The organism is Citrobacter sp. Ce119 (assembly GCF_030334525.1).
Taxonomy (GTDB): Bacteria; Pseudomonadota; Gammaproteobacteria; order Enterobacterales; family Enterobacteriaceae; genus Citrobacter; species Citrobacter europaeus.
Window position 1 is genome coordinate 1 of record NZ_JAOWDR010000057.1, and the last position, 57,671, is coordinate 57,671.

Genomic DNA, 57,671 nt, shown 5'->3' on the forward strand with positions numbered 1-57,671 from the left:
AATCCGCCGGGAGCGGATTTGAACGTTGCGCAGCAACGGCCCGGAGGGTGGCGGGCAGGACGCCCGCCATAAACTGCCAGACATCAAATAAGTGAAAAGGCCATCCGTCAGGATGGCCTTTTCACGTTTATACGTGGGAAAACGCCGGAACTGTATACGGCGTGTGGCTTTAATGAATAACCTGCGATAAAAACGCGCGGGTGCGTTCGGATTTGGGGTGAGCAAAAAACTCATCCGGTGGTGCCTGTTCCACAATCTCGCCAAGATCCATAAAGATCACCCGGTCGGCCACTGTGCGGGCAAAGCCCATCTCATGAGTAACACACAACATGGTCATGCCTGATTGCGCCAGACCTATCATGGTATCCAGCACTTCTTTTACCATTTCAGGATCTAACGCTGATGTGGGCTCATCAAACAACATGATTTTGGGCTTCATACACAGCGAGCGAGCAATAGCTACACGCTGTTGCTGTCCACCAGAGATTTGCCCGGGATATTTATGCGCATGTTCCGCAATGCGAACTCGCTCAAGGTAGTGCATTGCCAGTACCTCAGCCTCTTTTTTCGGCATCTTTTGCACCCAGATTGGCGCCAGCGTGCAATTTTGCAGGACCGTCAAATGAGGAAAGAGATTAAAGTGCTGAAAGACCATGCCAACTTCCTGTCTGACGCGCTCAATATTGCGGATGTCTTCATTGAGTTCTATCCCATCCACCACAATACGTCCTTGCTGATGCTCTTCCAGATGGTTGATACAGCGAATAGTTGTTGATTTACCCGAACCGGAAGGACCGCACAATACGATGCGCTCGCCCTGTTTTACCTTCAGGTTGATGTTTTTCAGGACATGAAACTGTCCGTACCATTTGTTGACGTTTTCCAGCGTGATCATCGCGTCAGTAGATTGCATTAATAATTGACTCATAAATTCCTCAGTGCGGTGTACGCCCGGTGTTAAAACGTTTTTCCAGATGTTGGCTATAACGCGACATGCTGAAACAGAAGATCCAGTAAATCAGTGCGGCGAAAACATATCCTTCCGTCGACATACCCAACCACGCGGGGTCCACAGTGGCCTGCTGCACGCTACTAAAGAGATCAAATAAGCCGATGATGATGACCAGACTGGTATCCTTGAATAAGGCGATAATCGTGTTAACCAGACCCGGGATAACCAGCTTGAGGGCTTGCGGGAGAATGACCAGCCCTTGCGTTTTCCAGTATCCTAATGCCAGTGATTCAGCGGCTTCATACTGACCTTTAGGTAGGGCCTGTAACCCTCCGCGAACCACTTCTGCGACATAGGCTGACTGGAAAAGAATAACGCCGACCAGCGCTCGGATAAGTTTGTCGATACTGGTCCCTTCGGACATAAACAGAGGAAGCATGACCGAAGACATAAACAGAACGGTAATCAACGGCACACCGCGCCAGAACTCAATAAAAATGACGGATAAAATCCGCACGACTGGCATATGAGAACGACGTCCCAGCGCCAGTAAAATGCCCCACGGAAGCGCGCCCGCAATCCCCACGGATGCGATGATAAGCGTCAGTGTTAATCCACCCCACTGCCGGGTTTCTACGCGCTCCAGCCCGAAAAAACCACCGTACATCAACCACCAAACCACCACTGGATAAACGACGGCCCAGACGGCGATATAGCGGCCACGATGCGGGATTGTTTTCAAGAACATGGGAACGATAGACAGCAAACCAATTATCAGGGCCAGATTTACGCGCCAGCGCTGATCGTGGGGATAAAGTCCATACATGAATTGCCCAAAGCGTTCATGAATGAACACCCAGCAGGCTCCGGCTTTGGTGCAGTCTGCTCGGGTTGAACCGACCCAGTTGGCCTGAAAGAATACCCAGTTCAACAATGGCGGAAGAAATGACCAAATCAGCCAGACGCACAGCAGTGTGAGTAGGCTGTTTGACCAACTGGAGAACAGGTTTTTACGCATCCAGAGTAGACTGCGACTTGCCGGGTTACTGCTCTGGCGCGAGGGGTGAGACAGCAGTGCTTTTGTCATCATGGCTCCTTAGCGCTCAATCAGTGCAATACGGCGGTTATAAATATTCATCAATAAAGATATGCTCAGGCTGATGATCAAGTACACCGACATCGTGATGGCGATAGTTTCAATGGCTTGCCCTGTTTGATTAAGTACCGTGCCGGCAAACAGTGAAACCATATCCGGGTAGCCAATGGCGGCCGCAAGTGAGGAGTTTTTGACGATATTCAGATACTGGCTGGTTAATGGAGGAATGATGACGCGCAGCGCCTGCGGGATGATCACCTGACGCAGCGTCACTGGATTTGGCAGACCCAGCGAGCGTGCGGCTTCATGTTGGCCATATGGAACAGCCTGAATTCCCGCCCGAATAATTTCTGCAATAAACGCTGAGGTATACACTGAAAGCGCCAGCGTCAGGGCAGCTAGTTCAGGTATAAGCACCATACCGCCACGGAAGTTAAAACCGCGAAGCGCGGGGATATCCCAGTGAAGCGCAGCACCAAACATCCACTGTGCAATCAACGGTAAAAGCACGATCAGTGCCAGAGCCGTAGGCCAGGTCCGGCGTAGTTGACCGGTTTTGGTCTGGTGCATTCTGTTGTAGCGAAATAACCCGATGGTGACGACGATAGCGATAATGACAGCGGCGCAAAAGGCAAAAAAACCTTCTCCCATTTGCGGCGCAGGAATATAGAGTCCCCGGTTGCTCAGGAACATCAAATCCAGCGCGTTAACGGCCTGACGTGGGCCTGGCAGGTTACGTAATACGGCGAAATACCAGAAGAAGATCTGCAGCAGCGGCGGTATATTGCGGAACGTTTCGATGTAGATCGTTGAGAGCTTTCGCAATAACCAGTTATCTGACAGGCGTGCCAGTCCGAGAAAGAAACCGAGAATTGATGCGAAAACAATGCACAGTGCTGAAACTAATAGTGTATTGAGCAGGCCAACGATAAAGACACGGCCATACGTATCGCCTTGCTCGTAATCAATCAGATGCTGGACAATACCAAATCCGGCGCTGCGATCGAGAAAAGAAAATCCCGAGGTAATACCGCTATTGTTCAGGTTATTTATCGTGTTATGAATGAGATACACCGCAATGCTGATAACCGCAATGACGGCGAGTATTTGAAATAACCAGGCGCGGACCGCAGGGTTAGAAAAGGATAACGATCCTTTTACGGTTGAGCGGCGATGGAACATAAGAAAACCTCAGTAACTATGACTCTGGGCTAAGCGCCGCAGTTGCGGCGCCCGTTACATCACTACGCATTAGCGCACCGGTGGCGCATACTGAATGCCGCCGTTATTCCAGAGGTTGTTCTGTCCACGTTTGATCTTCAGTGGGCTTTCCGATCCAACGTTACGCTCAAAGATCTCCGAGTAGTTACCAACCTGCTTGATAATGTTGTAAGCCCATTTGTTATCAAGCTTCAGATCCTTGCCATAATCCCCTTCTTTACCTAATAGGTGTGCCATATCCGGCGTTGCAGGATTAGCCGCTTTTTCATCAACGTTTTTTGAGTTAACACCCATTTCTTCCGCATTCAACATGGCGAACAGCGTCCAGCGAACAATGGAGAACCACTCATCGTCCCCACGACGCACGACAGGTCCCAGTGGTTCTTTAGAAATAACTTCTGGCAGGACAATCCACTCAGCCGGATTACTCAGCTTGATTCGCAGGGCGTACAGCTGAGACTGGTCGGAAGCCAGCGTGTCGCAGCGTCCAGATTCCAGAGCTTTAGCGGATTCATCCGAGCGGTCAAAAGTGACGGGGGTGTACTTCATGTTGTTGGCTTTAAAGTAGTCAGCCACGTTCAGTTCGGTATCTGTTCCTGCCTGAATACAAACCGTTGCGCCATCCAGCTCTTTAGCGCTCTTCAGACCTGCTTTATTGTGGGTAAGAAAACCAATGCCGTCGTAATACGTCACGCCCGTGAAAGACATACCCATACCGGCATCACGAGAAGAGGTCCATGTGGTATTACGAGAGAGCATGTCGACTTCACCAGATTGTAACGCGGTGAAGCGTTCCTTAGCGGTAAGCGGGGTATATTTTACTTTGCTATCATCGCCAAATACGGCGGAGGCAACGCCGCGACATACGTCGACATCAATACCTGAAAACTTACCGCTTGCATCGGCGTAAGAAAAGCCAGGCAACCCGTCACTGATCCCACACTGCACAAAACCTTTTTTCTTTACGGCATCAAGTGTTGCGCCGGCATGTGCCTGATTTGTAACCGCAAGCAGCACGCCGGCCGCAGCCAGGCTGGCTATTATCATCTTTTTCATAGAGCATCCTGTGTGGAGGAATTATTGTTATGGAAACGTTCTTAAAACGTCTTTTACCTGTCTGTGGCGATGGCCATACTCTTTTAAGCAAAGGTAGTGCCAGGTTTTTTGCGCACGATTATTCGACGCAATATGCAGAGTGTAGACAGGAATAAATAAATGCAGCGCCCTGAAGTGGTGCAAAATTGAAACGTAAGCCACATTTCGGCGCAAAAAATTTAAAATTCAAACCGAACGCGTGATAACGATTTCGTACGTTAATATTGATGGCGTGAGAATAATGAAAAGAAAACACGGTGTTACGAAGAACCGAAAAAATGCTAATTTCAAATCGTGGATATGTGAGGGGAATCTATAATAATTTTATTATACGTTGAGTGCTATATACCAACGTTTTGTCTTATAAGAAGATTTAATTCTTATTGCAAAAAGCGCGGTACCCACCGCGCTTTTATGAAGATTTATTTGGTCAGGGCAACTATCCCAAGCGTCAGCCCGGCAACGGCTGCTGCGCCACCGGCGATGGCACCGGCTGTTTCCCAGTTATCCTGAGTGGTGCCTTTCATACAGGTATTGGTATGAACCAGGCGTCCCTGATCGTCGTATACAGGTACGCAAGGAGAATCGTGTGCACAGCCGGCCAGCAATGCGGTAAGCAATGCAACGGATATTAATCTTTTCATGGTGTTACCTCAAATATAAGCGTTTCGCTAATCGAGCAAAGACAAACGCTAAGCCATCTGCGAACTCGGGGATTATTTTACCACCTCTTAAAAAAAGACTGACATGAGGAATAATCTCAATTCATGTGGATTGTAAAAATAATGTATAAAAAGAAAGGTGGCGGGCGGGTTTTCAGGAGAGGTTAAAAACAAATAAATAGCTATCTTATTAATAAATAAAGAGGGGCATCATCGGTGAAAAAGGCGTCCGAAGACGCCTTTATTTTACAAATTAATCGTTGTGCCGACTAAAACGCCGTCTGACGACAACGAAGAAGACGGGGACGAAGAAGATTGCCAACAGTGTCGCGGTCAGCATGCCTCCCATTACGCCTGTTCCGACCGCATTTTGCGCACCACTCCCGGCACCGTGGCTGATAACCAGAGGCATAACCCCCAGAATAAACGCCAGAGATGTCATCAGGATTGGACGAAGACGCATGCGTGACGCTTCCAGAGTAGCTTCAATCAAGCCCTTGCCTTCTTTATCCATCAGGTCTTTGGCAAATTCGACGATCAGGATGGCGTTCTTAGCCGAGAGGCCAATAGTGGTTAACAGGCCCACCTGAAAGTAGACGTCGTTATTCATCCCACGTAGCGACGCTGCTAACAGCGCGCCAACCACGCCAAGCGGCACAACCAGCATGACCGAGAAGGGGATCGACCAGCTCTCATACAGTGCTGCAAGGCAAAGGAAAACGACAATTAGCGAGATGGCATACAGCGCTGGCGCCTGGTTACCCGACAGTCGTTCCTGATAGGACATACCCGTCCAGTCATGACCAATACCGTTTGGCAGTTTTTCCGCCAGGCTTTCCATCAGCGCCATTGCTTCACCAGTGCTTCGCCCTGGTGCCGCTTCGCCCAGTATTTCCATGGATGGCATACCGTTGTAACGTTCCAGGCGCGGTGAACCATAAATCCAATGTGATGCACTGAACGCGGAAAACGGAACCATTTCGCCATTGGCGCTGCGGATATACAGATTATTGATGTCCGCTGGCAGCATGCGGTATTTTGCATCCCCCTGAACGTAAACTTTCTTCACGCGGCCACGGTCAATAAAGTCGTTAACGTAATAGCCGCCCAGTGATGCGGAGATAGTTTCGTTGATATCCGACAGCGATACCCCCAGTGCCTGTGCTTTCTCCTGATCAACATCCAGCTTAAACTGCGGAGTATCTTCAAGCCCGTTAGGACGAACGCGAACCAACAGATCGGGGTGTTTAGCCACCATCCCCAGCAGCTGGTTACGCGCTTGCGTCAACGCCGTATGCCCCAGACCGCCCTGATCGATCAGTTCAAAATCGAAGCCGGTTGCGGTACCCAGTTCAACAATAGCGGGCATATTGAAGGGGAAGACTAACCCATCGCGGATCTGGCTGAACGCGCGTGTAGCGCGTGCAATGACCGCTTCAACACTATTTTCCTCACCGCTACGTTCATCCCAGGGCTTGAGGCTAACGAATGCCAGACCTGAGTTTTGCCCCTGACCGCTGAAGCTAAAACCGTTAACCGTGAAGACGCTTTCGACGTTAGCTTTCTCCTTGGTCAGGTAGTACTGAGTAACCTGATCCAGTACTTTCTGGGTGCGCTCTTGCGTCGCTCCTGCCGGAAGTTGAATCATTGTCATAAACACACCCTGATCCTCCTCTGGCAGGAAGGAGGTCGGCAGACGCATAAACAGAACCGCCATTCCGATCACGATGATCAGATAGACGACAAGGTAACGCCCGGTTTTACGCACAATACCGCTGACGCTATTGGTATAGTGATTAACGCTGTGATCGAATTTGGCATTAAACCAGCCAAAGAAACCGCTTTTTTTCTCGTGATGCTCAGCCGATACCGGCTTCAACAGCGTTGCACAAAGTGCAGGAGTCAGGATCAGCGCGACCAGTACAGAAAGCGCCATGGCGGAAACGATGGTAATGGAGAACTGCCGATAGATAGCCCCGGTTGAGCCGCCAAAAAAGGCCATGGGGATAAAGACCGCAGACAGCACCATGGCGATACCGACCAGCGCCCCCTGAATTTGTGACATGGACTTTTCCGTCGCCTCTTTAGGCGGCAGATGATCTTCCATCATCACGCGTTCCACGTTCTCCACCACCACTATCGCATCATCGACCAATAGACCGATGGCGAGCACCATGCCGAACATCGTCAGGGTGTTTATCGAGTAGCCAAACGCGGCAAGTACGGCGAATGTGCCCAACAATACGACGGGGACAGCGATGGTTGGAATGAGCGTCGCCCGGATGTTTTGCAGGAACAAATACATGACCAGGAATACCAGTACGATCGCCTCAAACAGCGTTTTTACCACTTCATGAATCGAGATGGTTACAAACGGCGTCGTGTCGTACGGATAGACCACCTTCATTCCCTGAGGGAAGAACGGCTGCAGCTCAACCAGCTTAGCTTTGATGGCGTTAGCGGTATCCAGCGCGTTTGCCCCGGTTGCCAGCTTAATACCGAGGCCGGAAGCAGGCTTACCGTTAATACGCGCCACGACGTTGTAGTTCTCACCACCCAATTCGATCCGTGCAACATCCTTCAGGTGAACAACTGAACCATCGCTGTTCACTCGTAAAGTCACTTTGCCGAACTCTTCAGGGTCTTTCAGTCGCGTTTGCGCAATGATAGAGGCGTTAAGCTGCTGATTTGGTAATGCGGGCGTACCCCCTAATTGACCTGCGGCAATCTGATCGTTCTGTACCTTCAACTGGTTGATCACATCAACCGGCGTGAGCTGGTACTTATTCAACAAGTTTGCATCCAGCCAGATGCGCATGGCGTACTGCGCACCAAACAACTGCACGTCACCTACGCCATTAAGACGGCTGATCGAGTCTTTCACGTTCGAGGCGACGTAGTCGGAGATGTCATCCTGCGTGGTTTGTGGGTTATCAGAAACAAAACCCGCAACCATTAAAAAACTGCTGCTGGATTTCTCGACGCTAATCCCCTGCTGCTGAACTTCTTGCGGCAGGAGTGGCGTGGCGAGCTGTAGTTTGTTTTGTACCTGCACCTGCGCGATATCGGGGTCGGTACCGGACTGGAAGGTCAGCGTGATGGTCACGCTCCCCGCGGAATCGCTGGTGGAGGACATATACATCAGGTTATCGATACCGTTCATGTTCTGTTCGATAACCTGCGTAACGGTGTCCTGTACCGTCTGTGCATCCGCACCTGGGTAGGTGGCGGAAATGGCGACCGCAGGGGGGGCGATAGTTGGGTATTGCGCCACAGGCAGTTGCATGATTGCCAAAGCGCCCGCCATCATCAGAATGATAGCCAGCACCCAGGCAAAGATAGGACGCCTGATAAAAAAGTTAGCCATGTCCGGTTACCTTATTGGGCTTTCGTGGCAGGGGTTTCGGTATCGGCGGTTGCTTTAACCTGAACGCCAGGGCGTGCTTTTTGTAAGCCGCTCACGATAACTTTGTCACCCGGTTGCAGACCTTCGCTGATGAGCCACTTGTCGCCAATGGCTTGTGCGGCGACGACTGCGCGAGACTCAACCTGACTCTTGTCGTTAACGACCATCACGGTGGCATCGCCGCGAGGCGTGCGCGTCACACCCTGTTGCGGAACGAGAATGGCATTCGGCTGGACGCCTTCATCAATGCGCGCGCGCACAAACATGCCCGGCAGCAGCGTGTGCTGCGGGTTAGGGAATACGGCCCTGAGGGTGATGGATCCGGTGCTTTCGTCAACCGTCACGTCAGAAAATTGCAATGAGCCTTTCAGCGGGTACGATTGACCATTTTCCATCACCAGTTCGACGGTACTGCTGGCACTGTCTTTATGCAGGCTTCCTTGCTCAACGGATTGCTTGAGGCGCATAAAGTCATTACTGGACTGTGTTACGTCGACGTAAATAGGATCAAGCTGTTGCACGGTAGCAAGCTCAGTTGCCTGACCATTCGTGACTAATGCGCCTTCGGTGACGTTAGATTTACCGATACGTCCGCTAATGGGCGATGTCACTTTGGTGTAGGCCAGGTTGATACGTGCGCTTTCGACCGCCGCTTTTGCCGCGATTACGGAGGCATCGGCCTGGCGGGCATCAGCAATCGCCTGATCGTACTCTTGCTGGCTGATGTACTTGGTGCCAACCAGCGGGACATAGCGTTTTACCGTTAAATGCGCGATAGCGGCAGCCGCTTCACTCTTTGCCAGTTCGCCTTTGGCGCTGTCATAGTCCGCCTGGTAAGTCGCGGGATCGATCTGATAAAGCGACTGACCGGCTTCAACATCGCTCCCCTCGGTAAAATTCCGTTTAAGAACAATCCCGCTGACCTGAGGACGGACCTCAGCAATACGAAATGCCGTTGTGCGTCCAGGTAGTTCAGTCGTCACGGCTAAAGGCGCCTTTTCGACGACATGAACAGTCACCTGCGGCTCTGCGGGATGAGCTTGTGTTTCTCCCTGATCGTTACAACCGGCGAGTAATGCTGCGGAGATGATGATGAATGAGGGCAGGAGTGAAAACCTGGCATTTTTCGTCATTTCTATTCCTTAAAAAACCGAACGCTCGTTATTAACCGGGTAACGCAGAGGCGATAACGCGCACAAGAAAAAATAATAGTTGGCTATCCTACAAATTATTAGCTTGCGATGTAAGCAATACTTATTTATAAGCGCAATACACGGCACGTAAAAACAAAAAAAGATTAATCTACTGCCGTTTCATTATGGCGTTAATAGCAATACTATGATGCGCATAAACACATATTGAAATAGATATTGAATTGGTGAATATATTGATGGTTGTTATTTGTTTTGTTTATTCGTGTGTAATGTCTGCAATTAACGCGTTTAGACCTCGTTTAAATAAATGCTAAGTGATACATTTGTTCCGTATAGCAAATATTAGATAAGAAAGTTAATCATTCTCTACTCTACCCCAGACAGTCGAAACCATGGCCAGAAAAACGAAAGCTGATGCTCTCAAAACACGACAGCACCTGATAGATACAGCGATTGTGCAGTTTGCCGCGCGCGGCGTTAGCAATACGACGTTAAACGACATTGCGGATGCCGCCAGCGTGACGCGGGGGGCGCTGTATTGGCATTTCGAAAACAAGACGCAACTGTTTAATGAGCTATGGTTACAACAACCTCCATTGCGCGATCTTATTCAGGACCAGCTTATTGGACGTTGGGGGGATAATCCTTTACAGCGACTGCGTGAAAAGTTTGTGGTGGGATTACAATATATTGCGCAGAATCCTCGCCAGCAGGCATTAATGCAGATTTTATATCATAAATGTGAATTCCATAATGATATGATATCAGAGCTGGCTATTCGCGATAAAATAGGTCTCAGTCATCAAAGCATTCGTGACGCTCTGCAGAAGTGCGTGGATGAAAATCTGATTGCCACCAGTCTGGATTTAGATGTCATCATCATTATTTTGCACGGTAGCTTTAGCGGAATAATAAAAAACTGGTTAATGAATCCAGTGAGTTATGATTTGTATGGGCAAGCGCCAGTATTAGTTGATAACGTATTAAAAATGTTAAGCCCGGACGGCTGCGTAATGCAATTAATGCAGAGTGAAAATCAGCCTGGGTAGAGTTGGCCGCCAGGGCCTGACGACTGTCGAAGTACTACCCGTCGTGCTATTCGAGATCGACGCAGTTGACAAGCTTAAGAGGGTTCACTGAATTCATATTCCGACACTTGTCGTGCTCCGTTGTCATCAGCTCTATCCACTGAATGAGCAGCGCATCAAAAAGAAAAACGAAGACCGCAAAAACAACCAGCCACCAATACTTGCGAATCATTACCAAGCCCTGTGTATTCATGCCCAAGCGTGCAGGGAATATACACGAAATCTGTAGGCTGAAAAGCAGACTTACAATGCTTTTACTTTGCTGAAAGATCGCCGTTCTTTGCCGTTAATCGACTCTTTTTAGACAGGTTTTTTGTCTTCCGCTTTTTTACCTTTGCAAGTTCAATCTCTGAAAAATGAGAGCCAATACTCATTCTTCTGAGTCCCATTTTTACGTACTCGGCATTGATTTCAATCCCGACAAACTTGCGGCCTAATTCCACGGCGGTGGCACCGGTGGTGAAACTACCGGCAAACGGATCCAGCACGCTGTCATCTGGGCAGGAGGAAGCCAGAATGATGCGTTCAAGCAGGGCTTTGGGCTTTTGCGTCGGGTGATTTTCATATTCGTCCATCAGATAACGAACGCGTGGAAACTCCCAGACATTGCCCGGCACTTTTTTCTGGTTGTAAGGTTGGGGCGGGTTCTTTCTGTAGTCTATCAGCGCGCGTTGGGCGCCTGTTTTAGCTTCCACCAGAATATCATCACGATTAAACGTGTAGTTTTTCTGATCTTTTACCATCATCAGGATCGGTTCATACATCGACCCAAAGTGCTTTTTAGCCTGTACGCCGGAGCTATCGTATGACCACACGACACGGCTCTTGATGGTAAAGATCTGGCGGCATTTGAGGTCGATGTACGGCATGTTCTCCGTACTGTTCATGATGTACATGGTGCCGTGCGGTTTGAGAATGCGGTGGCATTCGTCAATGCACTCAAAGAGCCACGCCAGAAAAGCCTCTTCATCCCAGGATTCCACCATCCCGTCAAAGTCTTTACCGATGTTATAAGGTGGGTCGGCAAAAATGAGATCGATGCTTTCAGACGGCAGCTTTTTCAGTTCGGTCAGCGCATCACCCAGGATTATCTTTTTAGACTCATCGCCAAAATAGACAGGTTCACATCTTGCGTTCATCGCCAAAGCCTCCCGTATGACGTTAATAAAAAAGGCGCTTCCCCATGCCGAGTAGCGCCTTTTAAAACAAACATTTCGCTGATTAGTATCAGTTCATGCCGTATTTTTTCAGTTTTTTACGCAGCGTACCACGGTTGATGCCCATCATCAGGGCAGCACGGGTCTGGTTACCGCGGGTGTATTGCATCACCATGTCCAACAGGGGCTGTTCTACTTCAGCCAGTACCAGCTCATAGAGATCGTTAACATCCTGACCATTCAATTGAGCAAAATAGTTCTTCAGTGCCTGTTTAACCGAGTCACGCAGGGGCTTTTGAGTTACCTGGTCCTGAGAGTTAACGGTAGAAACGGTCAGTACGTCAGAATTTACGCGTTGTTCGAACATAGTTCTGTCAGCTCTTTATTTCTGTTTACGCAAAATTTTCGAAGTATGCCTCCAACGCCGCCAGCTGTTCGCTGGAATCTTCAATGGCGTTGAATGTGCGCCGAAACTGGTCATCCGGAGCGTGTTCCTGGAGATACCAGGATACGTGTTTACGCGCAATTCGGTACCCTTTTGCCTGACCGTAAAAGTCGTGCAGTTCCCGAATGTGCGCACAAAGCAAGCGCTTCACCTCTGCCAGAGGCAGCGGGGGCAGCAGCTCCCCAGTGTCCAGATAATGCTGGATTTCCCGAAAGATCCAGGGTCTTCCCTGAGCTGCACGTCCTATCATCAGGGCATCCGCCCCCGTATAGTCGAGTACAGCTCTGGCTTTATGCGGGTCAGTAATGTCGCCATTCGCGATAATCGGAATGGAAACTTTCTGCTTAACTGCCCGAATACTGTCGTACTCAGCATCTCCATTGAACAAACAGGCGCGGGTGCGTCCATGAATGGTCAGAGCCTGAATGCCACAGTCTTCAGCCAGTTGGGCAATCTCTACGCAGTTACGGTGTTCCGGAGCCCAGCCGGTGCGAATCTTGAGTGTGACAGGAACGTCCACTGCATTGACGACCTCGGTTAGTATTGATTTCACTAAGTCCGGGTACTGCAAGAGGGCTGAACCTGCGAGCTTACGATTCACTTTTTTAGCCGGACACCCCATATTGATATCAATAATCTGGGCGCCGCTTTCCACGTTAATACGTGCGGCATCGGCCATCTCAACAGGGTCGCTACCGGCAATTTGCACCGTGCGAATTCCTGGCTCATCAACGTGCACCATCCGTAAACGAGACTTGTCACTTTCCCAAACCTGCGGGTTAGAAGACATCATCTCGGATACCGTCAATCCGGCTCCCATCTCATAGCACAGCGTCCTGAATGGTCTGTCAGTGATGCCAGCCATAGGTGCTGCGATCAGGCGATTTCTGAGCTGATATTGTCCGATGCGCATGAGTTAAGAAATGACCATACTGTGACTGCAAGGCGGCGTATATTACGCATTTTTCGCACGAGATGAAAGGCCAAACTTTGACCAATCCACTGAGGTGGATCAATGAATTGCTGGTTAAGTACACAGTTTCAAATTAAAATCTTTAATAATCATTTGGATACGATATTGCGCTAATTTTTCATCCGTTTATAAATTCCAAAAACTTCTCTTTTTTTATTACGGCCAGACTCAACATATCAGGATAAAAAGCTGTTTTTGTGAGCAAATAGTGACTTTGTAATGCGATCTCGCTCCCATTTCCGCAAATCCTTTTGCGAAAAAAAGAGCGATTATTGCGTTACCAACGGTAACGAGAAGGGATTATTTTTTCTGACCGGTGATGCGGCACCACTCTTCTTTCTCGATAACCGGATCGAGCGTAAAGAGATCGGCATAGGCTTCGCAAACGCTTTCCGCCTGGCTGGCAAGAATACCAGAAAGCCCCAGTAAACCGCCCTCAACGGGCAGTACGCTGATTAGCGGCGCCAGCTCACGTAATGGGCCGGCAAGAATGTTAGCGACCACCACGTCGGCTTTCATCGCTTCTGGCTGGTCTTTTGGCAGGTACAACTCCAGACGCTCGGAAACGCCATTGCGCTCGGCGTTATCCCGGCTGGCTTGAATCGCTTGCGGATCGATATCCACGCCGATAGCTTTCGCTGCGCCCAGTTTCAGCGCCGCAATGGCAAGAATGCCGGAGCCGCAGCCAAAGTCGATAACCGTTTTGCCGTTGAGATCGAGACCGTCCAGCCATTGCAGGCACAGAGAGGTGGTGGGGTGAGTACCTGTGCCAAATGCCAGACCCGGATCCAGCATCACGTTGACGGCATTCTCATCCGGGACATCGCGCCAGCTCGGGCAAATCCACAGACGTTCGCCAAAGCGCATCGGGTGGAAGTTATCCATCCATTCGCGTTCCCAGTCTTTGTCTTCGAGCTGTTCGATTTTATGCGCGAAGCCTTCGCCCAACAGCGGATGTTGCTCCAGGATGGCAACCACTTCTTTCATGTCGGTTTCTGCATCGAACAAGCCGATCACATCGGTATCTCCCCACAGGCGAGTCTCGCCCGGCAGAGGTTCAAACACCGGCGTATCATGCGTATCCTGGAAAGTAATGGAAACGGAGCCCGCTTCCATCAGCGCATCGCTCAATTCTTCAGCGTTGGCGCCGGTCGTGTTCAGTTTCAGTTGGATCCATGGCATGGCAAAACTCTTTATTTATCAGTAGTCAATATGGCGGCTTGCGGGACGGCGGAACCGAAACGGTTGCCAATCAGGAAAGCCAGCAAACTTATCAGTAACGAGGGCACAATCGGGTGGAAGCCCAGGTACTGAACGTTAAAGGTAGCGAGGACGGCATAAAGTACGCCGCCGACAATCATCGCGCTCAATGCGCCAGCCGCGTTTGCCCGCTCCCAGTACAGGCCCAGCACCAGCGGCCACAGGAAAACGGCTTCCAGCCCGCCAAACGCCAGCAGGTTAAGCCAGATAATCATCTCTGGCGGTTTCCAGGCGGCCAGCAGCAGTAATGCGCCGAGCAGCAGGGTAATGACTGCCGACATACGCTTCAGCCGGGTTTCGTTTTTCAGCTGTTCCGGACGAAGGTTCAGGTACAAATCCTTAATGATCGTAGCGGAACTTTGCAGCAATTGGGCATTGATCGTCGACATGATCGCGGCCATCGGGGCCGCGAGGAAGATCCCGGCAGCTATCGGCGGCAACACTTTGACCATCAGCGTAGGGATAACCAGATCCGGTACCGTGAGGTCAGGGATCACCGCACGTCCCAACGCCCCCGCCAGATGCATACCAAACATCAGGATTGCCACCACGATGGTGCCGATGATAATGCCGCGGTGCACTGCTTTACTATCTTTATAAGAGATGCAGCGTACCGCCGTGTGCGGCAGGCCAATGACGCCAAAGCACACCAGTACCCAGAATGAGGTCATGAAAGTGGGTGACAGAATGTCATCAGCACCCTGCGGCGAAACCAGTTTAGGATCGATGGTTTGCAGGGTTACTACCGCGTTGCTGAGGCCGCCGGCAGCGTGAACGACGCCGACCAGCAGAACGATAGTACCAATCAGCATCACCATGCCCTGCATGGTGTCGTTCAGTACGCTGGCGCGAAAACCGCCGAATGCCGTATATAAAGCGATACTGACGCCAAAAATCAGCAGACCCGTTTCGTAAGGGATACCCGCAGCGGTTTCCAGCAAACGTGCGCCGCCAATAAACTGTACGGTCATCGCCCCGACAAACGCGACCAGTAAGCTGAGGCTCGCCAGCCACACCAGCAGGCGGCTCTGGTAGCGCGCAAACAGCATATCGTTGAGGGTAACGGCATTATAGCGGCGCGCCAGAATGGCGAACTTCTTACCAAGAATCCCCAAAGAGAGCCATACCGCAGGTAACTGGATCATCGCCAGCAGCACCCATCCCAGCCCGTATTTGTAAGCGGCGCCAGGACCACCAATAAATGAGCTGGCGCTAATATAGGTTGCCGTTAGCGTCATGGCTAACACGACCCCGCCCATGGAGCGGCTGCCGAGGAAATATTCATTCAGGAAAGTACCGGTCACTCTCTTACGCATGGCGTAAACAGAAAGACCGAAGACCACCAGTAGGTAGGCGACCAGCGGCAAAATAACTTCAAGCTGCATCGTCATCCTCCAACGGAATGTCGCGATAGATAAACTTCACCATCGCCCAGCACAGTAAGATGAAAACCAGTGGCGTTAGCAGACAGGCCATTTCAAACCAGTGCGGTAAGCCGGTAATACCGAGTGTGGAATCTGGTAAGTAAGCGGCCACTAACCATGTGGCAAGATATAAAAGGGTCAGCCACAGCGCCCAGCGCGCCTCTTTATGGGCCTGAACAAAACGAGCGTCCATTTTTTGTCCCTTGTGGATAAAGAAAGCGGGGATTGTACCTTATGGCACGTGCGGGAGGGGAGAAAAACAAAAGGCCGGAATTTCCGGCCTTTTCGGTTAACGCACGCTTACTTTTCCTGAAGTCCGAGTTTTTTCTCCAGATAGTGGATATTGGTTCCACCGTGCTGGAAATGCTCGTCATTCATGATGCGGATCTGCAGATCAACGTTGGTTTTGATACCGTCGATGATCAGTTCCTGCAATGCGTTTTTCATACGGGCGATCGCTACGTCGCGGTTTTCGCCATAGCAGATCAGCTTACCGATCATTGAGTCATAGTACGGAGGTACAGTGTAGCCTGCGTAAATATGGGACTCCCAACGCACACCAAAGCCACCCGGCGCGTGGAAACGCGTGATTTTACCCGGGCTTGGCAGGAAGGTGTTCGGGTCTTCGGCGTTGATACGGCATTCTACCGCATGGCCTTTAACCACAACTTCGTCCTGCTTGATGGACAGCGGTTGTCCCGCTGCGATGCGCAGTTGCTCTTTGATCAGGTCAACGCCGGTGATCATTTCGGTTACTGGGTGTTCAACCTGAATACGGGTGTTCATCTCAATGAAGTAGAACTCGCCGTTTTCAAACAGGAACTCAAAAGTACCCGCCCCGCGATAGCCGATATCAACGCATGCTTTGGCGCAACGCTCGCCGATGTAGCGACGCAGTTCCGGTGTAATGCCCGGCGCTGGTGCTTCTTCGACGACTTTCTGGTGACGACGCTGCATGGAGCAGTCACGTTCTGCCAGATAAATCGCGTTACCCTGACCGTCTGCCAGCACCTGAATTTCGATGTGGCGTGGGTTTTCCAGGTACTTCTCCATGTAGACCATGTCGTTGTTGAAAGCCGCTTTCGCTTCCGCTTTGGTCATGGAGATGGATTGCGCCAGCTCGGCATCGCTGCGCACGACGCGCATACCGCGACCGCCGCCGCCGCCGGAGGCTTTGATGATAACCGGGTAGCCGATGCGTTTAGCATGAGCGCGGTTAGCGTCCATGTCATCGCCCAGCGGGCCGTCAGAGCCAGGGACTGTCGGTACGCCAGCTTTCTTCATCGCGGTGATTGCGGACACTTTGTCGCCCATCAGGCGGATAGTGTCGGCTTTCGGGCCGATGAAGATAAAGCCGGAACGCTCTACCTGCTCAGCAAAGTTGGCGTTCTCAGAAAGGAAGCCATAGCCCGGGTGAATTGCCACCGCGCCGGTGATTTCAGCAGCGCTAATGATAGCCGGGATGTTCAGATAGCTTTTTACGGACTGAGCCGGGCCAATACAAACCGTCTCATCCGCCAGCAATACGTGTTTTAAATCGCGATCCGCGCTTGAGTGCACCGCGACAGTCTTGATGCCCAGTTCTTTACAGGCACGAAGAATACGCAGGGCAATCTCACCACGGTTGGCGATAACAATTTTATCCAACATGTTCGCCTCGTTATTCGATGACGACCAGCGGCTCGTCAAATTCTACCGGTTGACCGCTTTCTACCAGAATCGCTTTAACGACACCGGATTTGTCGGCTTCGATCTGGTTCATCATTTTCATGGCTTCAACGATGCACAGGGTATCGCCCGCATTCACTTTCTGGCCGATTTCGATGAACGCTTTCGCATCCGGGCTCGGGGTGCGGTAGAACGTACCAACCATTGGGGAGCGTACGATGTGACCACTGATTTCCGCTGCTGCCGGAGCTTCCATACTTGGAGAGGCAGTTTGTGCGACAGCGTTAGACAGAGCTGGCTGCTGCATCACTGGTGCAGCATAAGCCTGTTGCATCATTGGAAAACTTGCAGCTGGCGCCGCACGGCTGATGCGTACAGATTCTTCGCCTTCAGAAATTTCCAGTTCGGAGATGCCTGATTCTTCAACCAGCTCGATCAGTTTTTTAATCTTACGAATATCCATGAGTGGGTTCCGTACTCTTTGTTTAGTGAGATTGTGACAAGCGTTTTACCGCCGTCTGTATAGCATTTTTATAACAGTGAGTGACAAGATGCCACGCATCTCAGGCGTTGCACTGGGTGCGGTTGCCATTGAGTGAGATTGCCAGACTTGTTAGTCATTGTGCGGCTATCTTCTGCCATTTTCGGGTAAAAGACAAAATATACCTTCAACATGCGAATGTCACCCTTTCCGCGCTCTAAAAACGCTACCGGGGATAGCAAAGTCGCACATTATAACTATTTCGTAGCAATTGGCAGCTAAATACTGGTCTTATCAGGGAAGATAATCAACCGTTAACATGTAAAGAAAATCGGATCGTCCGCATTTTGCAACGTACTGCACATATCGTGAAACTACCGCCACCACTGGCGAAACTTCTTGTATCGGCAGGCTAACAGCACCGCAGCAAGTGCGGCATAAATGATCGGTTGCGGGGAGATAATTTTTACCGACCACAGATAATGTATGGGTGCCAGGATCGCCACAAGATAGACGAAGTTGTGCAGATACTGCCAATTTTTACCCAGCTTTCGCTGCGCCAACTGCGTGGATGTTAATGTGAGGGCGAATAATATGACCCAACTGACAATGCCCAGCATCAAATAAGGTCGTGTGATTAATTCGCGTCCTAACAGCGCCAGATTATTAATACCCAGTTCCAGAAGCGCGTAGCTGGTTAAATGCAGCGTTGCCCAGGCGAAACACCATAGCCCTAACAGACGACGCGTGCGTATCAATAATGGCTGTTTAGCGTAGCGCGCGAGAGGAGAGACCAGCAAGGTCGCCAGTAAGAATTTCAGAGCTGTCCTACCGGTAAAGTGCTGGATATCTTTGACCGGGTCGGCGCTCAGGCCGCCGTTATTTACCGCCCAAAATAGCCAGATAAACGGCAAAAAGCCGGCAAGATGCAGGCAAACTTTCAGCCCGGTAATGTGTTTCGCAGTCAGACGCACCTAAAAATTCTCCTGCAGGTTAAGACCACGGTACAGTGATGCAACCTCATCGGCGTAACCGTTAAACAGCAGCGTGGGTTGGCGTTGAACGTCCAGAATACCGCCAGCGCCAATGAAACGCTCGGTGGCCTGGGACCAACGGGGGTGATCGACATGCGGATTCACGTTGGCATAAAACCCATATTCATTGGGGGCGGCCAGGTTCCAGGTGGTCGGCGGGCGTTCGCGGGTGAGTTTGATACTCACAATCGACTTAATGCCTTTAAATCCGTATTTCCACGGCACAATTAAACGAATGGGCGCGCCATTTTGTGGCGGGAGGGCTTTTCCATAAACCCCCACGGTAAGCAACGTGAGTGGATGCATCGCTTCGTCCAGACGCAGGCCTTCAACATAGGGATACTTCAGCCCGCCGCCAATAAAACGATCCTTTTGTCCTGGCATCTCATCCGGCGCGTAGCGCGTTTCGAACGCGACATACTTTGCGTTGCTGGTGGGTTCAACCTGTGCCAGCAGTTTATATAACGGAAAGCCAATCCACGGCACAACCATTGACCAGGCTTCCACACAACGCATCCGGTAAATCCGTTCTTCCAGCGGGAAACGGGCGGTCAGCGCATCGTGATCGAGGGTGAGTGGTTTTGCCACTTCGCCACTGATTTGCAACGTCCACGGATCGGTTTTCAGGCTACCTGCGTTGGCTGCCGGATCCGCCTTATCGAGGCCGAATTCATAGAAGTTGTTGTAGCCAGAAACTTTATCCGCTGGCGTTAAAGGAAGCGAATTTTGCCAGGCGGCGGGTTTACTGAAATCAAGTGGCTTACCTGCGGGCGCGGGCGGGCGGTCGTTCCCTTTAAACCAGCTAAGAAGGTCAGCCTGCGCAGAGTGGGGCAAGGACAATGCGGCAGCGCTGATCCCTAATGCTTTCAGTACCTGGCGACGCTGCATAAAAAAAGCCGACTCGTCAGTGACGTCGGCTTCTGTAAATGGACGTAGTTTCTTCATAACAGACTCCCGGCTTACGCGTCATAACTGACAGGGGACGCGTAGTTAATATGGCAGGGAGTCTGGAGATATGCCGCGAAATTTCGTTAATTAAGTGTAAATATCTGCGCCAGCGCCAGTTACTTCACCTTCACCAGCGTACGGCCTTGCACCTGGTTATTGATGATGGCATCGGCGAACTTCGGCGCATCCGCCAGCGTAATCTCCGTGGCGGCCTGAGCATAGAAAGATTCCGGCAGATCCTTAACCAGACGCGCCCAGGCCTCTGCCCGGCGTGCTGGCGGGGTCATCACCGAGTCCACTCCTTGCAAACGAACGTTACGCAGAATGAATGGCATCACCGTGGTTGGCAGAGCGAAACCGCCAGCCAGGCCGCAGGCGGCAACGCAGCCGCCGTAGTTCATCTGCGCCAGAACTTTTGCCAGGACTTTGTCGCCAACTGTATCAACCGCGCCAGCCCACAGCTGTTTTTCCAGCGGGCGTGATTCTGCAAACTCATCGCGACCAAGAATACGGCTGGCGCCCAGGCTCTTCAGGTAGTCGTGGGTACTTTCACGGCCCGAAACCGCCGCAACCTGATAACCCAGCTTATGCAGTAACGCAACGGCTGTGCTGCCCACGCCGCCGCTGGCGCCGGTGACGACAATTTCACCGTCTTGCGGGCGAATACCTGCATCCTCAAGCGCCATTACGCACAGCATAGCGGTAAAGCCGGCGGTGCCGATGACCATGGCTTTACGCCCATCCAGTCCTTTTGGCAGGGCAACCAGCCAGTCGCCTTTCACGCGTGCGCGTTCTGCCAGTCCACCCCAATGATTTTCACCCACGCCCCAACCGGTCAGTAACACTTCCTGACCCGCATGAAAACGGGGATCTTCGCTTGCACGCACGGTACCGGCGAAATCGATACCAGGAATCATCGGAAAATTACGAATGATTTTACCCTTGCCAGTGATAGCCAGAGCGTCTTTATAGTTCAGGCTCGACCAGTGGACATCCACCGTCACATCGCCTTCAGGTAGCTGATTTTCGTCGAGGGGTTGAACGGATGCGAGGGTTTTTCCGTCCTGCTGTTCTAAGATCAAAGCCTGCATAACCTGTCCTCAATTCGTATAGTGGATTGGAAAATTATTAATGAAGACTATACTCGCTAATCAAAACATGATGCCGATTCTGCGCAATAAATTGCCAGATATACCTGATTTGGTAGTATGCCCACACTGTTTGTATAAATGGACGGATTTTGCGTTCAGTTTTGCATTTTTGGGTCGCTATATCACTTTCATGCCCGTTTCATAACTGTCGGAGTTAACACAAGGATGCGATTAACGACGAAATTTTCAGCTTTTGTCACGCTGCTTACTGGGTTAACGATCTTCGTGACTCTGATCGGCTGCTCGCTGAGTTTCTATAACGCGATTCAATATAAGTTCACTACCCGTGTTCAGGCGGTGGCGACGGCAATTGATACGCACCTTGTTTCCCGCGATGTTGTGGCGTTAACCCCGCAAATAGATGAACTGATGGTTTCTGCTGATATCGTGCGCGTTGAACTGCTACAGGGCGAAAACGTGGTGTATGACCACTCCCGTACCAGCAGTTATCGCCCGGCGGGGACGAACAATCTGTATCGTGACATCACCGTTCCGCTGGTCAAACATCCTGGCATGTCGCTGCGTCTGGTTTATCAGGATCCGATGGGCAACTATTTCCATTCGCTGATGACCACCGCGCCACTCACGCTGGCGATTGCTTTCATTATACTGATGCTCTTTTTGTCGGTGCGCTGGCTTCAGCGTCAACTTTCAGGTCAGGAACTGCTGGAGATTCGTTCCACGCGCATTCTGAATGGCGAACGTGGACCGAACGTGCGGGGAACAGTCTATGAATGGCCAGCGCGTACCAGTAGCGCACTCGATATGTTACTGACCGAAATTCAAAATGCCCGCGAACAACGCAGCCGCCTCGATACGCTGATTCGCTCCTATGTGGCGCAGGATACAAAAACCGGACTGAGCAACCGCCTGTTCTTTGATAACCAACTGGCAACGCTGCTGGAAGATCAGGAAAAAGTGGGATCGCATGGCGTCGTGATGATGGTGCGTCTGCCGGACTTTACTCTGCTGCGCGATAGCTGGGGAATCACCCTCGCGGAAGAACAAATTTCGACATTAATTAATTTGTTGTCGACTTTCATGACGCGCTATCCGGGCGCGTTGCTGGCACGCTACCACCGTAGCGATTTTGCCATCCTGCTGCCACACCGCACGCTGAAGGAGGCGGAAAGCATCGCCGGGCAATTATTAAAAGCGGTAGATGCGCTTCCGGCTAATAAAATGATCGATCGTGCCGATATGGTTCATATCGGTATTTGCGTTTGCCGCAGCGGACAGTCGACGGAACAAGTAATGGATCACGCCGAAGCGGCTACGCGGAATTCGGTATTGCAGGGCGGAAACAGTTGGTCGGTCTATGATGACTCACTGCCGGAAAAAGGGCGGGGCAACGTGCGCTGGCGAACGCTGATCGAACAGATGCTCAGCCGGGGCGGACCAAGAATTTATCAAAAGCCTGCGGTAACACGCGAAGGTCGGGTACACCATCGGGAGCTGATGTGCCGGATTTTTGATGGCAGCGAAGAGGTCATCTCGGCGGAATATATGCCGATGGTGCTGCAGTTTGGCCTGGCTGAAGAGTATGACCGCCTGCAAATCAGCCGTCTGATCCTACTGTTGGGCTACTGGCCGCAGGAAAACCTGGCGATGCAGACAACGGTTGAATCGCTAATTCGCCCACGTTTTCAGCGCTGGCTACGTGATACGCTGATGCAGTGCGAAAAATCATTACGCAAACGCATAATTATTGAACTTGCGGAGGCAGATGTCTGTCAACATATCAGCCGGTTACAGCCTGTCATCAGATTGATGAATGCGCTGGGTGTGCGAATTGCCGTTACGCAGGCGGGTTTAACGCTGGTGAGCACCAGTTGGATCAAAGAGCTTAACGTTGAGTTATTGAAGCTCCATCCAAGCCTGGTGAGGAATATTGAAAAGCGGACTGAAAACCAGCTCCTGGTTCAAAGCCTGGTGGAAGCCTGTTCTGGAACACCAACGCAGGTTTACGCCACGGGCGTTCGTTCGCGTAGCGAGTGGCATACGCTGACGGAACGCGGAGTTGCGGGTGGGCAAGGGGATTTTTTTGCCGCATCACAGCCACTTGACACTAACGTGAAAAAATATTCGCAAAGATACTCGGTTTAACCTGCCGTTTAATTTGTTTTCACGTAGAATAACGCGCGCTGTGCCTTCTGGGGGTGTGCTTGTCTGCTCGCCAGGTTGTAACAGCAAACATGCAGGTGAATGACCTTTGACAGGTTGCAAACAAAAGCGAGGAATGCTGCTGATTTATTCAGCCCTGATGGACTCAGGCCGGTTTTGTAACAAAGGAAACGAACTGCACTAATTTTCACCGTAGCAGATGATTTTTGCGCCTTGTCGCTGCTGCGTGTGGTTGGTAAAGTAAGCGGATTTTGTTTTCCGCCCCAGCTTTCAGGATTATCCCTTAGTATGTTGAAAAAATTTCGTGGCATGTTTTCCAATGACCTGTCCATTGACCTGGGTACCGCGAATACCCTTATTTATGTAAAAGGACAAGGCATCGTATTGAATGAGCCTTCTGTTGTGGCCATTCGTCAGGATCGTGCCGGTTCGCCGAAAAGCGTGGCTGCAGTAGGTCATGATGCGAAGCAGATGCTGGGTCGTACACCGGGCAATATCGCTGCAATTCGCCCAATGAAAGACGGCGTTATCGCTGACTTCTTCGTGACTGAAAAAATGCTCCAGCACTTTATCAAACAAGTGCACAGCAATAGCTTCATGCGCCCAAGCCCGCGCGTACTGGTGTGTGTACCGGTTGGAGCAACTCAGGTTGAGCGCCGTGCGATCCGTGAATCCGCTCAGGGCGCAGGCGCCCGTGAAGTCTTCCTGATTGAAGAGCCGATGGCGGCTGCGATCGGTGCGGGTTTGCCAGTTTCTGAAGCAACCGGTTCTATGGTTGTGGATATCGGTGGTGGTACTACTGAAGTTGCCGTTATCTCTCTGAACGGCGTGGTTTACTCTTCTTCTGTACGTATTGGCGGCGACCGCTTCGACGAAGCGATCATTAATTATGTTCGTCGTAACTACGGTTCTCTGATCGGTGAAGCTACCGCAGAACGTATCAAACACGAGATCGGTTCCGCTTATCCGGGTGACGAAGTGCGCGAAATTGAAGTTCGCGGTCGTAACCTGGCTGAAGGTGTTCCGCGCGGCTTTACCCTGAACTCCAACGAGATTCTGGAAGCTCTGCAGGAACCGCTGACCGGTATTGTGAGCGCAGTCATGGTTGCACTGGAACAGTGCCCGCCAGAGCTGGCGTCTGACATCTCCGAACGCGGCATGGTACTGACCGGTGGCGGCGCGCTGCTGCGTAATCTTGACCGTCTGTTAATGGAAGAAACCGGTATTCCAGTTGTTGTTGCTGAAGATCCGCTGACCTGCGTGGCGCGTGGTGGCGGCAAGGCACTGGAAATGATCGATATGCACGGCGGCGACCTGTTCAGCGAAGAGTAATCGGATGCAGGTAGGGTAGCCAGCGGGTTACCCTTCCGCTCTGATACGAGAATACGCATAGACTATGAAGCCAATTTTTAGCCGTGGCCCGTCGCTACAGATTCGCCTTATTCTGGCGGTGCTGGTGGCGCTCGGCGTTATTATTGCCGACAGCCGCCTGGGGACGTTCAGTCAAATCCGAACGTACATGGATACCGCCGTCAGTCCTTTCTACTTTATCTCAAATGGTCCCCGTGAATTACTCGACGGCGTTTCGCAAACGCTGGCTTCGCGTGACCAACTCGAACTTGAAAACCGGGCGTTGCGTCAGGAACTGCTGCTGAAAAATAGCGAACTGCTGATGCTGGGGCAATATAAACAGGAGAACGCGCGTTTGCGTGAGCTGCTGGGATCGCCGCTGCGCCAGGACGAACAAAAGATGGTGACGCAGGTCATCTCAACGGTTAATGACCCTTACAGCGATCAGGTGGTTATCGACAAAGGGAGCGTTAACGGCGTCTACGAAGGTCAGCCGGTTATTAGCGACAAAGGCGTAGTCGGTCAGGTCGTTGCGGTGGCTAAACTGACCAGCCGTGTGCTGCTGATTTGCGATGCAACACATGCGTTGCCTATTCAGGTACTGCGTAACGATATTCGCGTGATCGCTGCCGGTAACGGTTGCACCGACGATCTTCAGCTCGAACACCTGCCGGCCAATACCGACATTCGCGTTGGCGATGTGCTGGTTACCTCGGGCCTGGGTGGCCGTTTCCCTGAGGGTTATCCGGTTGCTGTTGTTTCTTCCGTTAAGCTGGATACTCAGCGCGCTTATACTGTGATTCAGGCACGCCCGACCGCGGGTCTGCAACGTCTGCGCTATCTGCTGCTGTTGTGGGGCGCCGATCGTAATGGCGCAAATCCGATGACGCCAGAAGAAGTGCACCGCGTTGCCAATGAACGTCTGATGCAAATGATGCCGCAAGTTCTGCCTGCACCAGATACCATGGGGCCGCCTGCGCCAGTGCCAGCTCCCGCAACAGGCGTGACTCCAGCGCCTGCGGATACCACCTCGCCACAATCTGCTCCGCGTAAGCCGGGAGGACAGTAAGTGGCAAGCTATCGTAGCCAGGGACGTTGGGTGATTTGGCTCTCGTTCCTTATTGCACTGTTGCTGCAGGTCATGCCCTGGCCGGACGACATTCTGGTTTTCCGGCCAAACTGGGTGCTGCTCATCTTGTTGTACTGGATCCTGGCGCTGCCGCATCGCGTAAATGTGGGTACAGGGTTTGTGGTGGGTGCCATACTGGATCTCATCAGCGGCTCTACGCTTGGCGTGCGCGCATTGTCTATGAGTATCATTGCTTATCTGGTCGCGCTGAAATTCCAGCTATTCCGCAACCTCGCGCTCTGGCAGCAGGCGTTGGTGGTCATGTTGTTATCACTGGTCGTGGATATTATTGTTTTCTGGGCCGAGTTTTTAGTGATCAATGTCTCTTTCAGACCCGAAGTGTTCTGGAGTAGTGTAGTGAATGGTGTGCTTTGGCCATGGCTATTCTTACTGATGCGTAAAGTCCGTCAGCAGTTTGCGGTCCAATAAGGTTGATATGAATACTCTGTATCTTGCTTCAGGTTCTCCACGTCGTCAGGAGCTGCTCGCTCAGCTTGGTGTTACTTTTGAACGACTGGTGCCTGGGATTGAAGAGCAGCGGCACCCGCAGGAAAGCGCGCAGCAGTACGTTTCGCGTCTGGCGCGCGAAAAAGCGCAGGCTGGTGTGGCGCTGGCCCAGCGCGATTTGCCGGTATTGGGGGCGGATACCATTGTTATCCTTAATGGCGAAGTGCTGGAAAAACCCCGCGACGCCGCTCATGCCGCAGCCATGCTGCGCAAACTGTCGGGCAAAACGCATCAGGTCATGACCGCTGTGGCATTGGCCGACCGCCAGCACAGTCTGGACTGTCTGGTGGTGACGGAAGTGACGTTCAGAGCACTAACCGATGAGGACATCGCGGGCTATGTTGCCAGCGGTGAACCAATGGATAAAGCAGGTGCATACGGTATTCAAGGGTTGGGTGGCTGTTTTGTCAGGAAGATAAATGGCAGCTATCACGCCGTAGTCGGCTTACCGCTGGTAGAAACGTATGAGTTGCTGACCAATTTTAACGCACTGCGTGAGAAAAGGGATAAACATGACGGCTGAATTGTTGGTAAACGTAACGCCATCGGAAACTCGGGTGGCTTACATTGATGGCGGTATTCTGCAGGAAATTCATATTGAACGTGAGGCGCGACGCGGAATCGTAGGCAATATCTACAAAGGTCGTGTAAGTCGTGTACTTCCGGGTATGCAGGCGGCTTTTGTAGATATTGGGCTGGATAAAGCCGCATTTCTTCACGCTTCAGACATCATGCCGCACACTGAATGTGTGGCGGGTGAAGAACAAAAACAGTTCACCGTGCGCGACATATCTGAACTGGTGCGCCAGGGCCAGGATCTCATGGTGCAGGTGGTAAAAGATCCGTTGGGTACTAAGGGCGCACGTCTGACGACGGACATCACGCTTCCTTCCCGTTATCTCGTCTTTATGCCGGGTGCTTCGCATGTTGGCGTGTCCCAACGTATCGAAAGCGAAACCGAACGCGAGCGCCTTAAAAAAGTGGTAGCGGATTACTGCGATGAGCAGGGCGGATTCATTATTCGTACCGCGGCGGAAGGCGTCTGTGAAGAGGATCTGGCCTCGGATGCTGCCTACCTGAAGCGCGTCTGGACGAAAGTCATGGAGCGTAAAAAGCGCCCGCAAACGCGCTATCAGATGTATGGCGAACTGGCGCTGGCGCAGCGCGTGTTGCGTGATTTTGCCGATGCGCAGCTTGACCGGATCCGCGTCGACTCCCGCTTGACCTATGAAGCGTTACTGGAATTTACGGCGGAATATATCCCCGAAATGACCAGCAAGCTGGAACATTACAGCGGACGCCAGCCCATATTTGATCTCTTTGACGTTGAGAATGAAATCCAGCGCGCGCTGGAACGCAAAGTAGAGCTGAAGTCCGGCGGTTATCTGATCATCGATCAAACCGAAGCGATGACCACCGTCGATATCAACACCGGCGCGTTTGTTGGGCATCGTAATCTCGACGACACTATCTTTAATACTAATATTGAAGCAACGCAGGCTATCGCTCGTCAGCTGCGTCTGCGAAACCTCGGCGGCATTATCATTATCGATTTTATCGACATGAATAATGAAGATCACCGTCGCCGGGTGCTGCACTCTCTGGAACAGGCTCTGAGCAAGGATCGCGTTAAAACCAGTATCAACGGTTTTTCACAGCTGGGTCTGGTAGAGATGACGCGCAAACGCACGCGTGAAAGCGTGGAGCATGTGCTGTGCAACGAGTGTCCGACCTGCCACGGGCGTGGTACGGTGAAAACGGTGGAAACCGTATGCTATGAAATCATGCGCGAAATCGTGCGGGTACACCATGCATATGATTCCGATCGTTTCCTGGTCTATGCTTCACCGGCAGTAGCTGAGACCCTGAAAGGTGAAGAGTCACATGCGCTGGCGGAAGTCGAAATCTTTGTCGGCAAACAGGTCAAAGTACAAATTGAACCGCTGTATAACCAGGAGCAGTTCGACGTCGTTATGATGTAATCTGGCCTGGTAGACGCCAAATGGCGATACTTTGCAGGCCGGAGAAGGCGTTCACGCCGCCATCCGGCAAGACGGTTTTGTGAGTCACATTTTTTGGTAGACAAGGAGAGGCGCGTGAGGCGATTGCCGGGGATATTACTGCTCACTGGAGCCGCATTCGTTGTCATCGCAGCGCTGCTGGTCAGTGGACTGCGCCTTGCGCTACCTCATCTTGATAGCTGGCGCCCGGCGATCCTTAGCAAGATTGAATCCGCCACTGGCCTGCCCGTTTCCGCCAGCCAACTTTCCGCTAACTGGCAAAGTTTCGGTCCTATGCTTGAAGCGCGCGATATCCATGCGCAGCTGAAAGACGGTGGGGAATTTTCGGTCAAGCGCGTCACGTTAGCGCTGGATGTCTGGCAAAGCTTGCTGCACATGCGCTGGCAGTTTCGCGATCTCACCTTCTGGCAGTTACAACTGCGCACCAATACCCCCATCCAGCGCAGCGAAAGCGGTGATGGAATTGAAGCCGATCACCTCAGCGATCTCTTCCTGCGCCAGTTTGATCATTTCGATCTGCGCGACAGTCAGATTAGCTTTTTAACCCTCTCAGGCCAGCGTGCTGAACTGGCGATCCCACAGCTTACATGGCTGAACGGTAAAAACCGGCATCGCGCTGAGGGGCAGGTCAGTCTTTCCAGTCTGACCGGGCAGCACGGCGTTATGCAGGTGCGTATGGATCTGCGTGACGACAACGGACTATTGAATAACGGTCGGGTCTGGCTACAGGCCGACGACATCGACGTCAAGCCGTGGCTGAATAAATGGATGCAGGATAACGTTGCGCTGCAGACCGCGCGTTTTAGCCTGGAAGCATGGATGACGATCAGCAAAGGCGTGGTTTCCGGCGGCGATGTCTGGCTGAAAAAAGGCGGGGCAAGCTGGCTGGGTGAAAATCTTACGCACACGCTCTCCGTCGATAATCTGACGGCGCACATCAGCCATGAAGGGCCGGGCTGGCAATTCTCTATTCCCGATACCCGTATCACCATGGATGATAAACCCTGGCCGAGCGGGGCGTTAACGCTGGCCTGGATACCAGAACAGGAAGTCGGTGGTGAGAATAACAAACGCAGCGACGAGCTTCGCATTCGTGCCAGCAATCTGGATCTGGCCGGGTTAGAAGGGCTGCGTCCGATGGCATCCAGGCTATCTCCTGCGCTGGGGGATATCTGGCGAGCTACGCAGCCGAGCGGCAAGATAGATGTGCTGGCGCTGGATATCCCGTTACAGGCGACAGAAAAAACCCGCTTCCAGTCCTCGTGGACCGATCTGGCCTGGAAACAGTGGAAGCTGCTGCCAGGGGCAGAACACTTCTCCGGTACGCTTGCGGGAAGCGTTGAAGATGGGGCGCTAACCGCTTCCATGCAGCAAGCCAAAATGCCGTATGAAACCGTCTTTCGCGCACCGCTGGAAATAGAGAACGGCGTGGCGACGCTAAGCTGGCTGAAAAATGATAAAGGCTTTCAGTTAGATGGACGCAACATCGATGTTAAAGCGAAAGCGGTACGCGCGCGCGGCGGTTTTCGCTATCTGCAGCCCGCCGGTGATGAGCCATGGTTGGGCATTCTGGCAGGCATCAGCACCGACGATGGCTCTCAGGCCTGGCGTTATTTCCCGGAAAACCTGATGGGCAAAGAGCTGGTTGACTATCTCAGTGGCGCTATTCAGGGCGGCGAAGCGGATAACGCCACGCTGGTGTATGGCGGCAACCCGCATCTGTTCCCCTATCTCCATAATGAAGGGCAGTTTCAGGTCCTGGTGCCGCTTCGCAATGCGAAGTTTGCTTTCCAGCCCGACTGGCCCGCGCTGACTGACCTCAATATTGAACTGAACTTCATTAACGACGGTCTGTGGATGAAGACGGATAGCGTTAATCTGGGTGGTGTGAAGGCCAGTAATCTGACGGCCAACATCCCCGACTATGCAAAAGAAAAACTGCTGATTGATGCCGATATCAACGGGCCGGGCAAGGCGGTCGGACCTTATTTTGATGAGACGCCATTAAAGGATTCTCTCGGCGCCACGCTCGAGCAGTTGCAAATTGACGGCGATGTGAATGCTCGCTTACATCTTGATATTCCGCTGGACGGCTCGCTGGTTACCGCTAAAGGCGATGTCAACCTGCGTAATAACAGCTTGTTTATTAAACCGCTCGACAGCACGCTGAAGAATTTGAACGGCAAATTCAGCTTTATCAACGGCGATCTGCAAAGTGAGCCGATGACGGCGAACTGGTTTAATCAGCCGCTGAACGTCGACTTTTCTACGACCGAAGGAGCGAAAGCCTACCAGGTCGCCGTGAATCTACAAGGTGACTGGCAGCCAACCCACATGGGGATTTTACCGGCGCAGGTCAACGATGCGTTGAGCGGAAGCATGGCGTGGAATGGCAAAGTGGGAATCGATCTTCCGTATCATGCCGGGCCGACCTACGACATTGAGCTAAAGGGCGACCTTAAGAATGTAAGTAGTCACTTACCAGCTCCGCTGAATAAAGCTACCGGTGAGGCGTTGCCGGTGAACGTTAAGGCCAGGGGCAATCTGCGCAGCTTTGATCTGACCGGCAACGCTGGCAGTAAGAATCACTTTAACAGCCGCTGGCTACTGAATCAGAAACTGACGCTTGACCGCGCAATCTGGACGTCGGAAAGCCGCACCGTGCCCGCGTTACCCGATCAGCAAGGCATTGAGCTTAACCTTCCCCCTATGGATGGCGCGCAGTGGCTGGCGTTGTTCCAGAAAGGCGCTGCAGATAATGTTGGTACCAACGCCAACTTCCCTCAACGGATCACGGTGCGGACGCCATCGTTATCCCTGGGTGGTCAGCAGTGGAATAATTTGAGTATCGTCTCTGAGCCTGCGAGCAACGGTTCCATCGTGCAGGCGCAGGGTCGTGAAATTAACGCCACGCTGGCGATGCGCAATAATGCGCCGTGGCTGGCCAATATTAAGTATCTTTATTACAACCCAAGCGCGGCAAAACCGTCACCGAATAGCACGCCTGCCTCGCCGTTCTCCGCCATCGACAACGTCAGCTTCCGTGGCTGGCCGGACCTTCAGCTACGCTGTGCAGAATGCTGGATGTGGGGACAGAAATACGGGCGCATTGACGCCGATGTAGCGATTAAAGGCGACACGCTCACCTTGAATAACGGTCTGTTGGATACCGGTTTTGCCAGACTGACCACCGACGGCGTATGGGTGAATACGCCGGGCAAGGAGCGGACGTCGCTGAAAGGTAAACTGAGCGGCAGTAAAATTGACTCCGCGGCCGGCTTCTTTGGCGTATCAACGCCGATTCGCAATTCTTCGTTCAACGTGGAGTACGATCTGCACTGGCGTAACCCGCCGTGGGATCCAGATGAAGCATCGCTGAATGGCATTTTGCGTGCCCGGTTGGGCAAAGGTGAGATAACCGAACTCAGCACCGGGCATGCGGGGCAGCTATTACGCCTGCTTAGCTTTGATGCGTTGCTGCGTAAACTGCGTTTTGATTTCAGCGACACCTTCAGTGAAGGCTTCTATTTCGACTCGATTCGCAGCACGGCGTGGATCAAAGATGGCGTGATGCATACCGATGACACGCTGGTGGACGGTCTGGAAGCCGACATTGCGATGAAAGGCTCAGTGAACCTGGTGCGCCGGGAACTGGATATGGAAGCCATCGTCGCACCAGAAATCTCAGCTACCGTAGGGGTTGCCGCCGCGTTTGCCGTCAACCCGATTGTGGGTGCGGCGGTGTTTGCCGCCAGTAAGGTTCTGGGACCGCTGTGGAGCAAAGTCTCGATTCTGCGTTATCGCATCACCGGTCCGGTCGATAAGCCGCAGATTAACGAAGTTCTGCGTCAGCCGCGCAAAGAAAGCCAGCAATGATTTGACGGGGGCGAGTAATTGCCCCAATCTCAGTACAGTGATCTTCTACCGCAGTCCGTAGGCCGGAAAAGGCGTTCACGCCGCCATCCGGCATTGAAGTGCCTGATGGCGACGCTGGCGCGTCTTATCAGGCCTACAACAGAAACTAATGAGTACCAAAACGATGAGTCTGAACCTGGTAAGTGAACAATTGCTAGCGGCGAATGGCCTGAAACATCAGGATCTGTTTGCCATTCTGGGCCAACTGGCCGAACGCCGTCTTGATTACGGCGATCTCTATTTTCAGTCGAGCTATCACGAATCCTGGGTTTTAGAAGACCGCATCATTAAAGACGGTTCTTACAATATCGATCAGGGCGTTGGCGTGCGCGCCATCAGCGGCGAAAAAACAGGGTTTGCTTATGCAGACCAGATTAGCCTGCTGGCGCTGGAGCAAAGCGCCCATGCCGCGCGAACTATCGTTCGTGATAACGGTGACGGCAAAGTAAAAACGCTGGGGGCGGTAGAGCATCAGGCTCTTTACACCTCGGTTGATCCGTTACAGAGCATGAGCCGTGAAGAGAAACTGGATATTCTGCGCCGCGTAGACAGCGTGGCCCGCGCCGCCGACAAACGCGTCCAGGAAGTGACCGCCAGCCTGACCGGTGTTTATGAACTGATCCTGGTGGCAGCGACTGACGGTACGCTGGCCGCTGACGTCCGCCCGCTGGTACGCCTGTCCGTAAGCGTACAGGTCGAAGAGGATGGTAAGCGTGAGCGCGGCGCCAGCGGCGGCGGTGGTCGTTTTGGCTATGACTATTTCCTTGGTGACCTTGATGGTGAGGTTCGTGCCGACGCGTGGGCAAAAGAGGCCGTACGCATGGCGTTAGTCAATCTGTCTGCAGTTGCAGCCCCTGCGGGTACGTTGCCGGTGGTACTCGGCGCTGGCTGGCCTGGCGTTTTGCTGCATGAAGCGGTCGGTCATGGTCTGGAAGGTGACTTTAACCGTCGTGGCACCTCGGTATTCAGCGGTCATATGGGTGAGCTGGTAGCGTCAGAACTGTGTACCGTTGTGGATGATGGCACAATGGCGGATCGTCGTGGTTCCGTAGCTATCGATGACGAAGGTACGCCGGGTCAGTACAACGTGCTGATCGAAAACGGCATTCTGAAAGGCTACATGCAAGACAAACTGAATGCGCGTCTGATGGGCGTGGCGCCAACGGGTAATGGTCGCCGTGAATCTTACGCGCACCTGCCGATGCCGCGCATGACCAACACCTATATGCTGCCGGGGAAATCCACGCCGCAGGAAATCATCGAATCCGTTGAATACGGTATTTATGCGCCTAACTTCGGCGGCGGCCAGGTGGATATCACCTCCGGGAAATTCGTATTCTCGACGTCCGAAGCGTATCTGATTGAAAACGGTAAAGTGACCAAACCGGTGAAAGGCGCAACGCTGATTGGCTCCGGTATCGAAGCGATGCAGCAAATTTCGATGGTGGGTAACGACCTGAAACTGGATAACGGGGTTGGCGTTTGCGGTAAAGAAGGGCAGAGCCTGCCGGTGGGCGTGGGCCAGCCGACGCTGAAGGTGGATAACCTGACTGTAGGTGGCACCGCCTGAACTGAAAGGGTATAAAAATGGCGCTACTCTTGGGTAGCGCCATTTTTTTAGCGTATATTGCCCAGCGGAATTTCAGGGTCTGGTTCGTGAGTGATGCGGTTACGCAAATCACGACGAATAATTTCGATCGACCAGAACCAGATAAGATGTCCTGCGATTTCAGATACGTGCTCGTACCACGGCAGTTCAAAGAGCGGAGGCGTCAGCCCCATCAGCGGGAACGAGATCATATGGACAAAAAGCTGAGCTAACGCGCCAGCCAGCAAACCCTGCCAAAGCTTAATTTTAGGGAAGACTTCTGCAACGATGCAATAACCTACGGCAAAGACGATAGAGAAAATAATATGCGTCACGCCAACCCAGTTAAATATATGCCCGGCAAATGTATATACAGAGGCGTTAGGATCGATAACGCCCAACCAGTCGCGTAAAAATATATAGGGAGGATTTAAGAAGTTGCGTGAGCAATCAATCTGGCTGGCCGCTCTTATTAGTTGTTCCGGTCCGCATGCGCCGGTGAATAAATCAGTAGGGCTGCGTGGAGGAAGGGGAACCTCTGCTCCCCATTTGACGAAAGAGGAGACGATCCCTGCAATCAAGCCAATAAACGCGGCGAGCCCGTAGCGCCTGCGCGAAGGTTGTGTTTGTTCAAATAGATTCATTTCTGATCCTTGCTTTAAGACATCCTGAAAAATATATTATTATTCATGCTGCTAACAATAAAATAACTGCCTGAATGTCAGGCCACTTACACGGTAAATGGTGAGTGGCGGTGGTGTCAATTATCTATTTTTGATAGGGTGCTGGAGTGAATTCTGAATTGTCAGAGGACAATCCAGGAAATATTCATGAGAAATATTCTTCTCGGGATGTTTTAATTATTCCTTTCGTCATCCTCGGACGCCCTGAAAAACGCCGACCACATCGACAAAATAATCCGACAGGTAGTTAATCACCACCTGGACCTTGAGCGGCAGTTTGTCTTTTTCGGTATACAGCGCATAGACCGGACGCGGATCCGACTGATAGCGGGGAAGCAGGATCTCCACTTCGCCACGATTGATCTCATTGATCACCCACATCAACGGCACATAGGCGATGCCCGCGCCTGCGGCCAGCCAGCGAACCAGCGTCATCGGATCGTTAGTCACGAATCGCCCCTCTGGGATCAGCCGGGTAGAGATCCCCTCCGGAGCAATAAGCTCGAACTCATTATCCGGGCGCACGCTGTACTCCAGCCACGAGTGGTTGCTGAGATCGGCGGGCTTCTCCGGGACGCCAAACTGCGCGAGATAGCTTTTAGCGGCGCAGACCACCATCGGCATAGCACCCAGGCGACGTGAAAACAGGCTGGAGTCCTGCAACGCGCCGACGCGAATAACCACGTCCAGACCATCGGCGATTAAATCCGGTGCCGGGATGCCGGTTACCAGATTTACGGTCAATCCTGGATACTCTTTCAGCATCTTTGAGGTCAACCCAGCGAGGACATTTTGTGCCATGGTTGAAGAACAGCCAATGCGCAGGGTGCCGATGGGGGTGTTGTTAAAGGCATAAAGCTGCTCGTGAACATCCTGTGCTTCGTGCAGCATTCGGCGGCAGCCCTGATAATAAATTTTTCCAGCTTCGGTTAGCCCAATGCTGCGTGTGCTGCGGTTTAGCAGCTTGACCTGTAGCTCATCTTCCAGTTTAGAGACCGTCTGGCTTATCGATGATACGCTCATTTGTAGCTGTCTTGCGGCGGCGGTGAAGGAGCCCAGTTCGACAACTTTGGCAAACACCGACATACGTTTTAATCGTTCCATTGTTCACTCTGGCTTAAAAGTGATTTAGATCACATAATATAGATAACAGCATAACAGTTACGTTAATATATTATTATTCAAATAACAGCTATGTCGCTCTCGCCTGGCTCATCCTTGCCCTTCTCTGCGGTGACATACGCTAGAAAATCTATCATCTGCACTCTCTTAAGCTACCAAGGTCAACATGAGTCTGTTTCCCGTTATCGTGGTGTTTGGTCTGTCCTTCCCACCGATTTTTTTCGAATTACTTTTGTCACTGGCGATTTTCTGGCTGGTGCGCCGGGTACTGGTTCCGACTGGCATCTATGATTTTGTCTGGCATCCGGCTCTGTTTAACACCGCGCTGTATTGCTGTCTGTTCTATTTAATAACGCGCCTGTTCGTTTGAGGTTGAAGTGAAAACACTAACAAAAAAACTCTCCCGTACGGCCACGACTCTCGTACTGGTCATTCTGGCCTTCATTGCCATTTTCCGCGCATGGGTGTTCTACACCGAGTCGCCGTGGACGCGTGACGCCCGATTCAGCGCCGATGTCGTTGCCATTGCGCCGGACGTGGCGGGTCTTATTACCAACGTTAACATCCATGATAACCAACTGGTGAAAAAGGATCAGATCCTGTTCACTATCGATCAGCCTCGTTATAAAAAAGCCCTTGAGCAGGCTGAAGCTGATGTCTCTTATTACCAGGTTCTGGCGCAGGAAAAACGCCAGGAGGCCAGTCGTCGTAACCGGCTGGGCGTACAGGCCATGTCTCGTGAAGAGATTGACCAGTCAAACAACGTCCTGCAAACCGTATTACACCAGCTTGCGAAGGCGCAGGCGACCCGCGATCTGGCAAAATTAGATCTGGAACGTACCGTGATTCGCGCGCCAGCAGATGGCTGGGTGACTAACCTGAACGTCTATAGCGGCGAATTTATTACGCGTGGCTCCACGGCGGTGGCGTTGGTCAAACAGCATTCTTTCTATGTGCTGGCCTATATGGAAGAAACCAAACTGGAAGGCGTTCGCCCTGGATATCGCGCCGAGATCACCCCGCTTGGCAGTAATAATGTACTGAAGGGCACTGTTGATAGCGTTGCGGCTGGCGTAACGAATGCCAGCAGTACGCGGGATGCAAAGGGTATGGCAACCATTGATTCCAATCTTGAATGGGTGCGTCTGGCACAGCGTGTGCCGGTGCGAATTCGTCTTGATGAGCAGCAGGGAACCCTGTGGCCTGCCGGGACTACGGCTACCGTCGTTATTACCGGCAAGCGGGATCGCGATGCAAGCCAGGAATCCTTCTTCCGTAAAATGGCGCACCGCCTGCGCGAGTTTGGTTAATCGCGATGGGTATTTTCTCCATTGCCAACCAGCATATCCGCTTTGCGGTAAAACTGGCGTGCGCGATTGTACTGGCGCTGTTCGTTGGTTTTCACTTCCAACTTGAGACCCCGCGCTGGGCGGTGCTGACCGCAGCCATTGTGGCGGCGGGCCCGGCTTTTGCCGCCGGCGGAGAACCTTATTCAGGCGCTATCCGCTATCGCGGCATGCTGCGTATTGTCGGGACATTTATTGGCTGTATTGCCGCACTGATCATTATCATCAGCATGATCCGCGCCCCGTTATTGATGATCCTGGTGTGTTGTATCTGGGCCGGGTTTTGTACCTGGATCTCATCGCTAGTGAAGATCGAAAACTCCTACGCATGGGGGCTTTCGGGCTATACGGCGTTGATCATCGTCATTACCATCCAGGCTGAACCGCTGCTGACGCCACAGTTTGCGCTCGAACGCTGTAGTGAAATTGTGATGGGGATTGTCTGCGCCATTGTGGCCGATCTGCTCTTTTCGCCCCGTTCGGTGAAACAAGAGATTGATGTTGAACTGGATAGTCTGCTGGTGGCGCAGTATCAGCTTATGCAGTTGTGCATAAAGCATGGCGACAGTGAGGAAGTTGACAAAGCGTGGGGCGATTTAGTCCGGCGTACGGCGGCGCTGGAAGGTATGCGCAGTAATCTGAACATGGAGTCTTCACGCTGGGTGCGCGCTAACCGCAGACTGAAAGCATTGAACACGCTGTCGCTCACGCTTATCACGCAGTCCTGCGAAACCTATCTTATTCAGAACACCCGACCGGAACTGATCACTGACACCTTCCGCGAGTTGTTCGATACACCGGTTGAAACGGTGCAGGATGTCCATAAACAGCTGAAGCGGATGCGTCGTGTGATTGCCTGGACCGGCGAGCGCGAAACGCCGGTTACGATATATAGTTGGGCAGGCGCTGCGACGCGCTACCTGCTGCTCAAACGCGGTGTGGTGAGTAATACCAAGATTAGCGCTACGGAAGAAGAGATCCTGCAAGGCGAGCCGGTGGTGAAAGTGGAGTCTGCCGAGCGCCATCATGCAATGGTCAACTTCTGGCGCACCACGCTTTCTTGTGTGCTGGGAACCTTATTCTGGCTGTGGACCGGCTGGACCTCTGGCAGCGGCGCAATGGTGATGATTGCGGTTGTCACCTCGCTGGCAATGCGTTTGCCCAACCCACGCATGGTGGCGATAGACTTTATTTACGGTACGTTGGCGGCGTTACCGCTTGGGGCGCTCTATTTCCTGGTGATCATCCCCAATACGCAGCAAAGTATGCTGTTACTGTGCCTGAGCCTGGCGGTGCTGGGATTCTTTCTGGGGATTGAGGTACAGAAACGACGACTGGGTTCGATGGGAGCGCTGGCCAGCACCATTAATATCATTGTGCTGGATAACCCGATGACCTTCCACTTTAGCCAGTTCCTTGACAGTGCGTTGGGGCAGATTGTTGGCTGTGTGCTGGCGTTTATTGTCATTATGTTGGTGCGCGATAACTCTCGTGACAGAACGGGGCGTGTGTTGCTCAACCAGTTTGTCTCGGCGGCGGTTTCAGCAATGACCACCAACGTGGTACGTCGTAAAGAAAACCACCTCCCGGCGCTTTATCAGCAGCTGTTTTTACTGATGAACAAATTTCCTGGCGATCTGCCGAAGTTTCGCCTGGCGCTGACAATGATCATCGCACATCAGCGCCTGCGCGATGCGCCGGTACCGGTGAACGAGGATTTATCCGCATTCCACCGCCAGCTTCGCCGTACTGCCGATCGCGTGATTTCCGCAGGAAACGACGACAAGCGCCGACGCTATTTTAGCCAGTTGCTGGAGGAGCTTGATATCTACCAGGAAAAATTAATCATCTGGCAAGCTCCACCGCAGGTGACCGAACCGGTAAAACGGCTCAGTGGGATGCTGCATAAATACCAGCATGCGCTGGTCAGTAATTAAGAGTTGAAAACCGACGCTAAAAGCGTCGGTTTTTTTATGGCTATACTTAGCTGAAAATACGAGAGACCCCTGTATATGGGCGGTCTGTAGAGTGGCTGGCGTCGGGATGGTGGCTATAGATGAACATCTATACATTTGATTTTGACGAGATAGAAGACCAGGGTGATTTCTATCGCGAGTTTACGCGCACGTTCGGTCTCGCCCGGGAAAAGGTGGTTGATTTAGATTCTCTGTGGGAGGTGGTTATCGGGGAAGTTTTACCGCTGCCGCTGGAGATTGAATTTGTCCATTTACCGGACAAGCTGCGCAGGCGATACGGCGCGCTGATTTTACTGTTCGATGAAGCGGAAGAAGAGCTGGAAGGACAGCTGCGCTTTAACGTTCGCCACTCAACGTAAGGCATAAAAAAGCCCCCGGCAGGCGGGGGCAAGTCGTCGGACTTAGACGACGAGGGTTTATTTGTAGAGTTCTGCAGTTGCGTGCCAGTGAGCGCCTTCACGGAGTTCGGTGACGCGATAGCTGCTGGCGCCCGCTTTTTCAGCTTTAGCGGCGATGGCCTGACGCATATCCATTGGTGAGCTACCGATCTGAGATACGGAGATGCTGCCCATGGATTGCAGGTTCTGTGCTTCTTGTGAGTTCACCTGAGTAACCGCGGCGCTTGCGCCGAAAGAGAGAACAGAAAGAAGGCTTAAGGTTGCAATAGTAGTTTTGATTTTCATGATATTTACCTCGTCGAATTCTTTTATAGGGGTCTGCGTTTCGTGACCCTCATCACAAAATCAAGTATACACTAATCACGCGATAAATTAATACCACGCTAATTGTTTCCCGGCGTATTAAGTGTTAAGAAAAATATTTTTTATAACAAAATGGAATTAAAAAGAGAGTTATAAACGCCGATTGTTGAGTAAATGCAATAAAATCATGTAGATATAAAATTTTGCAAAATGTGCGCTTTTGAACATGCACATTCACTGCGTGAATGACTTTTGACGGTTAAACGCACCATTTGTTAAATGAATGACAGTGGAAAGTAGAGGGAGGAGGGAGAAATCAGAGGTTTTTCCCCGCCGCGAAGCGACGGGGAGGAGACATTACAGCTCTTGTTCGAACAGTTCCAGAATGGCTTCGTACAAATCTTTTACCGTAAAGCCCTTAGCTGGGGTGGTGAAGATGGTATCGTCACCGGCAATCGTACCCAGAATACCTTCCGCTTTACCCAATGAATCCAGCAGACGTGCGATCAACTGAGCAGCGCCAGGGCTGGTATGAATAACCACGACCGCATCGTTATAGTCGATATCCAGTACCAGATTTTTCAGCGGGCTGGAGGTAGTAGGTACTCCTAACTCTGCCGGCAGGCAGTACACCATTTCCATTTTCGCATTGCGGGTACGCACGGCGCCAAACTTGGTCAGCATGCGAGAAACCTTGGACTGATTGATATTATCAAAGCCCTGATCCTGCAACGCGAGGACGATTTCGCCCTGAGAGCTGAACTTTTCTTCTTTAAGCAGCGCTTTAAACGCCTTTACTAATTCTTCTTGTTTTGCCGAGCTTCGCATAAGTCACCCGTAATATGGCGGTAGAAACAACATTATTGTGCATACAGATGAATTTTTATGCAAACAGTCTGCCTTGTTCAAGGCTGAAATAATGTTATGAAAGAGCGGAATTTTATCAAATTTCGTTATCAAGAAACATGCCTGTGTCACGGCTCGCAAATAAGCTTAAAAGTAAATTAAATGTTATCAAATTGATGTTGTTTTGAGAGGTGGGTAGGGTATATTGTCAGCACCTGTTGGAAAGTTGCTCTACTGTGCGGGTGGTTTTGAATTACGTAACTTAGGTTTTATTTTACGTAAGTTAAATGCATAAAAGCCAAATTTGCGTGACTACGCATTCTTGACGCGTGGTTGTTGTATTCGTTGGATTTGTGAATTAAGGTCGCCGCCGCGGAGCAATAGACACTTTGCTTATCAATATAATAAGGAGTTTAGGATGAAAGTTGCAGTCCTCGGCGCTGCTGGTGGTATCGGTCAGGCGCTAGCATTACTGTTAAAAACCCAACTGCCTTCAGGTTCAGAACTCTCCCTGTACGACATCGCTCCAGTAACGCCTGGTGTGGCCGTTGATTTGAGCCATATCCCTACTGCTGTGAAAATCAAAGGCTTCAGCGGTGAAGACGCTACCCCTGCACTGGAAGGTGCTGATGTGGTACTGATCTCTGCGGGTGTCGCACGTAAACCGGGTATGGATCGTTCCGACCTGTTCAACGTCAACGCGGGTATCGTGAAGAACCTGGTGCAGCAGGTTGCTAAAACCTGTCCGAAAGCGTGTATCGGTATCATCACCAACCCGGTGAACACGACCGTCGCTATCGCTGCAGAAGTGCTGAAAAAAGCAGGCGTATACGATAAGAACAAACTGTTTGGCGTGACCACGCTGGACATCATCCGCTCCAACACCTTTGTTGCGGAACTGAAAGGCAAGCAGCCTGGCGACGTTGAAGTCCCGGTTATTGGCGGCCACTCTGGCGTGACCATTCTGCCGCTGCTGTCACAAATTCCTGGCGTAAGCTTCACCGAGCAAGAAGCCGCTGACCTGACCAAACGTATCCAGAATGCGGGTACTGAAGTTGTGGAAGCTAAAGCTGGTGGCGGATCTGCAACCCTGTCTATGGGTCAGGCTGCAGCTCGTTTCGGCCTGTCACTGGTTCGCGCACTGAGCGGCGAAAAAGGCGTGGTTGAATGTGCTTACGTTGAAGGCGACGGTCAGTATGCTCGCTTCTTCTCTCAGCCGCTGCTGCTGGGCAAAAACGGCGTAGAAGAACGTCAGTCTATCGGCAAGCTGAGCGCGTTTGAACAAGCTGCGCTGGAAGGTATGCTGGATACGCTGAAGAAAGATATCACTCTGGGCGAAGAGTTCGTTAAGTAACGAACGGCCAGAAAATAAAAAACCGGAGCCTGGCTCCGGTTTTTTTATGCACCACACTTTTATAGCCGGATAAAGTACGTTATCCGGCGCTAACGTCAGTTTGTCGCAGGGTATTCCTGAATCGTTACCTGCAGCGTCAGCTGTTTGTCATCACGCATCACGACGACGGAGATAACCGAACCAGGGCGAATCTCTGCCACCTGGTCCATCGTTTCCAGCGCAGATACCGCCGGTTTGTTATTGACCGAGATTATCAGGTCGTTAACCTGAATGCCTGCCTGTGCCGCCGGACCGTCCGGCGCTACTTCGTTAACCACTATCCCCTGAATTTGATCCATTCCGCCACCCTGAGCGTGCAGTGGGGCAATTTCACGACCGCTGATGCCGATGTAGCCGCGAATCACGCGCCCGTCACGAATCAGCTTATCCATGATTTTAGTCGCCAACTGAAACGGAATGGCAAAGCCGATCCCTTCCGGGGTTTCGCCATCGTTGCTCTTATCAAATGACAGCGTGTTAATACCCATCAACTCGCCCAGCGAGTTAACCAACGCGCCGCCAGAGTTACCGTGGTTGATGGAGGCATCGGTTTGCAGGAAGTTTTGCCGCCCAGTCGGGTTCAGGCCAATACGGCCGGTGGCGCTGATAATCCCCTGAGTGATGGTTTGCCCAAGGTTGTACGGGTTACCAATGGCGAGAACCACATCGCCGATGTGCGGCACGCGTTTATTATTAATTGGGATTGTCGGCAGGCCGCCAGTGGCGTTGATTTTCAGCACCGCAAGGTCGGTTAACGTATCAGAACCCACGAGCAGCGCTTCAAATACACGTCCATCCTGCAGTGCGACGATGATTTGGTCGGCATCATTAATGACGTGCTTATTGGTAATGATATAGCCGCGCTGATCCATGATAACGCCTGAGCCGAGCGTGCGGATCTCAAGCTGGTTGTGCGCGGTACTGTTCATACTGCGGTTATAAACGTTCACGACGGCAGGCGCTGCACGGCGAACCGCCGGGTTATAGCTGGCGGGTGTTTCATCTGCACTGTCGAACTGCGGTGCGGTAAGTGTATTTATTTTGCGCAGAGAGGGCATCGCGGCCAGCAGAATAGCGCCGACGATTAAACCAATCGCGACCGAACGTAAAAGCTTCACAAACATGATGGCGGCGTCATTAATAAAGGGAACGGCAGCAGCATATCACGAGTTTACCGGACATCACACGGGGGGCTGATGTCCGGTTGCAGGCGTTAACGCAGGAGCAGGTAGATAGTTTCGTTTCCGCGAACCACCTGCAGAGCAATGATCGACGGTTTCGCTTCCAGCACTTTGCGCATTTCGGCGATCGAGTTTACGCGATCGCGGTTAACGCCAATAATAACGTCATCTTTATGCAGACCGGCCTGCGCGGCTGGACTGCTTTTTTCAACGTTATCAATTTTGATGCCTTTGGTGCCGTCTTTTAGCTGACCATCGCTGAGCGTAGCCCCTTGTAACGCAGGTGCAATCATCTCCGCACTGGCGGACGATGATGTACTGGTATCCAGGGTGACTTCAACCTCCAGCGGTTTACCGTTACGCAGCAGACCCAGTTTGACTTTGGTCCCTGGTTCGGTTGTCGCAATGCGTGAACGCAGTTCGGCGAAGCTGTTGAGCGGCTTGCCGTTGAGACTGGTAATGACGTCGCCGGACTTTACTCCTGCTTTTGCGGAACCGGAGTTAGGCAGAACCTCGCTGACAAACGCGCCGCGCTGCACGTCCAGTTTGAACGCTTTGGCGATGTCGGAGGTCATTTCGGTACCTTTAATGCCCAACAGGCCACGTTTAATTTCACCAAACTGCATCAGCTGCTGCGCCAGCGTGCGCGCCATGTTGCTCGGGATTGCAAAGCCAATGCCGATACTGCCGCCGCCCGGGGCCAGAATCGCGGTGTTAATTCCAATCAGCTCACCGTTGAGGTTAAGCAGCGCGCCGCCGGAGTTGCCCCGGTTGATGGAGGCGTCGGTCTGAATAAAGTTCTCCAGACCTTCCAGGTTCAACCCGCTGCGACCCAACGCCGATACGATGCCGGAGGTGGCTGTTTGCCCCAAACCAAACGGGTTCCCCACGGCCACCGCGAAATCACCCACGCGGAGTTTATCGGAGTCGGCAATGGCAATTTGTGTCAGGTTGCTGGGATGTTGAATTTGCAGCAGAGCGATATCGCTCTGATCGTCGCTGCCGATAAGCTTAGCGTCGAACTCACGGCCATCATTAAGCTGAACGCTGATTTTTTGCGCCTGGTTAATGACGTGGTTATTGGTCAGGACGTAGCCTTTGGCAGCATCAATAATGACCCCTGAACCCAGCCCTTCAAAAGGTTGAGAAGGTTGATCGGGAAGTTCATCACCAAAAAACTTTTTGAACTCTTCCGGGACTTTCTGTCCCTGAGTGGCGGTGCCTTCGACCCTTACGCTCACCACGGCAGGTAACACTTTCTCCAGCATCGGGGCGAGGCTGGGAAGCGCAGCCTGACCGGGAACCTGGCCGGGAATTGACGCTGCGGCCGGGAATGGCGCCGAGAGAGTTAACCCGACACTTAACGCTAATGCACTCAACAGCTGGGTTTGTTTTTTCATGGATCCTGCTCTCGTACCTTGAGTAAACGGAAGATGATTCAAAACAGTTTGATGTTATTGAATTTTCGGTTTGGTCACAATGAGGCTAACGACTAAATAATAGCTGGGACGGGAAGAGAAGCGGAGGGCGCAATTGCTGCGCCCAATAAATTTCTTAACGATGTGCGGTTAGTCGCGCTTTGCGCCGCTACGCAGCAGGCCTGATGCCCCTTCAGAATAGTCACGCGGCATCTGAACCGGCGCCTGATCGTTGCCTGCTTCGGACTCTGCCAGACGATTACGGAACGGGTTGTTTTCTGGCGACATACCCGGCAGCAGGTTGCTGGAGCTTTTCGCCATATGCTGGTAGATCTGACGATAATCGTCCGCCATGTTATCCAGCAATTCAGCGCTGCGGGCAAAGTGGCTCACCAGCTCTTCGCGGTACTCTTCCAGCTCAGCTTTATTTTTTTCCAGTTCGTACTGCAATGCCTGCTGTTGGCGTAATTTACGATTACCAAAACGCATGGCTACAGCACCAATAATGATACCGACGACTAACCCAATTAGCGCATATTCCCAGGTCATGAACATCTCCCGTTGTCTTGTGTTTCCGTAGGGTGTTGGCTTTAGGCTCCATGCCCGCGCCTGATTATGCCACTATAACCGCTAATCCCGTAGAAGTGGAATCCCGTGTTTATATCACGTAATGTAGAACGGCCTTTTTTTCGTCAACCGTGAGCGACGGCACATCGATTCTCAAGGAATAACAATAACATCATGCAAAGCCTTTCCCCGACATCGCGTTACCAGCAAGCCCTCAAAGACGGCAGTCATCAACCCGACAACGTACAACTAGAAGCCGTGAATCGACTGGAAACAATTTTCCAGGCGCTTACGACGCCGACACGTCCTGCACCGCAGGAGAGCGGACTGATGGCGCGTTTTGGTAAATTGCTGGGCAAGCGTGAGTCACCGACCAACGCGCCGGTGCGTGGTTTGTATATGTGGGGCGGGGTTGGGCGCGGAAAAACCTGGCTGATGGATCTGTTCTACCATAGCCTGCCGGGCGAACGTAAACAGCGTTTGCACTTCCACCGTTTTATGCTGCGCGTCCATGAAGAGCTTACTGCCTTACAGGGGCAGAGCGATCCGTTGGAAATCATTGCCGACCGTTTTAAGGCCGAAACCGACGTGCTGTGCTTTGACGAATTTTTTGTTTCCGATATCACCGATGCCATGCTGCTCGGCGGCTTGATGAAAGCGCTATTTGCCCGTGGTATTACGCTGGTGGCGACCTCCAATATTCCGCCAGATGAGCTGTATCGTAACGGTTTGCAACGCACGCGCTTTCTTCCTGCCATTGATGCCATCAAACAGCATTGCGACATCATGAATGTTGATGCTGGCGTCGATTATCGTCTGCGCACCTTAACGCAGGCGCATTTGTGGCTGTCGCCACTGAATGAGGAAACCCGCCAGCAGATGGATAAACTCTGGCTGGCATTAGCGGGAACCAAAGGTGAACATGCGCCGACGCTGGAGATCAATCATCGTCCGATGCAGACGCTGGCCGTCGAAAACCAAACGCTGGCGGTGTCGTTTACTACACTCTGTGTCGATGCGCGTAGCCAACATGACTACATTGCGCTGTCGCGTCTGTTTCACACGGTGCTGTTGTTTGATGTGCCGGTCATGACCTCGCTGATGGAAAGCGAAGCGCGGCGTTTTATCGCGCTGGTGGATGAGTTCTATGAACGCCATGTCAAGCTGGTGATCAGTGCGGCATCACCACTCTATGAAATTTATCAGGGCGAGCGTCTGAAGTTTGAATTTCAGCGCTGTTTGTCGCGTTTGCAGGAGATGCAAAGCGAAGAGTATCTGAAGCGGGAACATTTAGCCGGTTAAACCTGCCGCAAATCACATAAAGGGGTCGATCTTTGACCCTGACTTCTCTATAATCTTGCGACCCCACGTTACGAGAGAGTTTTTTTCCCAAAACTTTCTATGCGCCGGCATAGGCTATTCGAAGGGGTAGGTTTGCTGGACAATGTCGTGTGAACCTCAACTGACAAAACGTTTGGGTGTTCACCAACGTGTAACTTATTTATTTGGGTAAGCTTTTAATGAAAACTTTTACAGCTAAACCAGAAACCGTAAAACGCGACTGGTATGTTGTTGACGCGACCGGTAAAACTCTGGGCCGTCTGGCTTCCGAACTGGCTCTGCGCCTGCGCGGTAAGCACAAAGCGGAATACACTCCGCACGTAGATACCGGTGATTACATCATCGTTCTGAACGCTGACAAAGTTGCTGTAACCGGCAACAAGCGTACTGACAAAGTGTACTATCACCACACCGGTCACATCGGTGGTATCAAACAAGCGACCTTTGAAGAGATGATTGCTCGCCGTCCTGAGCGTGTGCTTGAAATCGCGGTTAAAGGCATGCTGCCAAAAGGCCCGCTGGGTCGTGCTATGTTCCGTAAACTGAAAGTTTACGCTGGCAACGAGCACAACCACGCGGCACAGCAACCGCAAGTTCTTGACATCTAATCGGGATTATAGGCAATGGCTGAAAATCAATACTACGGCACTGGTCGCCGCAAAAGTTCCGCAGCTCGCGTTTTCATCAAACCGGGCAGTGGTAAAATCGTAATCAACCAACGTTCTCTGGAACAGTACTTCGGTCGTGAAACTGCCCGCATGGTAGTTCGTCAGCCGCTGGAACTGGTCGACATGGTTGAGAAACTGGATCTGTACATCACTGTTAAAGGTGGTGGTATTTCTGGTCAGGCTGGTGCGATCCGTCACGGTATCACCCGCGCTCTGATGGAGTACGACGAATCCCTGCGTGGCGAACTGCGTAAAGCTGGCTTCGTTACTCGTGATGCTCGTCAGGTTGAACGTAAGAAAGTCGGTCTGCGTAAAGCACGTCGTCGTCCTCAGTTCTCCAAACGTTAATTGTACTCTGCTTCGGCAGACAACAATTTGCGAAAAAACCCGCTTCGGCGGGTTTTTTTATCGTTTTTCTGCTAGTAGATCCACGGTAATCCGCTGATTGCCACCTCTTTTTCCCCATTTCAAGAATCGACTCACCACAAAGGTCACAAAATCTGGTAAACTATCATCCAATTTTCTGCCCAAATGTCCGGTATCGTTCATTTTTTGTTTGTATTTTGAACAGTAATGGCTTTTCCGAATCTGGGTGACATCACTTCTGGCTGGCCACTGAGTGGCTGGTAGCAGTAAAAATTCTGAATATACCTGGAGGTTTTCATGGCTGTCGCTGCCAACAAACGTTCGGTAATGACGCTGTTTTCTGGTCCTACTGACATCTATAGCCATCAGGTCCGCATTGTGCTGGCTGAGAAAGGTGTTAGTTTCGAGATTGAGCATGTGGAGAAGGACAATCCACCTCAGGATCTGATCGACCTCAACCCGAATCAGAGCGTACCGACACTGGTGGATCGTGAGCTGACCCTGTGGGAATCTCGCATCATTATGGAATACCTGGATGAGCGCTTCCCGCATCCGCCGCTGATGCCGGTTTACCCGGTTGCGCGTGGTGAAAGCCGCCTGTACATGCAGCGTATTGAAAAAGACTGGTACACGCTGATGAACGTCATCGTGAACGGTTCTGCTTCTGAAGCCGAAGTCGCGCGTAAGCGTCTGCGCGAAGAACTGCTGGCAATTGCGCCAGTATTTGGCCAGAAACCTTACTTCCTGAGCGATGAGTTCAGCCTGGTAGACTGCTACCTGGCGCCGCTGCTGTGGCGTTTACCGCAGTTGGGTATTGAATTCAACGGTGCAGGTTCGAAAGAACTGAAAGGGTACATGACTCGCGTCTTTGAGCGTGACTCTTTCCTGGCTTCTCTGACTGAGCCTGAACGTGAAATGCGTCTGGGCCGGGGTTAACCTGTATGGATTTGCCACAGCTAACACCACGCCGTCCGTATCTGCTGCGCGCATTCTATGAGTGGTTGTTAGACAACCAGCTCACGCCGCATCTGGTGGTGGATGTGACGCTTCAGGACGTGCAGGTTCCGATGGAATATGCGCGTGACGGGCAAATTGTTCTGAACATTGCACCGCGTGCGGTGGGTAACCTGGAGCTGGCTAACGATGAAGTGCGTTTTAACGCGCGCTTCGGTGGTGTGCCGCGTCAGGTTTCTGTACCGCTGGCGGCAGTTCTGGCAATTTATGCTCGTGAAAATGGCGCCGGTACTATGTTCGAACCGGAAGCCGCCTACGACGAAGATGTCGCCAGCTTAAATGATGACGACAACGACGCGCCTGGTTTTGAGAGTGAACCGGTTATGTCGGTCATTGATGGCGATAAGCCTGATAATGGCGACGACAACGATCCGGATGACACGCCGCCGCCGCCTCGCGGTGGGCGCCCAGCGCTACGCGTAGTGAAATAAAAAACAGGCCCTTTGGGGCCTGTTCTGTTTTCTGGCTTCGGGGTCAGTAAAACAGTGCGATGGTGGCTATCATATTCACCACAAATCCCACCGCCATCGGGATAGCCGTACGTTTTACCACCTCAAAGGGCGATACGCCGGCAATACCCGATGTCACTACAATTACCGCAGTAATGGGGGACACCGCCCGGGCCAGCGTAGTAGCAAAATGCATCGGCATAATCATCACTACCGCAGGAATATGTAGTCCGGCGGCTATATCCGGAATCAGGCTGGCAAAAGACATAAACGGCGCGTTGCCTGACCCCATAACGATCGCACAAGCGGCAATAACCACGGCCATGATGATCATCACGCCGATGCCGCCGAGACCGGAATGCTCTGCGCCCTTTATTACGGCGTCGACAGTCCCGATAGTCGTCAACCCTTTCGCAAAGATCTCACCGGCGACCACCAGCGTGACAACGTTGGCAAACTGCGTCCCCATGCCGTCAAAAAAAGCCTGCACATCATCCATCGTTTCGCGCAGATTATGTTTATGCAGGAATTCTACAAACATGGTCAGCGTCATGCTCATCAGCATCACCACCACCAGATTCAGCTCTGCTTTCATTAGCCCCATATGTGCAAGGGCAAGCGATCCCAGCATCAGAAGCAACGGCATAACGGGGAGAATGGCGTAATAGAGTGGAGGTACGTTTTCCAGCGTCTTTTGTTCAGCGAATCCGTTGCTTTCCGGGAATGCTTTTTTATCAAACTGCCGCTGAACGAAAAAATGCGCAATAGCGACGGCAACGATCACGCACGATGCGACGGGTAACTGATACTGAAAGAAGTAGGTAGCGATTTTCATGCCTGCGACCTGCGCGGCAAAAATTGAGTTGGTTTCCAGGATGCCCCACTCAATTGACATCGAGGTGGCAATGACCGCCACCGCGGATAAACGACTTACGCCAAGACTGACCAGCGTCGGGAACAGCGTCACCATCAGCAGCATGCCTAAACCGGAAGCGCTGGTAATGAACTGAGCCATGATCTGACCAATCACATAGGTGGCAGCAAGAACAATATAAGGTGAGCGGATTAGCTTTAATGGGCGGCTTAACAGGCTAACCATCGCTCTGCTGGCTCCCATCTTGTCCATATAACGGGCATAACCGCCGACCGCCATGATTGATAACCCCAGTCCGGCCGCCCGGGTGGAAAGCATCCGCAGAATTTCGTTGTAAATATCGACCAGCAGATAGCCGCTGCTCTTGTCGTCAGCAACCAGCGCGCCGTAGCCCAGCCAGACGCCGCAGATCATCAGGAAGATCCCGGCGGCGGCCAGCACGACCTGCGGCTTGTAGTTTTTGAGGATCAGGTAACCCATCGTTAATAAAACGATGACAGAGATAATGATGCCGAACATTGTTTCACTCCATGCCAGAGAAGAAGATAAATCCGGTAATAATGCTGTTGTCAAAACGGATGTTATATTTTTTCGGGTGATTTTTATGGAGTGAATATCTTATTTTTAATTCGATGTTTAAATTATTTATCGTTATAAAATAGAGGGTTATGATAATTTATCACGTTCATATTCATAAATTTCATAAAGCGAATATGATGCTGTTTAATTAAATAAAAGTGTAATGCTTAAACATAATAAAATATCCTGAAGATAGATATTACCAATAAGTCGCCCAGCCCGATTGACCATCATTTCACCCTGCTTTCGATCCTGTGTTAGGATAAACCTGCTGTTGTTTGTCACCACGACTTAGCTGAATGGACCCTATGAACGCATTTGATTCGCAAGCTGAAGACTCTCCATCCACCATTGGCCGTAGCTTACGCAATCGCCCGCTGGCGCGTAAAAAACTGTCTGAGATGGTTGAAGAAGAACTGGAGCAGATGATTCGTCGTCGGGAATTTGGCGAGGGCGAACAGTTGCCGTCTGAGCGGGAGCTGATGGCCTTCTTTAACGTGGGCCGTCCTTCTGTACGAGAAGCGCTGGCAGCGTTAAAACGCAAAGGTCTGGTACAAATCAACAACGGCGAGCGCGCCCGCGTTTCGCGTCCTTCGGCTGATACTATTATCAGCGAGCTGTCCGGTATGGCGAAAGATTTCCTCGCGCATCCCGGCGGCATTGCCCACTTCGAACAGTTGCGACTGTTCTTTGAATCAAGCCTGGTCCGATATGCCGCCGAACATGCGACGGACGAGCAAATCGACAGACTGGCGAAAGCGCTGGAGATCAACAGCCAGTCGCTCGATGACAATGCGTTGTTCATTCGCTCGGATGTTGATTTTCACCGTGTGCTGGCGGAGATCCCGGGCAACCCCATCTTTATGGCCATCCATGTTGCGCTGTTAGACTGGCTGATTGCAGCTCGTCCGGCCGTCGCCGATCAAGAGTTGTATGAGCACAATAACGTGAGTTATCAGCAGCATATAGCTATTGTCGACGCAATTCGCCAGCGCGATCCTGAAGAAGCGGACCGCGCACTGCAAGAACACCTCAACAGCGTTTCCGCGACCTGGCACGCCTTCAGCAAAAGTAAAAAATTGCGTAAGTGATCGCGATCCTGACGATCGTTTAAACACAAAATCATTCAAGTTGCATCAAGGCGGCAAGAGAGCGAGCCCCCTGGAGCATAGGTAACTATGTGACAGGGGTGAGCGAACGCAGCTACGCAGAGGCGGCTTGAAGAATGAAGTGTTTAGTGAAGTAGATCGCACTATAAGCGTTCTGTATTGTATTGCTGCTTATTTGATCTGGTATAACAGGTATAAAGGTATGCAGTCAGATAACACTAATCATCGTCAGAGGTCGTTATGGCAAGAGATTTAAAAGGCGTAATGCCAGCATTGTTAACCCCATTCGATAATCAACAGCGACTGGACATCGAGAGTCTGCGCCGCCTGGTTCGTTTCAACATTGGTCAAGGTGTAGATGGGCTCTATGTCGGTGGCTCAACGGGTGAGGCCTTTGTCCAAAACCGCGTTGAAAGAGAGCAGGTACTGGAAATTGTTGCCGAAGAAGCGAAAGGCAAGGTGACGCTTATCGCCCACGTTGGCACGGTAAGCACCGAAGAGAGCCAACAGCTGGCGAGCGCCGCGCATCGCTACGGCTTTGATGCGGTTTCGGCCGTCACGCCGTTTTACTATCCGTTCAGCTTTGAAGAGCATTGCGATCACTATCGCGCGATTATTGATTCTGCTGATGGTTTACCGATGGTGGTCTATAACATTCCGGCGCTGAGCGGTGTGAAATTGACGCTGGATCAGATCAACACGCTGGTGACGTTGCCGGGCGTTGGTGCGCTGAAGCAAACTTCAGGCGATCTCTATCAGATGGAACAGATCCGCCGCGCTCACCCCGATCTGGTGCTTTATAACGGCTATGACGAGATCTTCGCTTCTGGTCTGCTTGCGGGTGCAGATGGCGGTATCGGTAGCACTTACAACATCATGGGATGGCGTTATCAGGGAATTGTGAAAGCGCTCAAAGAAGGCGACATCCGGACGGCGCAAAAGCTGCAAACCGAGTGCAATAAAGTTATCGATCTGCTTATTAAGGTTGGCGTGTTCCGCGGCCTGAAAACGGTACTGCACTATATGGATGTGGTTTCTGTCCCACTGTGCCGTAAACCATTTGCCCCGGTAGATGAACGATATCTGCCGGAACTGAAAGCGCTGGCAAACCAACTGCTGGCGGAAAAGGCGTAATCGCGGGTCGCCGGGGGCGCTTCGCTTGCCCGGCCTGGATTTTTCGACTTTAGGCCGGATAGGGCAAAGCCGCCGTCCGGCACAACAACAAAAATCGTCGGGAGAGTAAAATGAGTACTTCTACCCAGAGCATCCCGTGGTATCGCCATCTCAATCGGGCGCAATGGCGGGCATTTTCCGCCGCCTGGCTGGGATATTTACTTGATGGTTTTGATTTTGTATTAATCGCCCTTGTGCTAACTGAAGTACAAGGTGAATTCGGACTGACGACGGTGCAGGCTGCCAGCCTGATCTCGGCCGCCTTTATCTCCCGTTGGTTTGGCGGATTAATGCTGGGGGCCATGGGCGATCGTTACGGACGCCGCCTGGCGATGGTCACCAGCATCATTCTGTTCTCCGTGGGGACGCTGGCCTGCGGCTTCGCGCCGGGCTACACCACCATGTTTATCGCCCGCCTGGTTATCGGTATGGGAATGGCGGGTGAGTACGGCTCCAGCGCAACCTATGTTATTGAAAGCTGGCCAAAACACCTGCGAAACAAAGCCAGCGGCTTCCTGATTTCCGGCTTCTCTGTTGGCGCAGTTATCGCCGCCCAGGTTTACAGCCTGGTGGTCCCGATCTGGGGGTGGCGCGCGCTGTTCTTCATCGGCATTTTGCCCATTATCTTCGCCCTCTGGCTGCGTAAAAATATACCGGAAGCGGAAGACTGGAAAGAGAAACACGAAGGCAAAGCGCCGGTACGCACGATGGTGGACATTCTCTACCGGGGTGAGCATCGGGTAATTAATATTCTGATGACGCTCGCCGCCGCAACCGCGCTGTGGTTCTGCTTTGCTGGCAACCTGCAAAATGCGGCTATCGTGGCGGTTCTTGGACTGATCTGCGCGTTTATCTTCATTAGCTTTATGGTGCAAAGCAGCGGGAAACGCTGGCCGACGGGCGTCATGCTGATGGTGGTCGTGCTATTCGCCTTCTTGTACTCGTGGCCGATTCAGGCGCTGCTGCCTACATATCTGAAAACCGAACTCATGTATGACCCCTCAACGGTTGCCAGAGTGCTCTTCTTTAGCGGCTTTGGCGCGGCGGTCGGTTGTTGCGTCGGTGGTTTTCTCGGTGACTGGCTGGGCACGCGTAAAGCTTATGTCTGCAGTCTACTGGCTTCGCAACTGCTGATTATTCCAGTGTTCGCGATTGGCGGCTCAAACGTCTGGGTACTGGGTTTATTGTTGTTTTTCCAGCAAATGCTTGGTCAAGGGATCTCCGGGATCTTACCAAAACTGATCGGTGGCTATTTCGATACCGACCAGCGTGCGGCGGGCCTGGGCTTCACCTACAACGTGGGCGCACTGGGCGGGGCACTGGCGCCGATCATCGGCGCGCTGATTGCCCAACGTCTGGATCTCGGTACCGCGCTGGGCTCGCTCTCTTTCGGTCTGACATTTGTGGTGATCCTGTTGATTGGTCTAGATATGCCGTCCCGCGTACAGCGCTGGCTGCGCCCTGAAGCGTTGCGTACGCATGATGCCATTGATGGTCGACCGTTTAGCGGGGCCGTGCCGTTCGGCGGTGACAAAAGCACCATGGTGAAATCCAAAAGTTAATTGGGTTGCCCGGCGCTAAACCGGGCAATGACGTAAGGGAAGAACGATGTCGTTATTTGAGCAACAGGATAAAAAGATTATCACCGCGATGCAGAAGGTTGTGTCATGACCACGCTGGCGATTGATATCGGCGGCACCAAACTGGCTGCCGCGCTGATAGACAGTAATCTGCAAATCCGCGAGCGGCGTGAATTGCCAACGCCTGCCAGCAAAACGCCGGATGCACTGCGCGCCGCGTTATATGCTCTGATTGCGCCGTTACAGGGGCAGGCAACGCGGGTGGCGATCGCTTCGACGGGGATTATCCGCGAGGGTTCTCTACTGGCGCTGAATCCGTACAATCTCGGCGGGCTGCTGCATTTTCCGTTGGTACAAACGCTAAAAGATCTCACCGCGTTGCCGACGCTGGCAGTCAATGATGCCCAGGCAGCGGCATGGGCTGAGTATCATGCGCTTGGCGGCGAGTACCGCGATATGGTGTTTATTACCGTTTCCACCGGCGTGGGCGGTGGGGTGGTCAGCGAAGGAAAACTGCTGACCGGCAGCGGCGGTCTGGCCGGGCATCTGGGACATACGCTGGCTGATCCGCATGGGCCTGTTTGCGGCTGCGGGCGTGTGGGCTGCGTTGAGGCGATCGCTTCCGGACGTGGAATAGCGGCGGCAGCCGAAGGCGCGCTTGCTGGATGCGACGCCAAAACCATTTTTAGCCGCGCCGGGCAGGGGGATGAGCAAGCAAGCCGGTTGATCCATCGTTCAGCGCGGACCCTGGCAAGGCTTGTCGCCGATGTGAAGGCCACGACCGATTGCCAGATCGTGGTGATTGGCGGCAGCGTTGGGCTGGCTGAAGGGTATCTGGCGCTGGTGGAACATTATCTGGCACAAGAGCCTTTGGCCTATCACGTGGAATTACTGGCGGCGCATTACCGTCATGACGCTGGATTACTGGGGGCCGCGCTGTTGGCCCTGGGAGATTGATTATGATGTCAGATGAGTTGCGTTCACTGCCTTCTGCAGGATTACATCCGGTCTTGCAGCAGGCATTAACGCTTGCCGTTGCGGCGAATCCGCAGGAGAAAACGCCTGGGCGCTACGAGTTGCAGGGCGATAATATTTTTATGAATGTCATGCAATTTGCAACGCAGAACCCAGAGCACAAGAAAGCGGAGCTGCATCAGCAGTACATTGACATTCAGGTGCTGCTATCCGGCGAAGAACGTATTCTGTTTGGGATGGCCGATTCTGCTCGTCAGTGCGAAGAGATGCACGTTGAGGATGATTATCAGCTGTGCAGCCAGATTGCCGATGAGCAGGCTATGGTACTGAAGCCGGGAAGATTTGTGATTTTTATGCCGGGCGAGCCGCATAAACCGGGTTGCGTGGCGCAGGCCCCGATGGATATCAAAAAGGTGGTGATCAAGGTGCGCGCCAGCTTATTACAAGCCTGACGATGAGAGACCGTGTCGGATGGCAAGGCTTGCGCCATCCGACATGGAATATAACGACCTAGCGTTTAAACGTCACCGCTTCTGGCTGGGTCAGATGCAGCGTAGTCCGAGCTGGCACAGTCTCGGCAATGACTCGCCCGTGACGAATGGAATAACGGGCAGGCGTCTGGCGACGAACTGCATCAAATCCATTCTCTGCCGGTAAAATCACCAGATTCGCGGAATTCCCCACGTTCAGACCGTAGTCCTGCAGGTGCAGGGTTTTCGCGCTGTGGGTGGTGACCAGGTTCAGCCCATCGTTAATCTGCCCGTACCCCATCAACTGGCACACGTGTAACCCCATATGCAGCACCTGCAGCATATTCGCGGTACCCAGCGGATACCACGGGTCGAAGACGTCATCATGACCGAAGCAGACGTTGATCTCCGCCTCCAGCATCTCTTTGACGCGCGTTACGCCGCGGCGTTTAGGATATGTGTCAAAGCGCCCTTGCAGGTGAATATTCACCAGTGGATTGGCGACAAAGTTAATGCCGGACATTTTCAACAGGCGGAAAAGACGGGAAGCATACGCGCCGTTATAGGAGTGCATTGCCGTGGTATGGCTGGCGGTCACGCGTTCGCCCATATTGTAGCGATGCGCCAGCGCCGCGACGGTTTCAACAAAGCGTGATTGCTCATCGTCAATTTCGTCGCAGTGCACGTCGATAAGCCTGTCGTATTTTTGCGCGAGGGCGAAAATTTTGTGCAGCGACTCCACGCCATATTCACGCGTGAATTCGAAGTGGGGGATCGCGCCAATGACATCGGCACCCAGACGCACGGCTTCCTCTAATAACGCCTCACCGTTGGGGTAAGAAAGAATACCCTCTTGCGGGAACGCCACAATCTGCAGTTCTACCCACGGAGCGACTTCTTGCTTCACCTCCAGCATGGCTTTTAGCGCCGTCAACGTAGGGTCGGAAACGTCAACGTGAGTACGGACATACTGAATGCCGTTGGCCATTTGCCACTTCAGGGTCTGCATGGCGCGCGCTTTGACGTCTTCGTGAGTGAGCATTGCCTTACGTTCGGCCCAGCGCTCAATGCCTTCAAACAATGTACCAGACTGGTTCCAGCTCGGCTCCCCCGCGGTTTGCGTGGTGTCGAGATGGATATGTGGCTCAACAAACGGGGGAATTGCCAGACCACCTTCGGCATCAAGAATTTCACCCTGTGGCAACGTAGCTGCGTCCTGAGGCTCAATCCGGCTGAAGCGCCCGTCTTCAATCGTGAGCTGCCACAATCCTTCGCGTCCCTGTAAACGCGCCTGACGAATGGTGATGTTATTATTCTGCATGGCTGACCTCTGGTGATTTAACAAGGCTGCGATTGAAAAGGGGATTCAGCAGGATATAGCTGAATACGCCGCCGAGTACGGCGTTGACGGGCACGATGCCGGGGATATAGTGGCCGGCGGCAATGCCCAGTGCAACGGACAGGATAGCTATCCAGTTTACGGAAATAAATTGCGCTTTGCTGAAGTCGGCATACCGGCGATGGTTCAGCAGATAGTCGGCGATAATCACCCCGCCAATTGGGGGAATTGCTGCCGACAGAAATGTCAGCCAGCCGACAAAGTTATTGTAAAGCCACAGCGCGCACAGTGTGCCGATAATTCCGTTAGCCACTGACAGCGTACGGCTGGAAAGGCCGGTAATATTGGCAAATCCAAGGCCTGAGGCGTATAGCGCATTGTCGTTGGTGGTCCAGATATTCAGGCCAAGCACCACAATTGCGGGCAGCAGCAGTCCCTGGGCAATCATCACGTCAGAGATATCTGCCTGTCCAACAGCGGCGGCACCCGCTGCGCCGAAAATAAACATCAGCGAATTGCCAAGGAAAAACGCCACCATGGCAATCAGCACCGCGCCTTTGGCGTTGCGGCCAAAGCGAACAAAGTCGGCAGTTAACGTCCCAGCGCTGACAAACGAGCCGACCACCAGTGCCAGCGCGGTGGAGAAATTAAG

Annotated in this window: 53 protein-coding genes (1 of these 53 running past the window's edge); 24 read left to right on the top strand and 29 right to left on the bottom strand. The window is 52.2% G+C overall.

Annotated features, from left to right (window positions below; all coding sequences use genetic code 11):
• Positions 1-169: 169 nt before the first annotated feature.
• From OGV80_RS15660 to OGV80_RS15690, 7 genes are all read right to left on the bottom strand, one after another.
• The gene (locus OGV80_RS15660) at positions 170-928 is read right to left on the bottom strand and encodes an amino acid ABC transporter ATP-binding protein (protein ID WP_047408260.1); all 759 of its coding nucleotides are present in this window, start codon (positions 926-928) and stop codon (positions 170-172) included.
• Between the two features lie 7 nt (positions 929-935).
• Entirely contained in the window at positions 936-2,039 is a 1,104-nt protein-coding gene (locus tag OGV80_RS15665; protein WP_047408263.1) for an amino acid ABC transporter permease, read from the bottom strand.
• Positions 2,040-2,048: 9 nt separating this feature from the next.
• Positions 2,049-3,230, bottom strand: a complete 1,182-nt coding sequence (locus OGV80_RS15670) for an amino acid ABC transporter permease (RefSeq protein WP_080626027.1) — start codon at positions 3,228-3,230, stop codon at positions 2,049-2,051.
• 69 nt (positions 3,231-3,299) lie between these two features.
• The gene (locus OGV80_RS15675) at positions 3,300-4,325 is read right to left on the bottom strand and encodes an amino acid ABC transporter substrate-binding protein (protein ID WP_047408269.1); all 1,026 of its coding nucleotides are present in this window, start codon (positions 4,323-4,325) and stop codon (positions 3,300-3,302) included.
• Between the two features lie 461 nt (positions 4,326-4,786).
• A complete protein-coding gene (locus OGV80_RS15680; protein WP_043017839.1) occupies positions 4,787-5,008 on the bottom strand; it encodes a lipoprotein in 222 nt (73 codons plus the stop codon).
• Positions 5,009-5,279: 271 nt separating this feature from the next.
• Positions 5,280-8,393 carry an efflux RND transporter permease subunit gene (locus OGV80_RS15685; RefSeq protein ID WP_105179654.1) on the bottom strand — a complete coding sequence of 1,038 codons (3,114 nt, stop codon included), beginning with the start codon at positions 8,391-8,393 and terminating at the stop codon, positions 5,280-5,282.
• 11 nt (positions 8,394-8,404) lie between these two features.
• Complete coding sequence (locus OGV80_RS15690; RefSeq protein WP_043017837.1) at positions 8,405-9,565, bottom strand: efflux RND transporter periplasmic adaptor subunit; 1,161 nt, start codon at positions 9,563-9,565, stop codon at positions 8,405-8,407.
• Positions 9,566-9,978: 413 nt separating this feature from the next.
• Here OGV80_RS15690 and envR point away from each other — a divergent pair, with 413 nt between their 5' ends.
• Positions 9,979-10,635, top strand: a complete 657-nt coding sequence (gene envR / locus OGV80_RS15695; protein WP_075145562.1) for an acrEF/envCD operon transcriptional regulator — start codon at positions 9,979-9,981, stop codon at positions 10,633-10,635.
• A gap of 46 nt (positions 10,636-10,681) precedes the next feature.
• Here envR and OGV80_RS15700 read toward each other — a convergent pair whose 3' ends face one another.
• The 12 genes from OGV80_RS15700 to acuI form a co-directional block, all read right to left on the bottom strand.
• A complete protein-coding gene (locus OGV80_RS15700) occupies positions 10,682-10,846 on the bottom strand; it encodes a DUF2556 family protein (RefSeq protein ID WP_003025279.1) in 165 nt (54 codons plus the stop codon).
• 82 nt (positions 10,847-10,928) lie between these two features.
• Positions 10,929-11,813 (bottom strand): adenine-specific DNA-methyltransferase, encoded by an 885-nt coding sequence (yhdJ, locus tag OGV80_RS15705; RefSeq protein ID WP_075145563.1) that lies wholly within the window; start codon positions 11,811-11,813, stop codon positions 10,929-10,931.
• An 88-nt stretch (positions 11,814-11,901) separates the two neighbouring features.
• Complete coding sequence (fis, locus tag OGV80_RS15710) at positions 11,902-12,198, bottom strand: DNA-binding transcriptional regulator Fis (RefSeq protein WP_000462905.1); 297 nt, start codon at positions 12,196-12,198, stop codon at positions 11,902-11,904.
• A gap of 25 nt (positions 12,199-12,223) precedes the next feature.
• A complete protein-coding gene (gene dusB, locus OGV80_RS15715; protein WP_008785970.1) occupies positions 12,224-13,189 on the bottom strand; it encodes a tRNA dihydrouridine synthase DusB in 966 nt (321 codons plus the stop codon).
• Positions 13,190-13,549: 360 nt separating this feature from the next.
• The gene (gene prmA, locus OGV80_RS15720) at positions 13,550-14,431 is read right to left on the bottom strand and encodes a 50S ribosomal protein L11 methyltransferase (protein ID WP_043017832.1); all 882 of its coding nucleotides are present in this window, start codon (positions 14,429-14,431) and stop codon (positions 13,550-13,552) included.
• Positions 14,432-14,442: 11 nt separating this feature from the next.
• Positions 14,443-15,894 (bottom strand): sodium/pantothenate symporter, encoded by a 1,452-nt coding sequence (gene panF, locus OGV80_RS15725; RefSeq protein ID WP_047408282.1) that lies wholly within the window; start codon positions 15,892-15,894, stop codon positions 14,443-14,445.
• Positions 15,884-16,126: a YhdT family protein gene (locus tag OGV80_RS15730; RefSeq protein WP_043017830.1), complete on the bottom strand. Its 243-nt coding sequence runs from the start codon at positions 16,124-16,126 to the stop codon at positions 15,884-15,886. Before OGV80_RS15730 ends, panF begins: the two co-directional genes overlap by 11 nt.
• Positions 16,127-16,233: 107 nt before the next feature.
• Entirely contained in the window at positions 16,234-17,583 is a 1,350-nt protein-coding gene (accC, locus tag OGV80_RS15735) for an acetyl-CoA carboxylase biotin carboxylase subunit (RefSeq protein WP_043017829.1), read from the bottom strand.
• Positions 17,584-17,593: 10 nt separating this feature from the next.
• Entirely contained in the window at positions 17,594-18,064 is a 471-nt protein-coding gene (accB, locus tag OGV80_RS15740) for an acetyl-CoA carboxylase biotin carboxyl carrier protein (protein ID WP_003025210.1), read from the bottom strand.
• Between the two features lie 392 nt (positions 18,065-18,456).
• A complete protein-coding gene (msrQ, locus tag OGV80_RS15745) occupies positions 18,457-19,056 on the bottom strand; it encodes a protein-methionine-sulfoxide reductase heme-binding subunit MsrQ (protein ID WP_043017828.1) in 600 nt (199 codons plus the stop codon).
• Positions 19,057-20,061 (bottom strand): protein-methionine-sulfoxide reductase catalytic subunit MsrP, encoded by a 1,005-nt coding sequence (gene msrP / locus OGV80_RS15750; protein WP_043017827.1) that lies wholly within the window; start codon positions 20,059-20,061, stop codon positions 19,057-19,059.
• A 119-nt stretch (positions 20,062-20,180) separates the two neighbouring features.
• Positions 20,181-21,155: an acrylyl-CoA reductase (NADPH) gene (gene acuI, locus OGV80_RS15755; protein ID WP_043017826.1), complete on the bottom strand. Its 975-nt coding sequence runs from the start codon at positions 21,153-21,155 to the stop codon at positions 20,181-20,183.
• Between the two features lie 225 nt (positions 21,156-21,380).
• Here acuI and csrD point away from each other — a divergent pair, with 225 nt between their 5' ends.
• The 8 genes from csrD (at position 21,381) to tldD (ending at position 33,831) form a co-directional block, all read left to right on the top strand.
• Positions 21,381-23,321: an RNase E specificity factor CsrD gene (gene csrD, locus OGV80_RS15760; protein WP_043017825.1), complete on the top strand. Its 1,941-nt coding sequence runs from the start codon at positions 21,381-21,383 to the stop codon at positions 23,319-23,321.
• A 306-nt stretch (positions 23,322-23,627) separates the two neighbouring features.
• Positions 23,628-24,671, top strand: a complete 1,044-nt coding sequence (gene mreB / locus OGV80_RS15765; RefSeq protein WP_000913396.1) for a rod shape-determining protein MreB — start codon at positions 23,628-23,630, stop codon at positions 24,669-24,671.
• 64 nt (positions 24,672-24,735) lie between these two features.
• Positions 24,736-25,758, top strand: a complete 1,023-nt coding sequence (gene mreC, locus OGV80_RS15770) for a rod shape-determining protein MreC (RefSeq protein WP_286515284.1) — start codon at positions 24,736-24,738, stop codon at positions 25,756-25,758.
• Positions 25,759-26,247, top strand: a complete 489-nt coding sequence (gene mreD / locus OGV80_RS15775) for a rod shape-determining protein MreD (protein ID WP_003025196.1) — start codon at positions 25,759-25,761, stop codon at positions 26,245-26,247.
• Between the two features lie 7 nt (positions 26,248-26,254).
• Positions 26,255-26,848, top strand: a complete 594-nt coding sequence (locus tag OGV80_RS15780; protein WP_087051115.1) for a Maf family protein — start codon at positions 26,255-26,257, stop codon at positions 26,846-26,848.
• Positions 26,838-28,307 (top strand): ribonuclease G, encoded by a 1,470-nt coding sequence (gene rng / locus OGV80_RS15785; protein ID WP_003025190.1) that lies wholly within the window; start codon positions 26,838-26,840, stop codon positions 28,305-28,307. Before OGV80_RS15780 ends, rng begins: the two co-directional genes overlap by 11 nt.
• A 114-nt stretch (positions 28,308-28,421) precedes the next feature.
• On the top strand, positions 28,422-32,222 hold the full coding sequence (gene yhdP, locus OGV80_RS15790; RefSeq protein ID WP_286515286.1) for an AsmA2 domain-containing protein YhdP: 3,801 nt from the start codon (positions 28,422-28,424) through the stop codon (positions 32,220-32,222).
• 163 nt (positions 32,223-32,385) lie between these two features.
• On the top strand, positions 32,386-33,831 hold the full coding sequence (tldD, locus tag OGV80_RS15795) for a metalloprotease TldD (RefSeq protein ID WP_003828819.1): 1,446 nt from the start codon (positions 32,386-32,388) through the stop codon (positions 33,829-33,831).
• A 47-nt stretch (positions 33,832-33,878) separates the two neighbouring features.
• Here tldD and OGV80_RS15800 read toward each other — a convergent pair whose 3' ends face one another.
• Positions 33,879-34,493 (bottom strand): YagU family protein, encoded by a 615-nt coding sequence (locus OGV80_RS15800; RefSeq protein ID WP_286515288.1) that lies wholly within the window; start codon positions 34,491-34,493, stop codon positions 33,879-33,881.
• 228 nt (positions 34,494-34,721) lie between these two features.
• The gene (gene aaeR / locus OGV80_RS15805; RefSeq protein ID WP_043017820.1) at positions 34,722-35,636 is read right to left on the bottom strand and encodes an HTH-type transcriptional activator AaeR; all 915 of its coding nucleotides are present in this window, start codon (positions 35,634-35,636) and stop codon (positions 34,722-34,724) included.
• Between the two features lie 184 nt (positions 35,637-35,820).
• Here aaeR and aaeX point away from each other — a divergent pair, with 184 nt between their 5' ends.
• The 4 genes from aaeX to OGV80_RS15825 all read left to right on the top strand — a co-directional run bounded on the left by aaeX (position 35,821) and on the right by OGV80_RS15825 (position 39,335).
• The gene (gene aaeX / locus OGV80_RS15810; protein ID WP_003025177.1) at positions 35,821-36,024 is read left to right on the top strand and encodes a p-hydroxybenzoic acid efflux pump operon protein AaeX; all 204 of its coding nucleotides are present in this window, start codon (positions 35,821-35,823) and stop codon (positions 36,022-36,024) included.
• Positions 36,025-36,031: 7 nt separating this feature from the next.
• The gene (aaeA, locus tag OGV80_RS15815) at positions 36,032-36,964 is read left to right on the top strand and encodes a p-hydroxybenzoic acid efflux pump subunit AaeA (RefSeq protein ID WP_043017819.1); all 933 of its coding nucleotides are present in this window, start codon (positions 36,032-36,034) and stop codon (positions 36,962-36,964) included.
• A 5-nt stretch (positions 36,965-36,969) separates the two neighbouring features.
• A complete protein-coding gene (gene aaeB / locus OGV80_RS15820) occupies positions 36,970-38,937 on the top strand; it encodes a p-hydroxybenzoic acid efflux pump subunit AaeB (RefSeq protein ID WP_043017818.1) in 1,968 nt (655 codons plus the stop codon).
• Positions 38,938-39,056: 119 nt separating this feature from the next.
• Positions 39,057-39,335: a barstar family protein gene (locus OGV80_RS15825; protein ID WP_043017817.1), complete on the top strand. Its 279-nt coding sequence runs from the start codon at positions 39,057-39,059 to the stop codon at positions 39,333-39,335.
• Positions 39,336-39,392: 57 nt separating this feature from the next.
• On the opposite strand, the gene yhcN is transcribed toward OGV80_RS15825, so the two are convergent.
• A complete protein-coding gene (yhcN, locus tag OGV80_RS15830; RefSeq protein WP_003025165.1) occupies positions 39,393-39,659 on the bottom strand; it encodes a peroxide/acid stress response protein YhcN in 267 nt (88 codons plus the stop codon).
• Positions 39,660-40,034: 375 nt separating this feature from the next.
• A complete protein-coding gene (gene argR, locus OGV80_RS15835; RefSeq protein ID WP_003025162.1) occupies positions 40,035-40,505 on the bottom strand; it encodes a transcriptional regulator ArgR in 471 nt (156 codons plus the stop codon).
• Positions 40,506-40,941: 436 nt separating this feature from the next.
• Here argR and mdh point away from each other — a divergent pair, with 436 nt between their 5' ends.
• Positions 40,942-41,877, top strand: coding sequence for a malate dehydrogenase (gene mdh, locus OGV80_RS15840; RefSeq protein WP_003025158.1), 936 nt, complete (start codon positions 40,942-40,944; stop codon positions 41,875-41,877).
• Between the two features lie 95 nt (positions 41,878-41,972).
• Here mdh and degS read toward each other — a convergent pair whose 3' ends face one another.
• From degS to zapG, 3 genes are all read right to left on the bottom strand, one after another.
• Positions 41,973-43,040, bottom strand: a complete 1,068-nt coding sequence (degS, locus tag OGV80_RS15845) for an outer membrane-stress sensor serine endopeptidase DegS (RefSeq protein WP_003025154.1) — start codon at positions 43,038-43,040, stop codon at positions 41,973-41,975.
• 89 nt (positions 43,041-43,129) lie between these two features.
• Complete coding sequence (degQ, locus tag OGV80_RS15850) at positions 43,130-44,497, bottom strand: serine endoprotease DegQ (RefSeq protein ID WP_043017816.1); 1,368 nt, start codon at positions 44,495-44,497, stop codon at positions 43,130-43,132.
• Positions 44,498-44,665: 168 nt separating this feature from the next.
• Entirely contained in the window at positions 44,666-45,064 is a 399-nt protein-coding gene (zapG, locus tag OGV80_RS15855; RefSeq protein WP_003025147.1) for a Z-ring associated protein ZapG, read from the bottom strand.
• A 192-nt stretch (positions 45,065-45,256) separates the two neighbouring features.
• Here zapG and zapE point away from each other — a divergent pair, with 192 nt between their 5' ends.
• The 5 genes from zapE to sspB all read left to right on the top strand — a co-directional run bounded on the left by zapE (position 45,257) and on the right by sspB (position 48,902).
• Complete coding sequence (gene zapE / locus OGV80_RS15860; RefSeq protein ID WP_075145568.1) at positions 45,257-46,384, top strand: cell division protein ZapE; 1,128 nt, start codon at positions 45,257-45,259, stop codon at positions 46,382-46,384.
• Positions 46,385-46,602: 218 nt separating this feature from the next.
• Positions 46,603-47,031, top strand: coding sequence for a 50S ribosomal protein L13 (rplM, locus tag OGV80_RS15865; protein WP_003025141.1), 429 nt, complete (start codon positions 46,603-46,605; stop codon positions 47,029-47,031).
• A gap of 15 nt (positions 47,032-47,046) precedes the next feature.
• Positions 47,047-47,439 (top strand): 30S ribosomal protein S9, encoded by a 393-nt coding sequence (gene rpsI / locus OGV80_RS15870; RefSeq protein WP_003025138.1) that lies wholly within the window; start codon positions 47,047-47,049, stop codon positions 47,437-47,439.
• A gap of 315 nt (positions 47,440-47,754) precedes the next feature.
• The gene (sspA, locus tag OGV80_RS15875) at positions 47,755-48,393 is read left to right on the top strand and encodes a stringent starvation protein SspA (RefSeq protein WP_003025132.1); all 639 of its coding nucleotides are present in this window, start codon (positions 47,755-47,757) and stop codon (positions 48,391-48,393) included.
• 5 nt (positions 48,394-48,398) lie between these two features.
• Complete coding sequence (gene sspB, locus OGV80_RS15880; RefSeq protein ID WP_043017814.1) at positions 48,399-48,902, top strand: ClpXP protease specificity-enhancing factor; 504 nt, start codon at positions 48,399-48,401, stop codon at positions 48,900-48,902.
• Positions 48,903-48,945: 43 nt separating this feature from the next.
• On the opposite strand, the gene dcuC is transcribed toward sspB, so the two are convergent.
• Positions 48,946-50,313: an anaerobic C4-dicarboxylate transporter DcuC gene (dcuC, locus tag OGV80_RS15885; protein ID WP_286515290.1), complete on the bottom strand. Its 1,368-nt coding sequence runs from the start codon at positions 50,311-50,313 to the stop codon at positions 48,946-48,948.
• A 359-nt stretch (positions 50,314-50,672) separates the two neighbouring features.
• On the opposite strand from dcuC, the gene nanR reads away from it, so the two are divergent.
• The 5 genes from nanR to nanQ all read left to right on the top strand — a co-directional run bounded on the left by nanR (position 50,673) and on the right by nanQ (position 55,662).
• The gene (gene nanR, locus OGV80_RS15890; RefSeq protein ID WP_075145571.1) at positions 50,673-51,464 is read left to right on the top strand and encodes a transcriptional regulator NanR; all 792 of its coding nucleotides are present in this window, start codon (positions 50,673-50,675) and stop codon (positions 51,462-51,464) included.
• A gap of 258 nt (positions 51,465-51,722) precedes the next feature.
• Positions 51,723-52,616 carry an N-acetylneuraminate lyase gene (gene nanA, locus OGV80_RS15895; RefSeq protein ID WP_087052968.1) on the top strand — a complete coding sequence of 298 codons (894 nt, stop codon included), beginning with the start codon at positions 51,723-51,725 and terminating at the stop codon, positions 52,614-52,616.
• 110 nt (positions 52,617-52,726) lie between these two features.
• Positions 52,727-54,217 (top strand): MFS transporter, encoded by a 1,491-nt coding sequence (locus tag OGV80_RS15900; protein ID WP_043017810.1) that lies wholly within the window; start codon positions 52,727-52,729, stop codon positions 54,215-54,217.
• A 105-nt stretch (positions 54,218-54,322) separates the two neighbouring features.
• Positions 54,323-55,192, top strand: coding sequence for an N-acetylmannosamine kinase (gene nanK, locus OGV80_RS15905; RefSeq protein WP_047408313.1), 870 nt, complete (start codon positions 54,323-54,325; stop codon positions 55,190-55,192).
• A 2-nt stretch (positions 55,193-55,194) separates the two neighbouring features.
• Positions 55,195-55,662, top strand: a complete 468-nt coding sequence (gene nanQ / locus OGV80_RS15910; RefSeq protein WP_087052967.1) for an N-acetylneuraminate anomerase — start codon at positions 55,195-55,197, stop codon at positions 55,660-55,662.
• A gap of 58 nt (positions 55,663-55,720) precedes the next feature.
• On the opposite strand, the gene OGV80_RS15915 is transcribed toward nanQ, so the two are convergent.
• Both OGV80_RS15915 and codB read right to left on the bottom strand, forming a co-directional pair.
• Positions 55,721-57,001 carry a cytosine deaminase gene (locus tag OGV80_RS15915; RefSeq protein WP_075145572.1) on the bottom strand — a complete coding sequence of 427 codons (1,281 nt, stop codon included), beginning with the start codon at positions 56,999-57,001 and terminating at the stop codon, positions 55,721-55,723.
• Positions 56,991-57,671, bottom strand: the 3' portion of a protein-coding gene (gene codB / locus OGV80_RS15920; RefSeq protein ID WP_043017806.1) for a cytosine permease. It continues 570 nt past the right edge of the window; only the last 681 of its 1,251 coding nucleotides appear in the window; its start codon lies beyond the right edge, outside the window; its stop codon occupies positions 56,991-56,993. The genes OGV80_RS15915 and codB overlap by 11 nt, the downstream gene beginning before the upstream one ends.

What these genes read in the sequence shown, in the direction of transcription:
- acuI (WP_043017826.1), bottom strand. Translation starts at nt 21,155, where the DNA reads ATGCAGGCTTTGATCTTAGAACAGCAGGACGGAAAAACCCTCGCATCC.
- degS (WP_003025154.1), bottom strand. Translation starts at nt 43,040, where the DNA reads ATGTTTGTGAAGCTTTTACGTTCGGTCGCGATTGGTTTAATCGTCGGC.
- msrP (WP_043017827.1), bottom strand. Translation starts at nt 20,061, where the DNA reads ATGAAGAAACTACGTCCATTTACAGAAGCCGACGTCACTGACGAGTCG.
- OGV80_RS15730 (WP_043017830.1), bottom strand. Translation starts at nt 16,126, where the DNA reads ATGGACGCTCGTTTTGTTCAGGCCCATAAAGAGGCGCGCTGGGCGCTG.
- OGV80_RS15915 (WP_075145572.1), bottom strand. Translation starts at nt 57,001, where the DNA reads ATGCAGAATAATAACATCACCATTCGTCAGGCGCGTTTACAGGGACGC.
- mreB (WP_000913396.1), top strand. Translation starts at nt 23,628, where the DNA reads ATGTTGAAAAAATTTCGTGGCATGTTTTCCAATGACCTGTCCATTGAC.
- OGV80_RS15800 (WP_286515288.1), bottom strand. Translation starts at nt 34,493, where the DNA reads ATGAATCTATTTGAACAAACACAACCTTCGCGCAGGCGCTACGGGCTC.
- OGV80_RS15665 (WP_047408263.1), bottom strand. Translation starts at nt 2,039, where the DNA reads ATGACAAAAGCACTGCTGTCTCACCCCTCGCGCCAGAGCAGTAACCCG.
- rpsI (WP_003025138.1), top strand. Translation starts at nt 47,047, where the DNA reads ATGGCTGAAAATCAATACTACGGCACTGGTCGCCGCAAAAGTTCCGCA.
- OGV80_RS15670 (WP_080626027.1), bottom strand. Translation starts at nt 3,230, where the DNA reads ATGTTCCATCGCCGCTCAACCGTAAAAGGATCGTTATCCTTTTCTAAC.
- OGV80_RS15780 (WP_087051115.1), top strand. Translation starts at nt 26,255, where the DNA reads ATGAATACTCTGTATCTTGCTTCAGGTTCTCCACGTCGTCAGGAGCTG.
- yhdJ (WP_075145563.1), bottom strand. Translation starts at nt 11,813, where the DNA reads ATGAACGCAAGATGTGAACCTGTCTATTTTGGCGATGAGTCTAAAAAG.
- sspA (WP_003025132.1), top strand. Translation starts at nt 47,755, where the DNA reads ATGGCTGTCGCTGCCAACAAACGTTCGGTAATGACGCTGTTTTCTGGT.
- fis (WP_000462905.1), bottom strand. Translation starts at nt 12,198, where the DNA reads ATGTTCGAACAACGCGTAAATTCTGACGTACTGACCGTTTCTACCGTT.
- mdh (WP_003025158.1), top strand. Translation starts at nt 40,942, where the DNA reads ATGAAAGTTGCAGTCCTCGGCGCTGCTGGTGGTATCGGTCAGGCGCTA.
- OGV80_RS15690 (WP_043017837.1), bottom strand. Translation starts at nt 9,565, where the DNA reads ATGACGAAAAATGCCAGGTTTTCACTCCTGCCCTCATTCATCATCATC.
- accB (WP_003025210.1), bottom strand. Translation starts at nt 18,064, where the DNA reads ATGGATATTCGTAAGATTAAAAAACTGATCGAGCTGGTTGAAGAATCA.
- degQ (WP_043017816.1), bottom strand. Translation starts at nt 44,497, where the DNA reads ATGAAAAAACAAACCCAGCTGTTGAGTGCATTAGCGTTAAGTGTCGGG.
- rng (WP_003025190.1), top strand. Translation starts at nt 26,838, where the DNA reads ATGACGGCTGAATTGTTGGTAAACGTAACGCCATCGGAAACTCGGGTG.
- OGV80_RS15660 (WP_047408260.1), bottom strand. Translation starts at nt 928, where the DNA reads ATGAGTCAATTATTAATGCAATCTACTGACGCGATGATCACGCTGGAA.
- nanA (WP_087052968.1), top strand. Translation starts at nt 51,723, where the DNA reads ATGGCAAGAGATTTAAAAGGCGTAATGCCAGCATTGTTAACCCCATTC.
- mreC (WP_286515284.1), top strand. Translation starts at nt 24,736, where the DNA reads ATGAAGCCAATTTTTAGCCGTGGCCCGTCGCTACAGATTCGCCTTATT.
- aaeR (WP_043017820.1), bottom strand. Translation starts at nt 35,636, where the DNA reads ATGGAACGATTAAAACGTATGTCGGTGTTTGCCAAAGTTGTCGAACTG.
- nanK (WP_047408313.1), top strand. Translation starts at nt 54,323, where the DNA reads ATGACCACGCTGGCGATTGATATCGGCGGCACCAAACTGGCTGCCGCG.
- prmA (WP_043017832.1), bottom strand. Translation starts at nt 14,431, where the DNA reads ATGCCATGGATCCAACTGAAACTGAACACGACCGGCGCCAACGCTGAA.
- envR (WP_075145562.1), top strand. Translation starts at nt 9,979, where the DNA reads ATGGCCAGAAAAACGAAAGCTGATGCTCTCAAAACACGACAGCACCTG.
- nanQ (WP_087052967.1), top strand. Translation starts at nt 55,195, where the DNA reads ATGATGTCAGATGAGTTGCGTTCACTGCCTTCTGCAGGATTACATCCG.
- sspB (WP_043017814.1), top strand. Translation starts at nt 48,399, where the DNA reads ATGGATTTGCCACAGCTAACACCACGCCGTCCGTATCTGCTGCGCGCA.
- tldD (WP_003828819.1), top strand. Translation starts at nt 32,386, where the DNA reads ATGAGTCTGAACCTGGTAAGTGAACAATTGCTAGCGGCGAATGGCCTG.
- rplM (WP_003025141.1), top strand. Translation starts at nt 46,603, where the DNA reads ATGAAAACTTTTACAGCTAAACCAGAAACCGTAAAACGCGACTGGTAT.
- zapE (WP_075145568.1), top strand. Translation starts at nt 45,257, where the DNA reads ATGCAAAGCCTTTCCCCGACATCGCGTTACCAGCAAGCCCTCAAAGAC.
- aaeX (WP_003025177.1), top strand. Translation starts at nt 35,821, where the DNA reads ATGAGTCTGTTTCCCGTTATCGTGGTGTTTGGTCTGTCCTTCCCACCG.
- aaeB (WP_043017818.1), top strand. Translation starts at nt 36,970, where the DNA reads ATGGGTATTTTCTCCATTGCCAACCAGCATATCCGCTTTGCGGTAAAA.
- OGV80_RS15700 (WP_003025279.1), bottom strand. Translation starts at nt 10,846, where the DNA reads ATGATTCGCAAGTATTGGTGGCTGGTTGTTTTTGCGGTCTTCGTTTTT.
- yhcN (WP_003025165.1), bottom strand. Translation starts at nt 39,659, where the DNA reads ATGAAAATCAAAACTACTATTGCAACCTTAAGCCTTCTTTCTGTTCTC.
- OGV80_RS15675 (WP_047408269.1), bottom strand. Translation starts at nt 4,325, where the DNA reads ATGAAAAAGATGATAATAGCCAGCCTGGCTGCGGCCGGCGTGCTGCTT.
- OGV80_RS15680 (WP_043017839.1), bottom strand. Translation starts at nt 5,008, where the DNA reads ATGAAAAGATTAATATCCGTTGCATTGCTTACCGCATTGCTGGCCGGC.
- OGV80_RS15900 (WP_043017810.1), top strand. Translation starts at nt 52,727, where the DNA reads ATGAGTACTTCTACCCAGAGCATCCCGTGGTATCGCCATCTCAATCGG.
- dusB (WP_008785970.1), bottom strand. Translation starts at nt 13,189, where the DNA reads ATGCGCATCGGACAATATCAGCTCAGAAATCGCCTGATCGCAGCACCT.
- dcuC (WP_286515290.1), bottom strand. Translation starts at nt 50,313, where the DNA reads ATGTTCGGCATCATTATCTCTGTCATCGTTTTATTAACGATGGGTTAC.
- OGV80_RS15825 (WP_043017817.1), top strand. Translation starts at nt 39,057, where the DNA reads ATGAACATCTATACATTTGATTTTGACGAGATAGAAGACCAGGGTGAT.
- zapG (WP_003025147.1), bottom strand. Translation starts at nt 45,064, where the DNA reads ATGACCTGGGAATATGCGCTAATTGGGTTAGTCGTCGGTATCATTATT.
- accC (WP_043017829.1), bottom strand. Translation starts at nt 17,583, where the DNA reads ATGTTGGATAAAATTGTTATCGCCAACCGTGGTGAGATTGCCCTGCGT.
- OGV80_RS15685 (WP_105179654.1), bottom strand. Translation starts at nt 8,393, where the DNA reads ATGGCTAACTTTTTTATCAGGCGTCCTATCTTTGCCTGGGTGCTGGCT.
- csrD (WP_043017825.1), top strand. Translation starts at nt 21,381, where the DNA reads ATGCGATTAACGACGAAATTTTCAGCTTTTGTCACGCTGCTTACTGGG.
- argR (WP_003025162.1), bottom strand. Translation starts at nt 40,505, where the DNA reads ATGCGAAGCTCGGCAAAACAAGAAGAATTAGTAAAGGCGTTTAAAGCG.
- nanR (WP_075145571.1), top strand. Translation starts at nt 50,673, where the DNA reads ATGGACCCTATGAACGCATTTGATTCGCAAGCTGAAGACTCTCCATCC.
- panF (WP_047408282.1), bottom strand. Translation starts at nt 15,894, where the DNA reads ATGCAGCTTGAAGTTATTTTGCCGCTGGTCGCCTACCTACTGGTGGTC.